Origin of the sequence: Nisaea nitritireducens (assembly GCF_014904795.1) — a bacterium.
Lineage (GTDB): Bacteria > Pseudomonadota > Alphaproteobacteria > Thalassobaculales > Thalassobaculaceae > Nisaea > Nisaea nitritireducens.
Genome location: NZ_JACZFS010000074.1, coordinates 1 through 56,022 on the forward strand (window position 1 = coordinate 1; position 56,022 = coordinate 56,022).

A 56,022-nucleotide genomic window follows, 5' to 3' on the forward strand; every position below is an offset into this window, starting at 1 on the left:
TCAGCGCCGCCAAGGGCGTCGCCGGACAGGCACAGTCCCTCGACCGCGAGGTCAAAACATTCCTCGAAAAAGTCAGATCGGATAACTGATCACGATGACAGGCGCCATCCGCATTTCACCTCCGAACGTATGGTCCGATGAAGATTTCCCCTTCTCTCAGGCGGTGGTGGAGCCCCTCGGGAGAAGGGTGCATCTGACCGGACAGGTGGCATGGAATGCGGATGGCGAGATTGTCGGGCCGGACGATCCAGAAACTCAGACGGGCGTTGCGATCGATAATATCGAAACCGTGCTGGCGGCTCTCGGCGGCCAGCTTTCGGACATTGTCTCGACCACGCTTTATTACGTTCGGGATGAAGATCTTCCGGCGATCCAGAATGTCCGTATGCGCCGTTTCTCGAAAGCGCACGGGCCCGCTGCAACCGGCGTCAAGGTCGCAGGCCTGGTGGACCCGGGCCTGTTGGTGGAGCTGACAGTCATAGCGGTCATTCCGGAAGAACGGTTTAAGACGCCCGCCTGAGCTTCCTGGCTATTCAGCCTCCGGAGTACCGGTCCATTCCCGAGCCAGAATGGCGTAGATGAAATCTTCCGCCCAGACACCCTTGAAGAACTCGCTCTCGCGAAAATGGGCTTCCCGCTTCATCCCGAGCTTCTGCATCAGCCGCCAGGATGCCGTATTACGGGCATCGCAATGCGCCCTGATCCGGTGCATTCCGAAATGCCGGAAGCCTAGATCCAGCGCTGCAATCGCGGCCTCCCGCGCATAACCCTTGCCGTGATAGCGGGGATCGAAGACATAGCCGATCTCGCCCTGCAAATGCTCGATGCTGATGATCTGCAGCTTCAGGTTTCCGAGATAGGCACCATCCGACCGCCGCTCGACAGCCAGCGTGAGCTGGTCTCCATCCTCGTCAAAACGGGAGACGGACATGTATTTGGCCAAGAGCCCCGGTGCCTCTTCCTCAGTCAGCGGATCGCCATAGAGCAGCTCCACCACATCCGGATTGGAACGCAGCCGGAAAAGGTTCTCGAGGTCATCCTCCCGGTGGGCCCTTATGCACAGCCGTTCCGTCAGAACCGGAAGCTCAACGGTCCGGCTTTTCAGAACGCCCGGCCCCATCAATCCCTCTCAAGTGGCAGGGCGTCGACCTTACCCAGAAGATCCTCCGCAACATCACCGGAACTCTCCAGAGTACCTAGCTCGATCTCCTCGATCCGCTCGCTGCGCTTTATCACCTTGCCGGTCGAGATCCGGATATCGCGGATATCCTTCTCGGCCTGATGGAAGTGAGTTTCCAGCTTGCCTACCCGGTCGTCCAGCCGCCCGACATCGTTCAGCATGATCCTGACCTCGGCCTGGATGACATGCGCCTGCTCGCGCATACGTGCGTCCTTCAGGACGGCCCGAACCGTATTCAGCGTCGCCATCAGCGTCGTTGGCGAGACGATCCAGACCCGTTCCTTCCAGGATTGCTCGACCACCTGAGGCAGGTTGGCATGCAGTTCGGCATAGATCGCTTCGGACGGCAGGAACATCAGCGCCGATTCAGCGGTTTCGCCGGGCACGATGTAGCGCGATGAGATATCTTTTACGTGCTTCAGGATCGCCACAGCCATCTGCTTGCGTGCGGTCTCCCGCTCGACATCGTTCGTCGCCCGGCTCAGCGCGTGATAGCTCTCCAGCGGGAACTTGGCGTCGATGGCGATGGAGCCCGGCGGGTTCGGCAGATCGATCAGGCAGTCGACCCGGCGGTTATCGCCGATCTGCACCTGAAACCGGTAGGCGTTCGGCGGCAGGATCGATTTGACCAGATCGTTGAGCTGGATTTCCCCGAAAGCACCGCGCGCCTGCTTGTTGGAGAGAATGTCCTGCAGACCGACCACCTGGGTGGACAGCTCGGTGATGTTCTTCTGCGCCGTGTCGATAACGGCCAGACGCTGCTGCAGCTCGGACAGGCTGGTCTGCGCCTTGGTGCTGGATTTCTCCAGGCTCTCGCCGACCTTCTTCGAGACATCGGCCAGACGCTCGTCCAGACGCTTGGTTACCTCGCGCTCCTGCACCTGCATCAGCTCGGCGATACGGGCCTGCGCGGCCGCATGGTTCTCGGAAAGCTGCGTCACCCTCCCCGCGAGTTCCGCCTGTGCGGCGGCGGCACGTTCCGCCTGCTCCGCCTGGCGCCGGGCCGCCTCTTCCAGCGCCGCCGCGAGCAGCGGGTCCGTGCCCCGGCCCTTCAGCAGCACGATCACGGCCAGCAGAACCGCGGCAGCAGCCACGGCCGCCAGAATCAGCGTCAGTCCATCCATCTCGGCACCTTCATCCCAAACGGTCCAGCAAGCCCTTTCGGCGAATCACCATTCTACCACGTCCGGCCCAAGGAAACGGGGGATCGAACAGGCCCGCAATGCTTGACCTCTGCAGACCGATCCCCTACCTGAAGGGCTGCTGGCAACAAATTCGACACACTTTTATGAGCACGCGCGACATCGTCTGGGCACCTGATCGGGTCCTGAAAACCAACTGCACTCCGGTGGCGGAGATCGACGGCGATATCCGTCAGCTCCTCGACGACATGCTGGAGACCATGTATGCCGCGCCCGGCATCGGGCTGGCGGCGCCGCAGGTTGGTCTGACCAAGCGGCTGCTCGTGGTGGATATCTCACGCGACGACGAGGAAAACAGCCCCCTCAAGGTGATCAATCCGGAGATCGTCTGGTCCTCCGAGGATCTGAACACCTATGAGGAAGGTTGCCTCTCCCTGCCCGGTCACTACGCCGAAGTCACCCGCCCGGCCCAGATTACGATGCAGTTCCTCGACGAGACCGGCGCGGAACAGCGGATGGATGCGGACGGCCTGCTGGCGACCTGCCTGCAGCACGAGCTCGACCACCTGAACGGCGTGCTGTTCATCGATCATATCTCCGCCCTGAAGCGGAACATGATCCTGAAGAAGATGATCAAGGCGAAGAAACAGCGTGAAGAAGACGAGGCGGCCTGACGCCGGCCTCTCCTGCCTCAGAACGGATAGAACATGACCGGGTCCGCCCCGCTTCCCGCCGCCGGCATACCGCTCCGGCTCGCCTTCATGGGCACTCCCGACTTCTCCGTGCCCGTTCTGGAAGCGCTGATTGCCGCAGGGCACGAGATCGCCGCCGTCTACAGCCAACCGCCACGCCCCGCCGGACGCGGCAAGAAAGAGCGGAAATCTCCCGTGCATGAGGCAGCCGAAGCGCACGATATCCCCGTCTTCACCCCGCTCTCGCTGAAAAATGCGGACGAGCATGCACGGTTCCGCGACCTTGCTCTCGATGCCGCCGTGGTCGTCGCTTACGGCCTGATCCTGCCGAAGGAAATCCTCGACGCGCCGCGCCTCGGTTGCGTCAACGTCCATGCCTCCCTGTTGCCCCGCTGGCGCGGTGCCGCGCCGATCCAGCGGGCAATCCTCGCCGGCGACACGGAGACCGGCGTCACCATCATGGCGATGGACGAGGGGCTCGATACCGGCGCCATGCTTCTGGCGGAAACCGTGCCGATCACAGCGGAGACCACCGGCGAGACCCTGCATGACGCACTTTCGGCCCTTGGCGCCAAACTGATCGTCCCGGCCCTGGCCGGACTGGCGGAAGGCTATCTGGAAGCGACACCGCAACCGGATGAGGGCGTGACCTACGCTGAAAAACTCACCCGCGAGACAGGCCATCTCGATTTCGCACAGGAGGCTGCCACTCTGGAGCGCACCATCCGCGCCCTCGCTCCCTGGCCCGGCGCCTGGTTCGAGCTCGACGGCGCCCGCTTCAAGGTGTTCGCGGCCGAGGTGCTGGAACTTGGAGCCCTCGGCAACGATCCCGGCACCGTGCTGGACGAGGAGCTCACCGTTTCCTGCGCGAAGGATGCCCTGCGCATCACCCGCTTGCAGCGGCCCGGCAAGGCACCAATGGATGCGGCCGATCTGCTGCGTGGCTATGACGGGCTGACGCCCGGCACAAGGCTCGGCTGACCCCATGCCCCGCTTCAGGATCACAATCGAATATGACGGCGGCGGTCTTTCCGGCTGGCAGCGTCAGGCCAACGGGCCGTCGATCCAGCAGGCGCTGGAAGAGGCCGTAAAAGCCTTCTCCGGCGAAGCCGCCGAAGTGATCGGCGCGGGTCGGACCGATGCGGGTGTGCATGCCCTGGCGCAGGTCGCCCATTTCGATCTTGAATCGGACCGCTTCAATGCCGAGACAGTGATGAAGGCGGTGAATTACCACCTGAAGCCCGCTGCCATCGTCATCCGCCATGCAGTAGAGGCTGAGCCGGATTTTCACTCCCGCTTTTCCGCCACCCGGCGGTCCTATCTCTACCGCATCCTGAACCGGCCGGCGCCGGCGGCGCTCGATCGCGGCCGGGTCTGGCACGTGCCGCAGGAGCTTGATGCCGCCGCCATGCATGAGGCGGCGCAGGCGCTCGTCGGCAAGCACGACTTCACCACTTTCCGGGCCAAGCACTGTCAGGCGCAGTCACCGGAGAAAACCCTGGATGTGCTGACGGTCAGCCGGGTCGGCGAGGAGATCCACCTGAACGCCCATGCCCGCTCCTTCCTGCACCACCAAATCCGCAACATCACCGGCACTTTGCGTCTGGTCGGCGAAGGTAAATGGAACCGGCGGAGCGTGGAGAAGGCCCTGGCGGCGAAAGACCGGGCCGCGGGCGGGCCGACGGCACCGCCGGACGGGCTCTATCTGGTTTCGGTCGAATACTGAGCGCGGTCACATACTGGCCGCGACACTCTCCAGCAGCAGATAAGAAACCAACGAGACCATCTCGTCCGCCAGGACGAAGCCGAAGGCCATCAGCGCTGAAACACCGAGCAACTGCCGGGCCCAGCGGTACATCAGGAACAGCAGGCCCACCCAGACAAACACACTCAGGCTTTCGGCAAGATCCGCTACAGGTCCCTCACCGGCACGGATCACTGTGAGCGCGCAAAAGAGATACCCGAACGGAAGCGTTACCCAGTTATAGGGCACCAGAAGATCGAGAATGCGGTCAAGCGCACCGATCTTCTCTGCGATGATGCAGGCGACCAAAGGGAATACCAGCCAATAGATCGCGTAGCGCAGGGCGTAGCTGACCCAGTCGAGCAAGCCGCCGTCGAGCCATGCCGCCCCACCGTTCACGACGTCGGACAGCACGAAGGCAGGCAAGGCGAGCGCGGCCGCGAAGAAGGACCGGAAGAAACCGGCTTCGCTACGATCGAACAGATCGATGGCGCCAGGCCGGCCAAGCGCCAGACACCAGCAGCCATAGACCGCGCGGATGATTTCGGCAGGGCCCGGCACGGCCATCGGGATCAGGCCCGCGCCGCGTCGAAGAATTTTTCCAGCGCACTCTCGTATATCGCCGTCAGCGCCTCGATATCCGCGACCATCACATGCTCGTCCGTCTTGTGCATGGTCTGGCCGACAATACCGAACTCGACTACAGGGCAGAACTTGCGGATGAAACGCGCATCAGAGGTGCCACCGGAAGTGCTGAGCTCCGGCTCCTTGCCGGTCACGTCCTTCACCGCCGCAGCGACCGCATCGCTGAGCGGGCCGGGTTCGGTGACAAATGCGTTCGAGGTGCATTCAATGCGGAGATCGTAGCGCCCGCCGACCGCATCGAACATGGCGCGGAATTTCGCCTCGAGACTTTCCGCCGTGTGCAGATCGTTGAAACGGACATTGAAGGTCGCACTGGTCTTGGCCGGGATCACGTTGTTTGCCGGATTGCCGGTATCGACCGTGGCAATGGCCACCGTGGTCGGCTGGAAATGCTCCGTGCCCTCGTCCAGCACGCCTTCCGTCAGCGGCTCCAGCATCTTCACGAGACGATGGATCGGATTGTCCGCCAGTTGCGGATAGGCGGTGTGGCCTTGCGTCCCGTGCACCGTCAGATAGCCGGTGAAGCTGCCGCGCCGGCCGATCTTCATCATCTGGCCAAGGAATTCCGGATTGGTCGGCTCGCCGACGATGCAGGCGTCGATGCTCTCGCCCTCTTCCGCCATCCAGTCCAGCACCTTCACGGTGCCGTTAATCGCCGGGCCTTCTTCGTCACCGGTGATCAGGAAGGATATCGAGCCGGCAAAATCGGTGCCGTGCTTGCCCACATAACTTGCCGCCGCCGCTGCAAAGCAGGCGACACCGGATTTCATGTCGGAGCTGCCACGGCCATAGAGCCGGCCGTCGCGGATCTCGCCGGAGAAGGGCGGCGCCACCCAGTCCGCCGCATCGCCCGGCGGCACCACATCGGTATGTCCGGCAAAGCAGATGTTCGGCGCCCCGGTGCCGATCCGGGCATAGAGGTTTTCGACGTCCGGCGTGCCCTCTTCGTGAAAGGTCATGCGCCGGCAGGTGAAGCCGTGCGCCGTCAGCTCTTTCTCAAGCAGTGCAAGAGCGCCGCCTTCAACGGGCGTCACGCTCTCGCAGCGGACAAGATCCTGGGTCAGCCGGACCGGGTCGATCAGAACGTACACATCAATCCCGCAGCAGATCGTTGATCGAGGTCTTGGAGCGGGTCTGGGCATCGACGCGCTTGACGATCACAGCGCAGGAAAGCGACGGGCCCGGCGTTCCGTCCGGCAGCGGCTTGCCTGGCAGGGAGCCCGGCACCACGACGGAATAGGACGGCACCCGGCCGACGAAGATCTCGCCCGTGTCGCGGTCGATGATCTTGGTGGTGGCGGAGATGAAGACGCCCATGGAGAGCACCGCGCCCTCCTCGACGATCACACCCTCGACCACCTCGGAGCGGGCGCCGATGAAGCAATTGTCCTCGATGATCACCGGGGAGGCCTGCAAGGGCTCCAGCACGCCGCCAATGCCGACGCCGCCGGACAGATGCACATTCTTGCCGATCTGGGCGCAGGAGCCGACCGTGGCCCAGGTATCGACCATCGTGCCTTCGTCCACATAGGCGCCGAGATTGACGAAGCTCGGCATCAGAACGACGCCCTTGGCGATGAAGGCGGAGCGGCGGACAACACAGTTCGGCACCGCGCGGAAGCCGGCCTCACGGAACCGGTTGGCACCCCAGCCAGCGAACTTGGACGGAACCTTGTCCCACCAGACGGACGGGCCGAGATCGCCATCGACCGGACCGCCCGGAACAATGTCCATGTCGTTGAGCCGGAAGGACAGCAGCACCGCCTTCTTCGCCCACTCGTTCACCTGCCATTTATGATCGCCAAGCGGCTGGGCTGTCCGGATGGAGCCATCGTCGAGACCGGCCAGCGCCTGCTCGACCGCCTCGCGGATCTCGCCCTTGGTTTCCAGACCGACATTGTCCCGGTCGTCCCAGGCCGCATTGATCACTGTTTCGAGTTGGCTCGCGCTCATCGCCTCACACCCCATAACCTGCATGAAATTCGAGGCGCAACATGAGCACGCGGCGGATTTCTGTCAATCTGTGCAGCGTTGCTTTTTTGGCATCATGGCGCGAAGTAGGCACCGCCATTCTGGTGGATCACCTGCCCGGTGATGTATCCCGCGTCCGGACTGCAGAGAAATGCAACGGTCGCGGCGATCTCCTGCGCATTGCCCGGACGCCCGGCCGGAACATCCCTCACGAAATCGTCGATACGAGCCGGATCCCATGCGGCGGTGAATTCCGTCCCGGCAACAAGGCCGGGCGCAATGGCATTCACCGTGATCCCGTCGCCCGAGAATTCCCGCGCCAAACCGACCGTGAGACCGTTCACTCCGGCCTTGCTCGCGGCGTAGATTGCCGATCCCTGGCTCCGTCCCCCGGTATAGGCGGCGATAGAGCCGATATTCACGATGCGTCCGTCGGGTCTCTTCAGGAATGGCGCGACAGCCATGGATATCTGGAAAGCGCCAGTCAGATTGGTTGCCAGAACCTCGTCCCAGTTCGCCCAAAGCTGCTTCAACTCAAGGTCTGCGGCCCCGTTCCGGGCAATGCCCGCATTGTTGACCAGCACAGTCACCTTCGAGCCGCTGCTTTGCAGATCGCCGACCAACCGGCCAAGCGAAGCCCGATCCGTAACATCCAGGGCATAAGGCAACAATGACGGCCCCATCTTCTCCGCCAGACCTTCCAGCTTTGACAGAGTGCGGCCGATACACAGAACTGCGCCCTGCCCGGCCAGCCGCGCGGCAACCGCCGCTCCAATGCCGGTTCCGGCACCGGTGACAATCGCAAGTTCTTTCGGGAAAGAGGCTTTCATGATCGCGTTCTCCATTCGATTGAGACGCGCCCTTTTTGACGTTCGAAAACCATTTCATCCAATATATGATTTAAGCATGTTTGATATATTCCTTAGGCTAAACATCAGCCTCCGCCAGCTGCACCAGTTCGCCGTGGTTGCACGTGAGCTGCATTTTGGCCGCGCGGCGGCACAGCTGCACATGACCCAACCTCCACTCAGCATGGCCATTCAAAGCCTTGAAACCTCTCTTGGCGTCAGACTGTTCGAGCGCACGAACCGGCAGGTTTCCCTGACCGAAGCGGGCACGGCCTTCCTTACCGAGGTCGAGCAAATCGCAGAGAAACTGGATCTTGCGGTGAACAGGGCCAAGAAGGTCTCTGCGGGTGAAGAAGGAGAGATCCGGCTGGGGGTGCTTCCATCCTGCAGCGTCCTGCCGGAGGTCCTCCGTACCGTCAGGAAGGAGCGGCCCGGTCTTGCCATCGATCTTCGCGAAGCGACGACCGCCGAGCAGCTCGCATTGATCCGGGACCGGCGCATCGACGCGGGATTGATACGTCCGCCTGTCGCCTACCCCGAAGATCTGGAGCATCTGGTCGTCGCAACGCAACCTCTCGTCGCCGCGCTGCCGGACGATCACCACCTGAGCAAACTGCCGGCGATTCCAATAGACGCGTTCCGCCAGGAGCGCTTCATCGGGACACCTACAGACAACGCGAACGGCCTTCATGGCCGGATCAGTGCATTGACCGCAGCCAGCGAGTTCGAGCCGAACGTTGTTCAAGTGGTCCGCGAAATTCCAACCGTCATGGCGCTGGTCGCCGGCGGCCTTGGCGTCTCCATCATACCAAAAAGCGGGCTTGAAACCGGCTATTCGGGCGTCACCATCCGGCCCATAGAAATGCCTGCGGGAGCACCGCCGCCGGAAATTGCCCTCTGGCTCGCCTGGTCAAGGCACAATGGCCGCGAGCCGCTGCATGGTTTTCTGGAAGCGCTGAGGCCGACATTGACCTAGCGCCGTTGGCTGTTAATCTCTCTCGCCATGAGGATGATGCAGGTAAGTGTCGTAGTGGGAAGGCGCATGGGCAAGGCGGCGTAGCCGCCGGGCGAAAGCACCCATGCGCGGTAAGCAGGCCCCTTCCGGGGCCTTTTTCATGACCTGAGCCATCCCTCTCCGAAACCGCCGGCGATACTCCCCATGCCAAGCCCTCACCACGGACCGCGCCTGTCCACGCTGATCCTGCTCTCGGCGCTCTGCATCCTGCCCATCAACATTTTCCTTCCGTCGCTGACGAACATGGCCGCCGAATTCGGTGTGGAATACAGTGTGATCGGTCTCTCGCTGGCTGCCTATGCCGCCGCGTCCGCCGTCCTGCAGATCGTCCTGGGGCCCCTGTCCGACAGGTTCGGGCGCCGGCCGGTTATCCTTTCCGGCCTCGTACTCTTCATGATCGCCACGGCGGGATGCATTTTCGCGCCGGATATCTGGACCTTCCTCGGATGCAGGTTGCTCCAGGCCGTGATCGCTCCGACCTATGCCGTGGCCCTCGCCGTCATCCGGGATACGACCGGCAAGGAAGAGGCCGCGAGCAAGATCGGGTATGTCGCGATGTCCTGGGCCGTGGCACCCATGCTCGGCCCAAGTTTGGGCGGGTTGCTCGACGAGATGTTCGGATGGCGCGCCAGCTTCTGGTTCCTCGAAGCCTTCGGACTTGCCGTCTTTGCCCTGTGCTGGATGGACCTGAAGGAAACGAACCACTCCCGCTCCGTTTCCATGAGCGCACAGTTCCGCACCTACCCCAAGCTGCTCGTTTCCGGGCGGTTCTGGTCCTATGCGCTCTGCATGGCCTTCTCGGTCGGCGCCTTCTTCGCCTTCCTTGCCGGCGCACCACTCGCCGCCGGAGCTGCTTTCGGTCTCTCGCCCGCGGCACTCGGCCTCGGCATGGGGTCAATCACGGCAGGCTTCATGTTCGGAAGTTTTCTCTCCGGGCGATTCGCCGGGAGGGTCCCGCTAACGACCATGATGCTTGCCGGGCGCGCCCTCGCCTGCGCGGGCCTGCTTCTCGGACTGGTGCTGTATGCCATGCAGATCGATCACATCATGGCGCTGTTCGGTCCCTGCATGCTGGTCGGTGTGTCCAACGGACTGACCCTTCCGAGCGCGAATGCCGGCGCTATCTCGGTACATCCAAAGCTCACCGGCAGCGCAGCTGGCCTGGCGAGCGCCATCACCGTGGCTGGCGGCGCCACCATGGCATCGGTCGCCAGCGCCGTCCTGACGGCTGAGAACGCCCGTTACGCGCTTCTTCTCGTGATGCTCGGATCGGCGGTAATCGCTCTTGCCGCGGCTATGGCCGCGCACCGCCTCGATAGGATTGTCCAACCGGCAAGCCCAGACGGCCCGGTAGCGTAGTGTTCAGGCCTGTAGCGGCCCGGACAGACCGTTCAGCCAATCCGTCAGATCGTCGGCGACATGATGGACGTAATCCTGCTCCGCTCCCTCCTTCGCCCAGTCGAGCGTGCCGGAGAGCCAGACCGTCGTCATGCCGAGCGCGGCCGCCGGTTCCAGATTGCGGGCCATGTCCTCGACCATGACGCAGCGCGCGGGATCGAGGCGATGCCGGGACACCAGCGTGTCGTAGGGGCCGGGATTCGGTTTCGGCACGTAATCGGCAGCAACAATATCGAAAACGTCCTCGAAATGATGGTCGACGCCGATCTGCCCCATGATCCGCCGCGCGTGGGGAACCGAGCCGTTCGTGTAGATGATTTTCCGCCCCGGCAGGCGGGCGATGGCCGCCTCCAGCGCGTGGTTCGGCTCGATATCCGCGACATCGATGTCATGCACGAAATGGAGATATTCCTCGCCATCGATACCGTGCTCCGCCATCAGGCCGTTCAGAGTCGTCCCGTAGCGCCGGAACATGTCCTTCTGCAATGCGCGGGCAGGCTCGTGCTCGAGCGAGAAACGGTTCTGGACATACTCCGTTATCCGCACGGAAACACGGGCAAATATGTTGCTCCCGGCGGGATAGAGCGTGTTGTCCAGATCGAAGATCCAGGTTTCGACGTGATCAGGATCCAGCATTCGCTTGTCTTTTAGCGGATTGTTATCTTTCATCGCCCTAGAGTGGCGGCTCGCACCGGCGCAGGCAAGTATGGCGGCGGTTATCGCCCCGGGCACGGGGTAGCGGCGAGGGAAACGCGACGTGACAAGGCAAGAAGGCGGCACCGGCGCGATGGACAGCAAAGAGCTGAAGGAACTTGCAGGGGCCGATTCGGGCCAGATACTGCACCTGCTGGAAGACGGCGCACCGCTCTTCCAGTATCCGGGGCCGATTCTGCTGCTGGACCGGGAAAAGAATATTATCGGCGCGAACCCGGCTGCGATGTCTCTGGTCCACGGCATCATGTCCGGCAGCGCTCTGTCGGTCATCGCGCTTGTCAGCGCCACGCTCTCCAGCGGCGGCCGCCCCCAGAACATGAAGATCCTGGACGAGGAAGCGGGGCGCACAACCGATATCACCGCCCTGCCGGTCGATAGCGGGGATCATGTGCTGCTGTTGGGCCGGGATATCTCCCTCGACCAGAACCTGCGCAATGCGCTCGTCGAATCCCGGCAGCGCTACAAGGACCTGGTCGAGATCTCCAGCGACTTCGCCTGGGAAACCGACATCAACGGAAAATTCGTCTTCGTCTCCACCTCGGGCGCGCTCGGCTACGAGCCGGACGAGCTGGTCGGCCATGTCGCCGACGACTTCGTCAGCAAAATCGACGGCATCCAGGTGGTGACCCCCTTTAACGCGAAAGAACCTTCAACCGGGATCGAGTTCCGGTTCCGCCGGGCAGACGGCAGCATCGCCGAACTGGAAGCCTCCGCCGCACCGCTGCACACCGATGACGGCGACTGGCTCGGCGCACGCGGTGTTTGCCGGGACATGACCGAGGCACGCCGACGCGATGCGGCACTGGCAAAAGCGCGAAACCGGGAACGGCTGATGGCCTATATCGTGCGGACCATCCGCGACGAAATGGACCCGAAAGCGATGCTTGCCTCCGCCGCCCGCGCGATTGCCCGCTCCCTTGCCTCCGACGGCTGCGTGATCTGCCGCAGGACGGATACCGGCAACCTGACGGTCGCCGCCGAACTCGGCAGCGCACCCGAGACTTTCCTCGCCGATCTGCTCAAATCCGGGGCCGAGACGCTGACCCCGGCCACGCTGACCGATGCGGAGGGTGTGAATATCCTCTCCTACCCGACCGGGTATCACCAGAAAGCGAACGGCGCGGTGGTCCTTTGGCGGGACCATGTCGGCGGTGCCTGGAACGAGGATGACAGCGACCTGATGAAGGAGGTTTCGAACCAGATCGGCATCGCCATCGAGCAGGTCGCCTCGCACGAAAACCTGGAACTGCTGTCGACCACGGACCCGCTGACCAAACTGCTGAACCGGCGCACCTTCCAGCAGCGTCTCGACGACCGGCTGGCAAAGGCCGGTGAAGGTGGCGCGCTGATTTATGTCGATCTGGATAACTTCAAGCTGGTGAACGACAATCTCGGTCATCAGATGGGCGACAAGGTGCTGCTGGACGTCGCCGCCATGCTGCATGACGCTGCCGGGAAGCAGGACATGCCGGCCCGGCTCGGAGGCGACGAGTTCGTGATCTGGTTCGGTAGCGCCGATCGGGAGGCTGCACGCGGCAAGGCCGAAGGACTGCTCAAAGCCGCTGGCACTTTGGCGCAGTATGCCGTGGACGAGACCCGCAAGGTTGGCATGTCGATCGGTATCGCCTGCATCGCCGGGCAGCCCGACGCGCCATCAGAGAATGCGGAAAGCCTGGTCGCCCGCGCGGACGAGGCGATGTATGAGATCAAGCATGGCGGCAAGAACGCCTATGCCTTTGCAAAAGACCCGGGGGCAAAAGACCCGGAAGAAAGCGGAGACCGCAGTGATGGCCACTGAACCGAAGCGGCGGATGAGCGACAAGGAGAAGGCCGTTTACGAAAAGGCAAAGAACCTTGCCGCGAGTCAGGATCTGGCGGAACGCCGGCGTCTCGCGGAAGATCACCTGACACCGCCGGAAATCCTGTTTTTCCTGGCCGAAGACGATGATCACGGGATCCGGGAAGCCGTGGCCGCCAACACGGCGACACCGCGCCATGCCGACCAGTTTCTCGCGCAGGACGAGAGCGAGGATGTCCGCTCCATCGTTGCCCGCAAGGTCGCGGCGATTGCCCCGAACCTGAGCTCGGAGCGGCGGGACAGTATCCGCAAGCTGACCGTCGAGGTCCTGGAGACCCTGGCACAGGATCAGGTCGACCGTGTCCGGGCTGTTCTCGCGGACGCGGTAAAGGACCTGCCGGACGCCCCACCGGAGCTGGTCAGCCGCGTCATCGAAGTGCTGGCACGCGACACAGCGCTCTCTGTCTCCGGCCCAATCCTGGAACATTCTCCGCTGCTGGCGGACGAGTTGCTTGTCGAGATTATCCAGAACGAGCCTGTAGCCGGCGCGCTCTCCGCCATCTCGCGCCGTCAGACGGTGTCCGAACGGGTGTCGGACGCTGTCATTTCCGCAAAAGACGATGCCGCCATCGCCGATCTTCTGGGCAACGATTCCGCCCAGATCCGCGAAGAAACGCTGGACGAGCTGATCGAGGCCGCGCCGGATCGTCCGGTGCTGCACCGCCCTCTGGTGACACGGCCGAAACTGCTCGGCCGCCATGCGATAAGTCTCGCCAAATTCGTCGGTTATGCACTGGTCGCCGAACTCAGCAAACGCGCGGACCTTGGCGCCGAAACATCGGCTCACCTTGCAGCCGAGATCGAGAAACGGCTGGCTGAGAACCCGGCGCTGGCCGAGGGAGACGGCATCGTGACCGGGCGCGAACGGGCCCGGCAAATGTACGAAAACGGGACATTGACCGAAGAGGCAGTGCGCGATGCTGTTAGCGAAGGCAAACGGCCCTTCGTGCTGGCCGCGTTCGAACACATCACCGGCCTGTCGGAAGACGCGGTGCACAGCCTTGCCTCGTCGATCAATCCGAAAGCCGTGATCGCACTGGTCTGGAAAGCCGGTTACAGCATGGAGTTCGCCGTTCAGCTTCAGGTCCGGTTGGCGAACATTCCGCCTGAGAAGGCACTGCAGCCGACCGAGGAGGGCGGCTTCCCGCTCAGCGACGATCAGCTTTCCTGGCAGATCGAACTGGTGAGCGAGGAAACCGAAGAGGCGGAGGAAGACGCCTAGAGGGCGCCGCTCAGGAAGCCACTTCGGGCTTCGCCGGCTTGTTTTCTTCTTTCTGCCAGTCGTTACCGGCGGAAATCACGCAAGTCTGCCCGCCAGGCGTCGAAACGGCGATGGTCCAGCTTCCGGTCTCGGAGCTGAAGACCTGCACGAAGTTACCGGCGCCATCGAAACCGGAGGCAGAAACCGCCTCGCCATATTTCTTTCCGAGCTGCTTGACCAGATCCCCGTGCTGGGTGCACAGCCGCGGGTCCATCGCACTGGCCGGAGCGACGAAAGAAACGGTCCCGGCGATAATTGCGGCGGCGCCGATGCAACGCTTCGCCTGAATTTCCAAGCTTCCACTCACGGCATTCTCCTTTCCGAGAAATGCGCCGATCCCAAGTGCGTCGTCCGACATACCGTCTCGCCGCAGCACTTTTTAGAGAAGCCCCTGAGGCTTCCCAATTGCTATGATTGTACGGAAGGATCGTTGACAAATCGCAAACGGGAATCCCGGCGATTTATACCGCTCGTTAAGAATAATAACGGCGAAAACGCCGTTATTTCCGTGTCTTGGAGGTTTTTTGCCGTTGCCGCGACGATCGCGGTACTACGGTTATCGCTGAATGGGTCAGCCGCGGATGATGGTCCCGACGCCATGCGGCGTGAACAGTTCGACCAGGCAGGCATGCGGCACGCGGCCGTCGAAAATGACAGCGGCGCGGGCACCGTTCTCGACCGCATCGATACAGGTCTCGATCTTCGGGATCATGCCACCGGAAATGGTGCCGTCCTCAATAAGCTTGCGCGCATCGCCAACGCTGAGTTCGGGGATCAGGTTGCCGTTCTTGTCCAGCACACCGGCCACATCGGTCAGCAGCAGGAACCGGGCCGCGTCAGAGGCGGAAGCGATAGCGCCCGCAGAAGTGTCCGCGTTTATGTTGTAAGTCTCGCCATCCTCGCCAAAGCCGATCGGCGCGATCACCGGGATCAGCCCGCCTTCGGCAAAGGTTTTCAGGATGCTCACATCCACACTCTCCGGCTCGCCGACAAACCCGAGATCGAGCACCTTCTCGATATTGCTGTCCGTATCGATTTTGGTGCGCCGCAGTTTGCGTGCGGTGATCAGATTGCCGTCCTTGCCGGAAATGCCGATGGCCCGGCCGCCGGCCTCATTGATGGCAGCGACGATGCTTTTGTTGATCGAGCCGGACAGAACCATTTCGACAATCTCGACCGTCGCGCTGTCCGTCACCCGGAGACCGTCGACGAATTCGCTCTTGATAGCCAGCCGTTCCAGCATCTTGCCGATCTGCGGGCCGCCGCCATGCACCACAATCGGGTTCATGCCGACTTGCTTCATCAGCACCATATCGGCGGCGAAGGATTTGAACAGATCGTCGTCGCCCATAGCGTGACCGCCGAACTTCACGGCAACCGTCTTGCCGCTGTACCGGCGCATGAACGGCAAGGCCTCGGTCAGAATACCGGCCTTGGAAAGCCATTCCTGCCGCAGTCCGTTCAAAGACGATTCGCTCATGTTTCTTTCCCCCAACGCTTATCCGTCAGCCAATGCGGCGAGCCCCGCTCTCAGCTCCGGTATGCCCGTTCCCTTATCGGCACTGGTGCAGACGATCACCGGATGCGCGGCGACGTGCTTTCGAAGCTCCGCCTCCGTCTCCGCCACGATCGCATCCAGCTCAGGTTTTTTAGGCTTGTCGACCTTGGTCAGAACGATTTGATAGGAAACCGCTGCCTGATCCAGCATGTCCATCATTTCGCGGTCCGTATCCTTCAGACCATGCCTGGAATCCACCAGCAGCAGCACACGCTGCAACACGGTACGCCCCTTGAGGAACTGACGCAGGGTCCGGTTCCAGGCAGCCACCGTCGTCTTGGAAACCTTGGCGTAGCCGTAACCCGGCAGATCCACGATCATCAACCGGTTGCCCAGATTGAAGAAGTTGAGCTGCTGTGTCCGGCCTGGCGTGTTCGATGTACGCGCCAGCGTCTTCCGGCCGGTCAGTGCGTTCACCAGACTCGACTTGCCGACATTGGAGCGCCCGGCGAAGGCGATTTCCGGCATGGTGGCTTCCGGCAACTGGTCAAGCCGCGCCGCGCCCCAGACAAAACCGCATTCCTGTGCGAACAGATGCCGTCCTGCTTCCAGTTCTTCCGGGTCCAGCTCTTCGGTCATCACACTCCTACTTGACGCCCATGCGCCACATGATGAGCCGCTGCTGGGCAATCGAAAGCAGGTTGTTCCAGGCCCAGTAGATCACCAGACCGGCCGGGAAATTCGCCAGCAGGAAGGTGAAGAAGATCGGCAGGAACATGAACACCTTGGCCTGGATCGGATCGGCCGGCTGCGGGTTCAGCCTCTGCTGCAGGAACATGGTCAGCCCCATCAGGATCGGCCAGATACCGATCATCGGAATGAATTCCGGCGGGGTCCAAGGGATCAGACCGAAGAAATTGAAGAGCGTTGTCGGATCCGGAGCGGAAAGATCGTGGACCCAGCCATAGAACGGCGCGTGGCGCATTTCGATGGAAACGAACAGCACCTTGTAGAGCGCGAAGAAGACCGGAATCTGGACAAGGATCGGCAAACAGCCGGACGCCGGATTGACCTTCTCCTTCTTGTAGAGCCCCATCATTTCCTGATTCAGGCGCTGCTTGTCATCGCCATACTGCTCGCGCAGGGCCTGCATCTTCGGCGTAAGCTCGCGCATTTTCGCCATCGATTTGTAGGACTTGTTGGCCAGCGGATAGAACACCGCCTTGACCGCGACCGTGAAGATCAGGATGGCAATGCCGAAGTTACCCACCACCCCATGCAGCCAGGAAAGCGCATAGAAGAACGGCTTCGTCAGGAAATAGAACCAGCCGAAATCAACCGCCAGATCGAAGTTTGCGATGCCGTATTCGGCTTCGTACTTGTCCAGCAGCTTGACCTCTTTCGCGCCGGCGAAGAGATGCACTTCGGATTCGACAGAGCCGCCCGCCGGGATTGCCCTGGCAGAGCCGAGATAATCCGTCTGATAGCGATCATCCTGCTGCCGGATCATGTGCATGAAGCGGTATTTGACGGCTTCATCCTGGGCCGGCACCAGAGCTGCCAGCCAATATTTGTCGGTAATCCCGATCCAGCCGCCGGTCGCGGCAACCTCAACGTCGCCGTCTTCCTGCAGATCGTCGTAATCGACTTCTTTCAGGGTCTCGTCGAACACACCGAGCGGGCCTTCGTGAAGGATGTAGAACCCGGCAGTCTGCGGTGTCCCGCCACGGGAAAGCAGGCCGTACGGGAACAGCGTCACAGGAGCGCTGCCGCTGTTCCGCACCTTCTGCGTCACGGAGAACATGAACTGGTTGTCGATGGCGTAGGTGCGCTCGAAGGTCAGCCCCGCGCCATTGTCCCAGGTCAGGGTAACCGGCTGGCCCGGGCTCAGCGTGTCGCTGTCGGTAGCCCAAACAGTCTTCGCATTCGGCACCGGCGTGCCCTCGGCCTCCGAAACCCAGCCGAACTCGGCGTAATAGGATTTCGGTACACCGACGGGCTTCAGCAGATGAATGTCGTCGCTGTCCTTGTCGAGGCTCTCCCGATAGTGCGTCAGGATCGTATCGTCGATCCGGGCCCCCACGGTCGAGATCGTGCCGCGCATACCTGGCGCTTCGATCCTGATCCGTTTCGGGTCGGCCGCGATTGCGCGCCGTGCCTGGACTGCATCCTCGGCCGACATCTTGGAGCTGCCCGGCAACGAGGCGCCTCCGACCGGCGCACCGGACGGGACGTTCGACGCCGAGGGTGCTGCGGAAGAGTCGGTTGTTCCGGAGGCCGTGAGCTCGGCCTGACGGGCCTGCTCCTGCTCGACCCTCGGAACTTCATAGAAAAACTGAAACCCGACCAGAATCGCCACTGACAGCACGACGGCGAAAATCAGGTTTTTTTGCTCGTTCATTGTTCGGCCCGACAATTGTGATGCATTCGGCGAGCGGCCCCATCCCGCTCGGGGACGGGATCATAGCCACAGCCGCCCCAGGGATGACAGCGCAGAATCCGTTTAACGGTAAGCCAGCCGCCGCGAAAGGCGCCGTGGCGCTCGATTGCGTCGAGACCATAGCGTGAACAACTCGGCTCGAAACGGCAATTGGTCCCGAGAAACGGGGAAATCATGTAGCGATAGAAAAGAATAATCCCGCGGAAAAGCCAGGCAAGCGGGGATCTGGTGGCGGAAGTCACGTCCGCACCTCCTGCTTGAGGGCATCCACCTTGCCGAGCGCACGCTTGAGATCGGCAAGCAGACCATCATAGGAGCGGGTCAGGGTATTCGCGCGGGCAATAAGGACAAATTCATGCCCCGGTATGGCCATCGCGTTCATTACATCATGAACCACGGCTCTCAGCCTTCGTCTTGCCCGGTTCCGCTGAACCGACCCGCCAACCTTGCGGCTGGCGGTATAGCCGACCTTGATCTCGGTCTCGTGACCGGGCTCAAGCGGGCGGGCCTGCAGGACAATTCCCTGCGTAACGGCCTTGCGTCCGGTCCGGGCAATCGTGAGGAACTGGCTGCGCTTTTGCAGGCGCTCCAACGTTCCGGAGGACGGATTGCGCATGGCAAAAGAGCTTTCTGAAATGCAGGCGACCCGGCCAGACTGGCCGGGCAGCAGCATTTTAGGCGGACAGACGCTTGCGGCCCTTGGAGCGCCGGTTGCGAATGACATGACGGCCGCCAACGGTCGCCATGCGGGACCGGAAGCCATGACGGCGCTTGCGTACGAGGACGCTGGGCTGATAGGTGCGTTTCACGGGAAGTCTCCGTCGACGTAAAATATAGCAATCTCGCGAGTGCCGGGCTGTATATAGTTTTGCCCTGCCCGAGTCAACGTGGGCGCGCACGGTATGTCACATAAATGCAGGGACAGTTCGGACGAACCCGGCATTTCCTCACGCCAAGGTGACTGGTTGTGCCTCGACCGGTGCGCGACATAGATGCGTTGAATACTGTGTCGCGGTTCGCGTTGGTGTTCCGCATTCTACATTCAGGAGCATACTCAGAGCGATGAAAACCGATACCCCCGACCGCCAGACCATCGAACAGGATATATCGGCGGATATCTGCGTTATCGGCGGTGGGTCGGGCGGATTATCCGTCGCCGCCGGCGCCGTGCAGATGGGCGCTTCGGTTGTGCTCTTCGAGCGCGGGCTGATGGGTGGGGACTGCCTCAACTACGGGTGCGTTCCCTCCAAGGCCATCCTTGCGGCCGGCCACGCCGCCGCCACGGCCCGGACGGCAGGGCGCTTCGGGGTCTCCCTGCCGGCGCCCGAGGTCGATTTCGGCAAGGTCCACGCCCATGTCCGCGACGTGATCGCCGGCATCGAGCCGCATGATTCCGTCGAACGGTTCGAGGAGCTCGGTGTCCGCGTCATCCAGGCGCAGGCAACTTTCTCGGATGCCCGTACGGTCAGCGGCGGCGGTTTCCGCGTTCGGGCTCGGCGTTTCGTGATCGCCACCGGGTCCAGCGCCATGATCCCGCCCATCGCCGGTCTCGATAGCGCGCCCTATCTGACCAACGAGACCATCTTCGATCTGACCGAGCGGCCGGATCACCTGCTCATCGTCGGCGGCGGTCCGATCGGTTGCGAGCTGGCCGAGGCGCATCGCAATCTCGGCGCGGACGTGACCCTTATCGAAGCCGCCCGCCTGCTCGGCAATGAAGACGAGGAAGCCGCAGAGGTCCTGCGCGTGCACCTGAAAGAGATCGGCGTCAGCCTTCTCGAAGGCGCAGTGGTGAAAGAGGTCGCCGGTTCTGAAGGAACTGTCCAGCTGTCCGTCGAGAAGGACGGCAAACAACAAAACGTAGATGGCAGTCACCTTCTGGTCGCAGCCGGTCGCAGCCCGAATATCAGCGGGCTCGGCCTGGAGGCCGCCGGGATCAAGCATGGCAGGGCCGGGATCGAGGTCGACGCCGGGCTAAAGACCAGCAACCGGAAGGTCTACGCCATCGGCGATGTCGCGGGCGGCCTGCAATTCACCCATGTCGCCGGTTATCACGCCAGCATCGTGATCCGCAGCGCCCTCTTCCGCATGCCTGCAAAAGCCGACCACAGCGCCGTGCCGCGCGTTACCTACACGGACCCCGAACTCGCCCATGTCGGCCTGCTGGAGCGGGAGGCGCGCGCACAGCATGGTGAGAAGCTGCGGGTGCTGAAATGGCCCTATCAGGAGAATGACCGGGCCAGGGCAGAACGCGTCACAGACGGCTTCATCAAGGTGATGACCCTCAAGAACGGAAAGGTTCTGGGTGCAACCATCGTCGGCAAGAATGCCGGGGACCTGATCCAGACATGGACCATGGTGATCGCCCAGAAGATCAAGATCGGCGCGGTCGCCTCTTCGATCGTCGCTTACCCTACATTGGGTGAAATCGGCAAGCGGGCCGCCGGATCCTTCTACACGGAGACGCTATTCAGCCCGCGCATACGCAAAATCGTCCGCTTCCTCGCCGCCTTCGGGTAAGCTTGCCCTGCGGGTTGCGTCGACGGACATGTGTACATGCTGGGCTTTGCCAACAGTCTCTCTTTCCGGCTCCTGCTGCTGACGGTGTTTTTCATCATGGTGGCGGAGGTGCTGATCTACACCCCGTCGATTTCACGGTACCGGTTGAGCTACCTGCAGGAGAAGCTGGCGGAGGGCCACCTCGCCGCATTGTCCGTCAAGGCGGCCCCGGACGGTATGGTGACAGAGATGCTGGCGCGCCAGTTGCTGGATCATGTGGACGCCTACAGCGTCGTGGCAAACGACGAATCCAATTTCATGCCGATGCTTCGGCGTGCCCAGGTTCCGGAGCCCGATATCGCCGTCGATCTCAGAAGCACCGGCGTTCTTACCCTGATCCTGGATGCGTTCGAGACCCTGGCACAGACCCGCAACCGGATCGTCCGGTTGCACGGCCAGTCTCCGCGAGACCCCGAGGTCTTTGTCACCATGCTGATCGACGAGCGGCCGATGCATATGGAGATGCTGGATTTCTCCTGGCGCATCCTCACGCTCTCGGTGGTGATCTCGCTCTTCACCGCAGCCCTTGTCTTCCTTTCCCTGCGCTGGCTGATGGTGCTTCCCATGCAACGCATCACCAGCAGCATGATTGCCTTCCGCCAACGCCCGGAAGACCCGACTTCCGACCTGCCGGCCTCCGACCGGCGGGACGAAATCGGCATCGCGGTCCGCGAGCTCGCCGATATGAAGCAGGGTGTCCGCCGGGCATTGCGGCAGAACATGCGACTGGCCACCCTCGGCACGGCTGTGAACAAGATCAATCACGACCTGCGTAACATGCTGGCCACCGCCACGCTGGTTTCGGACCGTTTCGCCGAGAGCTCCGACCCGTTCGTCCGCAAGGCGGTCCCGCCCTTCCTCAGGACGATCGACCGGGCAGTCAAACTCTGCTCGGACACTCTGAACTTCACCCAGGAATCGGTCCCCCTGATGACCGAACGTGTGACGCTGAAGGCCCTGCTCGACGATATTATCCCGGAATTGAGGACCTCGACTGCGGAAGGCGATTTGGCCATCGAGATCGATGAGCCACCCGGTGTTCTGGTTACGGTCGACACCGACCAGATTTACCGGATTTTCGCCAACCTGGCCTCGAACGCCTCCCGGGCGGGAGCGACCCGTTTCCACATCGGATTCGAGCATGACAGCGGGACGCTGACACTTCTGTTCGAAGATAACGGCCCCGGCATTCCAGAGCCTATCCGCGAAAAACTGTTTTTACCTTTCCAGCTTTCCGGACATGGCGGCGGCTCCGGGCTCGGGCTGGCAATCGCCCGCGATATTGCACGCGCGCATGGTGGGGCACTTTTCCTGGCCAGTACCGGCGCAATAGGCAGTAGCTTCCGGCTTGAATTACCCTGCCCGACGACAAGGCGGTCAAGCGATAGCACACGCGCAGCATGATGACTCACGCCGAGCCGCTTCCACCCGGCGGCCGAAACCGTTAGTGTTGGGTCAGTCATAGCCACCGGATCGATCACAGATCCCTTGACTGGCACGGACCGGAGCATCGGATGCAAAGCATTTCGGGAGAAAATAGCGCACCCGCAGCGACCGGCTCGCCGTGCGATGATTGCAATATTCGCGATCTCGCCATCTGCGGCGCGCTCCGGGCGGATGAAGTGCAGCGCCTTACAGGCATACTCTCCTCGGTTGAATTGGCGGCAGGCGATCCGATCGTCGATGAAGGTGAGCCGGCGGACTATGTTTATACACTGACGGGGGGAACCGTCCGTCTCTACAAACTGCTGGCCGATGGCCGCCGCTCCGTAACAGGGTTCCTCTTCCCAGGCGATTTTCTCGGCGTGTCCTATCGCGACGCTTATGGCTTCGGCGCCGAGGCGATAACACCCACGACGCTCTGCCGGTTCCCGCGTCCTCAACTCGAAGCCCTGCTTCGGGAAATTCCCACGCTTGAGCATCGGCTGTTCGCCCGCGCGTCCGAGGAAATGAGCCTGATGCAGGAGCAGATCGTCCTGCTTGGCCGGAAGACCGCAGCGGAACGCGTTGCCTCCTTCTTCCGGGGCCTTTCGGCCCGGCAGGTGAAGCGCCATTTGCCCGCAAATCCGGTTTCCGTGCCCATGACCCGGACGGACATCGCGGATTATCTCGGCCTGACCACGGAAACGGTCAGCCGGACTATTACCAACTTAAAGAAAAAGAAGCTTATTTCCGTCGAGCACGGGTCCCGGGTCCGGATCGAGGATGAAGAGCTGCTCGACGAACTCGCCGAAGCCCTTTAGCACCACACTCTTTGGCGCTGGAGCCCTTTACCGGCGGAGCGAGGAGATCGGCTCGACAGGGCGCGGCTCCAGATCCCACGGGAAGTGAATCCAGGTATCCTGACTGACCTCGGTCACGAAAGTGTCGACCAGCGGCCGGCCGGCCGGCTTGGCATAAACCGTCGCAAAATGAGCTTGTGGCAACATGGCCCGCACAGCCTTCGCGGTCTCCCCGGTATCAACCAGATCGTCAACGATCAGCCAGCCGGTGCCGTCACCCGCGATGTCGCATTTTTTCATCATGCGGATGGTGCCACGCTCCTTGTCGGAGCCATCGACCCCGTAGGACGCGGCGCTGACCGTGTCGATAATCCGGATATTGAGCTCGCGGGCGACAACGGCGGCCGGGACGAGGCCGCCGCGCGTGATGGCAACAATCCCGTCGAATGGACCGACTTCCGTCAGCCGCCAGGCCAAAGCCTTTGCGGTTCGGTGAAGCTCTTCCCAGCTGACCGGGAAGGACTTGTTGAAAGAAGCCTGTTCATCACTCGGCATGGCACGTACCCATCAACGTCACATTGAGATGCGGCGACATAGCGCGACCGGCCGCATTCCGCAACGCTGAATGCCCTGACCGTATTGCTAATAACCCGCCCGGACCGATAATTGTGCCGCCCTCGATCTGTCTGACGAACGGCGCCTGGAGCCAGGCGGATACATTTGGCGTATGAAAAAAGCGCCGCCCGAAGATCGGACGGCGCTTTTCTTATCTTTTATTTGCTGGCCCTAGCGGACGAACAAACGAACTTCATTGCCCGTCGTATCGCTGGCCGTGGTCGCCGACAGAGCCACCCGGCTCGGCGGCAGCCCCATATCGGTCAAGGCACGAAGGACATCCTGCGCATTCTTCCGTGCCTTGCTGGTATCGAGCGCAGCCTGCGCCGAGGAACCGCTGGACGGAGAAACCGCCACAAGGTCGAAAGACGCATCCGGGCGGCGTTCCAGGGCCCGGCTGACGGCAGTGTAGAGCGCCTGCTGGTAGTTCACGTTGCTCCGGTCGAACCGGATAACCACCAGCGGCCGCCGGGATCCGGTGGCAGAACTCAGACCGCGTGTCGGCGCGATCGGCGTCGCTGTCGCTGTGGCACCGCCAATCCCGTAAGTCCGGGAAGCGAGGCTGGTACCGAAGAACTCACCGTTCTTGATGGCCAGAGCCAGCGTGTTCAGATCGTTCCGTTCGGTCGCCACATAACGGCTCTGGCGGCGGATATCGTCGCTCAGCTCGGTCAGCAAACGGTCAACCAGAACAACAGTCCTGTTGACGTCATCCTCGAGAATTTCGAGCTGGCGATGATCCTCGTCGACGGCGCCGGAAAGCCCGAAGGCGGCCCGTGTGGCGTCGAGCAGGTAGGTCGACAGCGCGGCATCGGCCGCGACGCGGTTCGAAAGGTCGTTCATATCGCCGATATCGGCATTCACCTGTTCGAGCAAACGCTGCGATTCGTTCCAGGAGGTGACCAGCATCGGGTTACCCGGCGTGGTACCGACCTGCAACCGCGAGCGGATCGTCGCAACGGACTGATGATAGACCTGCGCATTGCCGATTGTCCGCTGACGGACGTTCTGCAGGTCGCCGTTATGGCTCCGTATGGATTCCTGCAAACGCCGGAGATCGTCCCGGAGCTGCACCACCTTGTTACCGACAAAGGTGCCGGTAGCGGCCCCTGGTCTAGGTGGCTGGACCTCGAAGTTTGTGTTGTTCAGACTAAGCGGCTGTTGTCCATTTGCACTCAGCGGCTGGGCCGAAAGTTCGCCGGCAGACGGCTGAATCGCCACCTGAGAAGGCGCTTGCCCGGAAGTCTGAGCGGCTCCGGCGGGAGCTTCGCCTGAAAGGCTCGGCCACAATGCATCGGATGAGAAAGAACAGCCCCCAAGAAGGAGAACCATTGCGCCCAGGACAACGAGCGACGAGCGATTAAGAATCATAGGACGCTGTCACCTTGTAAATAGGTGTTATGTTTGCCGCGGTTTCAGGTAGATCCGTCCGACCGACCAATGCCGACCCCCCTAGCAATGAGCCCCGGCGATCCGCCCTTTCGGGTAGGAGTCCCCGCCTCCGTCCACCCCCGACCGGTACGGGTTAAAGACGGTGGAAGAAGCTTGCCGACGCAGTCCCCCACTGATGGTATCCGCAAGCCGCGAAATTCGTAGGGATAGTAACCAATGCCAATCAGGCCTACAAGTTGTTTTGCCAGACGATTCCGTAAGATAAGCGCTTGCGTTTCCAAATCGGCTTGAGTATGTTCCGGCCTCCTTCGGGAGCGACATGCTTCCCAGGGGCGCCCGTAGCTCAGCTGGATAGAGTGCTTGACTACGAATCAAGAGGTCGGGAGTTCGAATCTTCCCGGGCGCGCCATCTCCCAGTATTCCCCCAGAATTCCCCTGTATGTAAGAGCGTCGACATCGCCCTTCCGTTGCCTGTTTTCATCGGCGCCGGGCAAGTAAACTGAATAAAAACCATTCCCGCACTATATAGCTCTCAGAACGCACAGGAGCTTGAACGCGATAGATGACAAATATTTCAAAAGAAGTCCTGCGCGCCCTTCGAGTGATGGTCGTGGAAGATGACCAGCCGACACGGCGGCTCATACGAACGTTCCTGGAACATCTTCTCTTTGACGATGTCACTGAACGCGAGAACGGTGAAATTGCCCTGAAGGACCTGACCAGGCGGCATTACGATCTGATCGTCACCGATCTTGAGATGCAACCGATGAACGGATGGGACTTCCTGCATCATATACGCCACGATCCGAACGTCACGAATCCCTATGTTCCGGTCATTCTCGTTACCCAGCATGCAAGCAGGGAATCGGTCCTGAGGGCCCGGGATGACGGCGCGAGTGCGTTTGTCGCCAAGCCGGTCGATTTCAAGAATCTGCAGCGGACAATCATGTCAGTGCTTTCCGACGCCCGCCCTTATGTAAAGTCGGGCGGTTATGCCGGGCCGGATCGCCGCCGGCAGGACAAGCTCCCGAAAAACGGCAAATATCAGCGCGACGACGACTACAATTGATAATGCCTCATGTTAAGGCACCAGGACCGCCGCCCCCTGAAGCCGACCGTCCCGCAAATCGGACAAGGCGGAATTAGCCTCTTCAAGAGGATAGGTTTGCGTTGTCGTTCGAACAGGCACCTGAGGCGCCAATTCCAGAAAATCGATTGCATCCTGCCTCGTCAGATTGGCAACCGAGACAATCGTCTTCTCACGCCAGAGGATATCGTAGGGAAATTGCGGAATGTCGGACATATGAATACCGCCGCAAACCACCGTTCCGCCGGGCCGAATCGCCCGTAACGCAAGCGGCACGAGGTCGCCGACCGGCGCAAACAGGATCGCGGCATCCAGCTCCTCCGGCGGCAGCTCCGTCGAATCGCCCGCCCAGACGGCGCCGAGCGATAGCGCAAATTCCTTTGCCGCCTCGTCTCCCGGCCGCACAAAACCGTAGATCTCCCGGCCCTGCCAGAGAGCGACCTGAATCAAAATGTGGGCGGCGGCACCGAATCCGTAGAGGCCGAGACGCTTGCCTGCGCCGGCCATCCGCAGACAGCGATAACCGATCAGACCGGCGCAGAGCAGCGGTGCCGCCTCCGCATCGGAATAAAAGTCCGGCAAAGGAAAGCAATAGCGCGCGTCAGCAACGAGATACTCGGCATAGCCGCCATCCAGCGTGTAGCCGGTAAATCGCGCATCAGGACAAAGGTTTTCCTGACCCTCCCGGCAATAACGGCACGCGCCGCAGGTCCAGCCGAGCCACGGAACCCCGACCCGGCCGCCGATATGCATTCCCGTCACGCCGGGCCCCGTTGCTTCGACTGTCCCGACCACTTCATGCCCCGGAATCACACCGGGCTTCGGATCGGGCAGATCGCCATCGACCACATGCAGATCGGTCCGGCAGACGCCACAGGCGCGGATCCGCACCAGCACCTCCCCCGGCCCCGGTTCCGGCCTCGGCCGCTCGACCGGTTCCAGCAGGCCATCGGCACCGTCAAATTGCATAGCGCGCATACTGCGTCTCCAGATTACGCCTCGGCTCGCAACCGGCATTCCTCACGATAGGGCGTCAGTCGCGGCACCTGTCCCTTGCGCAGCCGCTCCTGCATGTCGGTCCAGTATTTCAGGGTCAGCAGATCGCCATGCGCCTCCCGGAAAATCCGGCGCAGACGGCGATCCTCGATACGCAAGTGCACCTCCAGCTCCTCGGGCAGGAAGATCACCCCCTCCTCGAAGAACCAGTCCGGAATATCTTCCTCCCCATCAAACCGGTCCTGATTGGTCCGCACCTTGACGTCGGTCAGATCCTCAATGGCATCGTAATCAAACAGATAAACTTTGCGGATCCCGCTGATACCGTAATTCCGGCCGTCGAGATCCTTGTTGAAGATGTTCGCCGCGGCATTGTTGGCGATGCATTGTCCGAGATTGAGGATCGCGTTCTCCGCATCCTCCTCCGAAGCGCTCTCCAGGAAGACAGGAAACGGGATCATCTTGATCTGCACGATCAGGTGACGGAACAGCAGCCCTGCCCCGGTCTGGATCACATTGTCGCCCGCCGCCTCAAGGATCTCCTGGCGCAGCGCATCGGTGAAATAGTCCGCCGGCAGGGTGACGTTATAATAGATGATGTTGTCCAGCATCGAGCCGGCCCGGTTGATCTCGTGAACCCGGCTGTATTTCTGCAGCACAGACTGGACACCGGGAAACACGCCCCACTTGTAACCCGCCGTCGGATGATCTCGGATCACCTTGGCGACATAGCCGAGGGACGGCGCCGAGAAGCCGATAGCAACAGTCCCCCGGGAGCCAACCGCATAATCCAGCGTCTCTCCGGATGCCTTCAGCTCATCCTCGATCTGCCGGATCACGGCGACCTTGCCGATATGATTATAGCCGATGGTGGAATACTGCAGGCCGCGCGGGCGATCCGGCATCAGCGCGAAGAGAAATGCCGCCATCTCGTGATAATGCTCGGCGGTCACGTGGAAATTGGCCAGCGTCGAGCTGAAGACATATTGCAGATCGTCCGAGCCGAGAATGACCGCGTCGACCAGAATCCCCTCCGCCTCGTTCAGCAACGCAATGCCGACCGGAACCGGCTCCAGACCGTCACGCAAGATCCGGCCGACGAGATAGGCCCCCCGGTTCCTATAGAATCCGGCATCCGCCATCTCGACCCCGTCGATCCGCTCCGCCTCCGGCACCGCTTCGCGGATACGTTCCGCGACAGCGTCAGCATCCGCCGCAAGATTGCGCCAGGATCGCGAGAACCCGGCCAGAGTCAGCACAGGAACCAACTGCGCACCGTCAACTGGCCCCTCGATATCGAACAGTCGGGTGACGACGGGATGCGGCGCTTTTTCCTCATCCCGGGCGCGGGCGCTGGAATAAGTCGAGGCGCGCCACATGTCCGCATGCACCTGGCGGCGCACCGAATTCAGGAAGGCATAGGCAAGGTCGGCATGGTAGAGCCCGTCGATCAGCGGCAGATACTGATCCTCGACATCCGCCCAGAACGCATCCTTGCCCTGCACGTCCGGGCAATGCAGCAGGATCACCGGCACCAGCGCATTAACCGTGGCTCCATAGATACCGAGCCGCTCCTGGCTCAGAGCCAGAGAGGCCGGCCAGTCCCGTGCCTCGAACGCGGTCTTGGCAAGATGTGCGATTGCCCGGAAACGGCCATAATAGTCTGTGAAGGCACCATGGATCAGCGCTGCAACGGATTCGATCCGGTCCGCATCGCTGCCGGCCGCCTCAAGTTCTTCCTGGGCCGCCGCCGTGATGTTCGGTGTTCTGAGTGTTGTCTCGCCGCGCCGGATCGATTGCACCGTCCCGCCCCTCCCGTGCCGGTTTTCCTTTGATCATGAGCCGGGAGCGGTCTTCGGGGAAAGCCCTTTTCGGCGCAAAGGGGCAGACATCAAAGCAAAACGGGCGGCCACAAGGACCGCCCGTCTGCAATCGTGAAGATCTTGCGCGCTCAGGCGACCCGCTTGCCTTTTTCGTCGTAGCGGTACCAGCCCCGACCGGCGCGGCGGCCGGCGCGACCGGCTTTCACCATCTGACGCAGGATCGGGCGCGGGTTGAAGCGCTCGCCATAGGCTTCGTGCAGGATCTCGGCAACCTGCAGGTTCAAGGTGTTGGAGATATTGTCCATCAGCTCGAACGGGCCGACCGGATGGCCGAGGCCCAGCTTGCAGCCGATATCGATATCTTCCGGCGAGCAGGCGCCTTCCTCGGCGAGCCGCAGCACTTCGTCCCACATGGCGAAGAGGATGCGGTTGACGGCAAAGCCGACCACGTCCTTCACGTCGATCGGCGTCTTACCGGCCGCGATGCAGACCTCGCGGGCGGCAGCGATCACGTCATCGTCCGTGTCCATGCCGCGGATGACCTCGACCAGCTTCATCCGGCTGACCGGGGAGAAGAAATGCAGGCCGAGGAAGCGGGACTGGCGCTTTTCGGAGAAATAGGAGGCGAGCACGGTGATCGAGATACTGGAGGTGTTGGAGGCGATGATCGCATCGTCCTTGCAGACCGCGTCCAGCTCTTTATAGACAGCGGCCTTCACCTCTTCGTCCTCGAACACGGCCTCGATCACCAGATCGCGGTCGCCGAAGCCGGACACGTCCGTGGCGGTGGAAATGTTCGACAGTGCCGCCGCCATATCCTCTTCCGCCCAGAACTTCCGGGCGACACCGGATTCGAGCGTCTTCTGGAGACCGGCCATAGCCTTGTCCAGACGTGCCTGCTCCGGCTCCATCATGACGACGTTCTTGCCGGCCATGGCGAAGACCAGGGCAATTTCGGAGCCCATCATTCCGGCGCCGATGACGCCGATTTTGTTCACTGACATCCCATCCTCCTCGAACGGCTTGGTATCTGAAATTCGTTGACCGATTTCGTATAGGCTCCGCCGCGCAGGTTCAAGCGAACCCGACTAGAATCCGTCCACAGACATGCGGAAGACCGTATCGTCGCCGGATTCGAGCAGACCGAGCGCCGGCTCCGCGCGGGGCAGCAGCCAGGCGAAGACAAAGCCGCAGGTCTCGATCTTGCCGTTGAGAAAGGCCTCTTCTTCCGCACCTTCCGCCGCCGACAGCAAACGTCTGGCCGTGACGGTCTGCGCCAGCCAGGCACGGGCGAGAGTGATATATCCCGCCGCCTCCATGAAAGCAGACGCGTTCGCCAGCGTACGGCGCGCCTCCTGCCGCAACTCCGGCAACACTTGTTCGGCAAGTCTCCGGAACCGGCTCGTCGTCTCCTCAAGAGCCGCCGCATGTCCGGCAAAAGCATCAATGGCCCGCGCGTCTCCGACGGTCCCGGCGATGCTGTCCAGAAAGAGAGTGAAAGAACCGCCGTCCGCCTGTCCGAGCTTGCGGCCCATCAGGTCGATCGCCTGGATACCGTTGGCCCCCTCGTGGATCGGGTTCAGACGATTGTCCCGCCAGAACTGCTCGACCGGGAAGTCCCGTGTGTAGCCGGCACCGCCATGAATCTGGATCGCCGCGTCATTCGCCTCCAGCGCCCGGTCGGAAAGGAAAGACTTCAGGATCGGGGTCAGAAAATCGAGTAGCAACCCGGCATCGCGGCGTACTGCCTCGTCAGGATGCGTACGCTGATCGTCCACCAGCAGCGCGGCTTCCAGGCAGAGCGCGAGCCCGCCTTCTGCCACCGCCTTCTGCAACAGCAGCATGCGGCGGATGTCGGCATGCTCGATCAGCGGGATTTGCGGACTTGCCGGGTCCTTACCGTCCGGATGCCGGCCCTGCGGGCGCGTCCGGGCATAGTCGAGGCTGTGCAGATAGCCGGTATAAGCCTGCGCCACGGCACCGGAGCCGACACCGATCCGGGCCTCGTTCATCATGTGGAACATGTAGGTCAGGCCGCGATGCTCCTCACCGATCAACTCGCCGATGCAGGGCTCCGTCTCGCCGAGATTGATCACCGTGTTGACGGTGCCGCGATACCCCATCTTGTGATTGAGCCCGGCGAGCACGACGCCGTTATCCGCCCCCGGATTGCCGTCCTCTTCCAGCCGGTAACGCGGCACCAGAAAGAGCGAGAGCCCCTTCACGCCTGGCGGCGCACCCGGCGTCCGGGCCAGAACGAGGTGAACGATATTCTCCGCCAGCTCATGCTCGCCACCGGAGATCCACATCTTGGTGCCGGTGAGAGCATAGCGGCCGTCGTCACACGGAGAGGCCGTGCTGCGCACGTCTGAAAGCGAGGAGCCCGCATGCGGCTCCGACAGCATCATGGTGCCAAAGAAACGGCCATCCATCAGTGGCGGCAGGAACCGCGCCTTCTGACTTTCCGTGCCGTGCGCGGCAATCAGGTTGCCGGCAGCGATGGTCAGGAACGGATAGGCGACGGTGGCCAGATTGGCCGCCTGGAAATAGGCAAAGGCGGCCTGCGTCACCACCCAGGGCAACTGCATGCCGCCGAGCGCCTCGTCATGATGAGCCGCGGCGAAGCCGGCTTCGCTGAAAGCGGCGATGGCGGGGCCGATCTCCGGATGGACAACTACCCGGCCATTCTCGACACGCGGCTCCTCAAGGTCGGAAGCGCGGTTGTGCGGACGGAATTTCTCGGCCGCGATGCGCCGCGCCGTCTCCAGGATCGCGTCGTAACTCTCCCGCCCCTGGCCACGGAAGCGGGGGCGGTCGAGCAAACCGTCGATCCCGAGATGCTGATGCAGCAGGAAGCCGAGATCCCGGTCGCGTATCAGAAAGTCCGCCATCCGGTTCGCCTCGCCCTAGCGCAGGACGAAGCCGCCATCGACGGTGACGACCGAGCCGGTCATATAGGCCCCCTGATCGGACGCCAGCAACAGCAGCGCGCCGTCCAGGTCCTCCGGCTGGCCAAGCCGGCGCTGCGGGATCGTCTTGACCATTTTCTGACCGGGCTCTGTCTTGAAAAACCCGCTGTTGATCGGTGTTTCGATATAGCCCGGCGCAATGGCGTTCACCCGGATACCGTAACGGCTCAATTCCAGCGCCATGGCCCGGTTGAGCTGCAACAGCCCGCCCTTGGATGCGCAATAGGTCGAGAGCGCGCCGATCACCTCTGTGCCTAGCACGGAGGAAATATTGATGATCGACCCGCCGCCGCTCCCCTTCATCTGCCGGGCAGCCGCCTGGGCGACCAGGAAACAGCCCTTCAGATTAGTGTCGAGGACCTGGTCGTAATCCTCCGGGCTCATCTCCAGAAACGGCTTCTGCACGGCGATACCGGCATTGTTTACCAGCACATCGAGCGGGCCGAGCGCGGCCTCCACATTCTCAATAGCCGCCTCGACGGAGGCCGGGTCGGTGACATCCATCGCCACTGCATGGGCCGTCCCACCAGCCGCGCCAATCCGCTCCGCCAGTTCCTCAAGCTTCGCTGCCTGGCGCGCAGCAACGGCAACGGCCGCCCCTCTGGCGGCCAGTGTTTCCGCGAAACGGGCACCAAGGCCCTGGCTGGCGCCGGTGACCAGCGCCACCTTGCCGGTAAGGTCAAAAGACCCGGTAAGGTCAACAGACATGGGAAGCTCCAGAATCAGACGGCGAGATTTTCGATCAGCACGGCCATGCCCTGGCCCGCACCCATGCACATGGAGATACAGGCATAACGCTGCCCGGATTCCTGAAGGTGATGCATGGCGGTGATCGTCATGCGCACCCCGGTCGCTCCCGGCGGGTGACCGATGGAGATGCCGCCGCCATAGATATTCGTCACATCGCGACCGACGCCGAGTTCTTTCTCCGCATGCAGGTTCACCACCGCGAAGGCTTCATTGATCTCGTAATAGTCGATGTCGGACGCCTTCATCCCGCGCTTTTCCCAAAGCGCGCGAATCGCCGGTACCGGCCCGCAGCCCATGATCCTTGGCGAGACGCCAACAATGGTCCAGTCGACAATCCTAGCCACCGGTTCGATCCCTTGTGCTTCGACCGCCGCCCGGTCGCCGACCAGCACGAAGGCGGCGCCGTCCGTCACCCCACTGGAATTGCCCGGCGTCACCTGTCCGCCCTTGCGGAAGACCGGCTTCAGGGTCGCCAGCTTTTCCAGCGTGATCTCGGGACGCGGGAACTCGTCCTCGCTCATCAGCCTTGTGCCCTTGCGGCCCTCCGGCACCTCGATCGGCGCGATCTGGCGGGCAAGGAAACCGGTCGCCATCGCTTTGCCGGCGCGCTGCTGGCTCATCAGCCCCCAGGCATCCATGTCCTCGCGGCGATGTTGGAAATCCTCGGAGAGGTTCTCCGCCGTCGCCCCCATCAGACCGTGCCCGAACGGGTCGCTATAGACGGATTCCATAGTGTCTTCGAAGCTCTGCGCGCCACGGATAGCGCCCCAGCGCATCTGCTGGTTGGCAAAGGGCGCGCGGGAGAAATTCTCGCCGCCGCCGGCCAGCGCGATCTTGCCGTGCCCGGTCATGATCTGCTGCGCGGCGGTGAGGATCGCCTGGGTGCCAGAACCACAGGCCCGGTTCACCTGCACGGCGCAGCTTTCGTCCTTCATACCGATATTCAGGCCAGCCGCGCGGCCGGTGTAATACCCGTCCGGGTCGACCGGCAGGACATTGCCCCAGACCACGTGATCGATCTCTCCGGGTGAAATTTCCGCATCTTCCACGCATGCCCTGGCCGCATGGGTCGCCAGCGCCGTCAGCGGAATGTCCTTCAGCGATTTCCCGAAATCCCCGAACGGCGTGCGCTTTCCGCCCGCCAGAACGATCTCCTGAGCCATGAACCCTCACTCCCCTGCACCGGCTATCGCGATGCTTCTTTATCTGTTGTTTGGCGCCGGAACTCTGGCCCAAAGGCCCAAGGAAGCGCAAGTCAGTCTTCGGGCTTCCGGTCCAGAAACAGCTCACCGAACACCGAACCGGTAATGACGATGATCGCAAGGATCTGCGTCGCCGAAAGGTCCTGCCCGAGCACCAGCACGGCGAGCAGGGCTGCGATCACCGGTTTCAGGAAGAACAGGTAGCTGCCGCGCGTGATATCCGGCACCGCTGCGAGCCCGCCAATCCAGAGGAACTGGGTGATGGTGGTGTTCCAGAAAGCGATCACCAGCAGCGAGGTCAGCGCCGGGGTGCCCAGACCGGCCAGCCGGGAGGGCTCGGCCCAAACACCGAAAAACAGGCCGACCACCAGCCACAGGCCGATCCCCCCGAGCATCATGGTGATGGCGGTGATGCGAAGGGCGCCATAGATCGCAATGATCGGCCGCACCAGAACGGAATAGGCAGCCACGGCAGCGGCACAGGCGGTGGCGAGAAAGATCCCGAGCAGGCTTTCGCCGGAGCCCGCCAGCGAGGCGACATAGCCGTCCGTGATCAGCAGGGCGATCCCGACGACCGCGCAGAGCCCGCTGGCGATCTTGCCCCGGGTGATCGGCGCCTTGTTGATCAGAAGATTGGAGATGGCAACGAAGATCGGGATTGTCGTCACCAGGGTCGCCACCTGCGGTACCGAGGCAAAATCGAGCGACCAGTGGAAAACGAGATAGCCGATCGTCACACCGAGCAGGGAGAGGAAGAGCAGCTTCAATCCATGCGTCCTGAAAGGCGCGACCAGATCACGCGTTCCAGGCAGTACAATCGCCACAAGCACCAGCCCGGCGCCGCCAAGTAAAAACCGCCAGACCGAAAGCTCCGGACCGGACACTCCTGATAAAACCGCAAAAAATTCCGTGGATGCATGTCCCAAGACGCCGACGAACACCGCTAAATATGCAACCAATGAGTATTTATGCCAGAGCGCCATGGAAGATCCCGTCCCAAATCATATGTCGCAGACAGTCTCCTATAGGTCGCTTGCTCGCAATGTCGAATTAACATTATGCTTATTAATTAAGCATTTACTTGTTTTGCTTAGAAATCGTGCATCAGATAGAATCGCCTCTCACCCAAAGCCTCCACCGGCCTCCCATATCCTTGGAAACTTCACATGAGTTCGTCTGACGCCACCACCGACCCGGAACAGATCGTCACGCTCACCGCCGATGTCCGGAACACGGCCGAAACCAAGATCTCGGAAATCCATGCCATTACCGGCCGGACCAAGATGCTGGCCCTGAACGCGCTGATCGAAAGCGCGCGGGTCGGCGAGCTGGGGCGCGGTTTTGCGGTTGTCGCCGATGAGGTGAAGGGCGTTTCCGTCGAGATCGAGCAGATCGCCGACGCGCTGCAGACCGAACTCTCCGGCAAGGCGGAGATGCTGGAAACCATCGGTCGCTCGATTGTCGACCAGCTCAAGGGTCAGCGGCTTGTCGACCTGTCCCTGAACGCGGTCGAACTGATCGACCGGAACCTGTTCGAGCGGACCTGCGACGTGCGCTGGTGGGCGACCGACAGCGCCATCGTCGACTGCCTCGCCGCTCCATCCGACGAAGCCGCCGCCTATGCTTCCAAGCGGCTCGGCGTGATCCTGTCAGCCTATACCGTCTATATCGACCTCTGGATCTGCGACGCCAACGGCACCGTTATCGCCAATGGCCGGCCCGAGCGCTACAACGCCGCCGGCCGCTCTGTCTCCAATGCAGGCTGGTTCCGCGACGCCATGGCGACCCGGGATGGCGATGAATACTCCGTTGCCGATATCGCGACGAGCGTAGAACTCGACGGCCAGCCGACCGCGACCTATGCGGCCGCGATCCGGGAAGGCGGCGAGAGCAATGGCGCCGTGCTCGGCGTTCTGGGCATTCATTTCGAGTGGGAGCCGCAAGCACAGACCATCGTCGAGGGTGTCCGCTTCGAGAAAGCAGAAGCTGGCCGCTCCCGCGCCATGCTGCTCGACGCCGATTTCCGCATCATCGCCGCGTCCGACCGGGAAGGCATCCTGAGCGAGCGTTTCGATCTGAAGACCGAGGGCCGGGACAGCGGTCATTACACTCTGCCCAACGGCGCTGTCGTCGGCTTCCACAAGACACCCGGCTACGAGACATATGAAGGCCTCGGCTGGTATGGCTGTGTGATCCAGCAGCCCAGCACCTGATGCTCAGGAAAGGGCCGGCGAGCAGGCCTTTATCCCGATTGCGGGATAGCCCGCCTGCCGCCGCCTAACGGCACCGTCAGCATGACCGCCAGCAACACCATGGCGGCGGAGACCCAGAGCGTCGCCGTCAATCCGGCAAGCTGGTAGACCAGCCCGGAAAGAAGCGTCCCTGCGAACCGGCCGACGGCGTTCGCCATGTAATAGAAGCCGACATTCAGCGCCACCTTGTCCGCGTCCGAATAGGCGACGATCAGATAGGAATGCAGCGCTGAATTGACCGCGAACACCACGCCGAACAAAAGCAGCCCGCCGACCAGTATGATGGCCGGAGCATCGCCTGCACCAAACTCGGCAGGCATCCATCCCGGGGTCAGCCCTGCCGCGATCATGGCCGGTAGCAGCGCCAGAACAGAGCCCCAGAGCACCGCACCGCGCGCTGCCGACCCGGCATCCCGCGTCCGCCGGAGGAACCGGGGCACCAGCGCCTGCACGATGCCGTAGCCAACCACCCAGACCGCCATGAACAGACCGACACGGTCAAAAGACCAACCGAGCTGGTCATAAAGGAAGACCGGCGCCCCGACGACGAACCAGACGTCGCGGGAGGCGAAAAGGAAGACCCGGGCAGCGGAGAGAAAGTTGATCTCCCGCGTCTTGGCGAACAGGTCGCGCTTGACGATCTTTGTCTTCGCCCGGCCGAGATCCGCCTTGATGGTTACGAGAGCAGCAGCGAGGACGACGGCCAGCATCCCGGCCATGGCGTAGAGCGCATGCGTAAAGCCAAGCCCCTCCAGCATCACCCCGCCGAGCAGAAAGCCGACGCCCTTGAGGGCGTTCTTGGAGCCGGTCAACACCGCCACCCAGCGGAAAAGCAATCCGGCCTCCTCCGATGCAACCACCAGCTTGACGGCGGATTTGGAGCTCATCTTGGTGAGATCCTTGGCCACCCCGGAAAGCGCCTGCGCCACCATCACGTAGCCGACCGAGAACAAAGCCGTCCAGGCCGGGTCCGTGGCCGAGAGCATGAGCAGCGCCGATATCTGCACAGCCAGCCCGGCAAAGAGCGTGATCCGCAACCCGAAGCGCGCACCGATCCAGCCGCCGAGGAAATTGGTGATGATCCCCATCGCCTCGTACAGCAGGAACAGAAAGGCGATATCGAGCGGGGTGAAGCCGAGCTGGTGGAAATGCAGCAGCACCAGCATGCGTAACGCGCCGTCCGTCAGGGTGAAGGCCCAATAGGCCCCGGTCACGGACGCATAGGTCCGCCCGTCGCCGGCCGGCGCAACCTTGTTTTCTGTCTCGGTCACAGCCGCTCCGCCACGTGCCGTGCGAGCTCCATCATCCGGCTCACATAGCCCCACTCGTTGTCGTACCAGGCATAGATCTTCGCCTGCGTCCCGTTCACCACCATGGTGGAGGGCCCGTCGATGATGGCAGAGCGCGGATCGTCGGTGAAATCGGTCGAGACCAGTGGCCGCTCCTCGAAACCGAGGATACCGGCAAGCGGCCCGTCCGCCGCCGCCTTGAACAAGCCGTTCAGCTCTTCCACCGAGCTTTCCCGCTCAAGCTCGAAAACACAGTCCGTCAGGGAAGCATTGAGCAGCGGCACCCGCACCGCATGGCCGTCGAGCCGACCCTTGAGTTCCGGATAGATGATGCCGATCGCCGTCGCCGAGCCGGTGCTGGTCGGGATCAGCGCATTCAGGGCCGAACGGGCCCGGCGCAAATCCTTGTGCGGCCCATCGACGATCACCTGGGTGTTCGTCACGTCGTGAATGGTGGTGATGGAGCCATGACGGATGCCGACCCCCTCATGCACCACCTTCACCACCGGGGCGAGGCAGTTCGTCGTGCAGGAAGCCGCCGTCAGCAGGTGATGTTGCGCCGGATCGTAGAGGTGGTGGTTGATGCCCATCACGATGTTGAGCGCGCCGTCTTCCTTGACCGGTGCGGAGACGATCACCTTGGCGATGCCCCGGTCGAAATAGGGCTGCAATGCCGCACCGGACTTGAAGCGCCCGCTGCATTCCAGAACGATGTCGGCATCCTTGCCGCCCCAGCTGCTTTCAGCCGGGGAGGCATGAGCCGTCAGCGGGATTTCCCGGCCGTCGACCAGGATGCCGTTTCCGGTATGGCCGACGGGCCGGTCCCAACGCCGGTGAACGGTATCGAACTCAAGCAGGTGCGCGGCCATTTCCGGCGTGAAAGCGGGATCGTTGATGGCGACGATCTCATAGCCGTCCCTTCCCCACCATGCCCGCGCGCCAAGACGCCCCATCCGGCCAAAACCATTGATCGCAACACGCACGGTCATCCGCTGCTCCTGTTATGCACGCTCGCCCTCCACCATATGCCCGGCGACACGAGGACCGCAGAATAGAATTTACACCTTCTCATTTCAATGATATTTGAATTATTGAAATGAATGAGCATGACGCAATCATCGCGCTTGGCGCGCTGGCACAGGAATCGAGGCTTCAGGTCTATCGCAGGCTGATGCAGGCCGGACCGTCAGGTATCTCGGCGGGGGATCTGGCGGAGCAGGTCGGCGTCTCCCGGTCCAGCCTCTCTTTCCATGTCGCGCAGCTGGAGCGATCAGGTCTGGTCCGGGCCCGCCGGCAGCATCGGAATGTCTTCTACTCCGTGGAAATCGACGCCATGCGGCGGCTTTTAACATTCCTGACACAGGATTGCTGTAACGGAAACCCGGACATATGTGGCGGCCTTACCGCTAATGCCGCGTTCTGCGGCGCCATTCCGGAGACAGAGCAATGACCGGCGACAGGATCTTCAACGTTCTTTTTCTCTGCACAGGCAATTCCGCCCGCAGCATCATGGCGGAAGCCATTCTGAACCGCGCCGGGGCCGGCCGGTTCCAGGCCTACAGCGCCGGCAGCACGCCGCGCGGTGAAATCCATTCCTATGCGGCGGACTTCCTGAGAAATCAGAATTACGCCCTCGATAGCCTGCGTTCCAAGAGCTGGGAGGAATTCTCAGCCCCCGGCGCGCCGGCGATGGATTTCGTCTTCACGGTCTGCGACGACGCCGCGAAGGAAACCTGCCCGGTCTGGCCGGGCCAGCCGATGACGGCCCATTGGGGCGTGCCTGATCCGGCGGCAGTGGAGGGCAGCGAGGCGGAAAAACGCTTTGCTTTCGCCGATACCTTCCGGATGCTGAACACCCGGATCGAAATTTTCGTCAACCTGCCGCTCCAGAGGCTCGACAAGCTCGCCCTGCAAAAGCGGCTGGACGATATCGCCGGCGCTACGAAGACGCCCGAAAACGCCTGACGGCAACAAGAAGGACCCGACACCGCATGAGTTCAGAAACAGTCGCTGCCCCGGGCGGCATCGGGTTCTTCGAAAAGTGGCTTTCCCTCTGGGTCGCGCTCTGCATTGCGGCGGGGGTGCTGCTCGGCAATCTCGCACCGGGCCTGTTCGCCGTACTGGCCGGGCTGGAATACGCCTCGGTCAATATCGTCGTCGCCGTGCTGATCTGGGCAATGGTCTACCCGATGATGGTGGCGGTCGATTTCGAGAGCCTGAAAAGCATCGGTGACCGGCCCAAGGGACTGGTCATCACCCTGGTGGTGAACTGGATCGTCAAGCCTTTCACCATGGCCGCGCTGGGCATCCTCTTCTTCCGCTATCTGTACGACGGACTGATTTCAGCCGCCGATGCGGAGCAATATATCGCCGGGCTGATCCTGCTCGGCGCCGCGCCCTGCACGGCCATGGTCTTCGTCTGGTCCACCCTGACCAAGGGCGATCCGACCTACACGCTGGTCCAGGTTTCCATCAACGACCTGATCATGATCATCGCCTTCGCGCCGATCTGCGGGCTGCTGCTCGGCGTGACGGAACTGACCGTGCCGTGGGAGACCCTGCTGCTCTCGGTCGTGCTCTATGTCGTCATCCCGCTCGGCGCCGGATATATGACCCGGCGCCACCTGACGGCAAAGGCCGCCAATCACGATGCGGGCGAGCAGATCGTCCATGACTTCACCGCCCGGGTGAAACCCTTCTCCGTGCTCGGCCTGCTGGCGACCGTCGTCCTGCTGTTCGGCTTTCAGGGCCAGACCGTGCTGGAAAACCCGCTCACGATCCTGCTGATCGCCATCCCCCTGATCCTGCAATCCTACGGCATCTTCGCCATCGCCTATGGCTGGGCGAAGGCCTGGAAAGTCCCGTTCAACGTTGCCGCGCCCTGCGCCATGATCGGCACCTCGAACTTCTTCGAACTCGCCGTTGCCGTCGCCATCAGCCTGTTCGGCCTCAATTCCGGTGCTGCGCTGGCCACCGTGGTCGGCGTGCTGGTCGAGGTGCCGGTGATGCTGTCGCTGGTCGCGTTTGCGAACCGGACGCGGGGTTGGTTTTCACAGGGATAAACACATGGCGCCAAGCAGCAGCCAACCGATCCTGGAATCGACCATCACCTGCCCGGAATGCGGTCACCGCGAGACGGAGCAAATGCCAACCGATGCATGCCAGTTCTTCTATGACTGCAAGGGATGTGGCGCGCTCCTGAAACCCAAACGCGGCGATTGCTGCGTGTTTTGCTCCTACGGCACGGTCCCATGCCCGCCGATCCAGTCCGGGACGGATTGCTACGGATAGTTGACCGTAAAAAAACCCGGGCCGCCAAAATGGCGGCCCGGGTCAGCCCGAGTCTTCTAAGGGAGGAGTCCCGGGTAAACTCAGTCGTGGATCTTCACATATTCGAAGTCGCCCGGCTTGTTGTCGATGCCGACACGCGGGGCGGAGATCCAGCCGGCGAACTTGCCAGGCTCGCTCACCGATGTCATCAGCGAGGCGATATAATCGCCGTCCCCGGTCGTCGGCAGGAACTCGTCCCGGCGCGCGCCCCATTCGGCATCGCTCAGGACCTGGCCCTGCGGCGTGGTGTGAACATCGCGGAACTCGCCGATATGGCGGTGGAAGGCAACGCTCGGCAAAGTGATCTCGAAATTGATCCCCGCTTTACTGATGATCCGGTTCCAGCGGTTGATGCCGCCCTGGCAATCCCGGACGTAATCGTCCCGCAGCCGCGAGTTAAGAGCGGACAGTGCAGGCTCCTCGACCAGCTTCAACTCGCCGCCGACCAACTTCAACACCGGATAGGTGTCGTTGACCAGGCGATGATCGTCGTCGATCCGCTCTTCCTGGAAACGGCCCTTCAGACCTGAATTGTAGCCGTTGGCCGCATTGGTCGAGATCTCGGAGCCGAACAGGTCGAGGGACAGGGAGAAGTGCAGGTTCGCCTTCTTCTGCAGGGTCGGCAGGTCGATCACGCCGAGAGCGCGGACCTTCTCGATCTCGTACGGGTCCTCGATGCCGGCCGCGCGCATGGCCTCGCAGGTGCGCTGCACGGTGCGGCCGACGCCGGTCTCGCCGACGAACATGTGGTGCGCTTCCTCGGTCAGCATGAAGCGGCAGGTCCGGGACAACGGGTCGAAGCCGGACTGGGCCAGGCTTTCGAGCTGCATCTTGCCGTCACGATCGGTGAAGAAGGTGAACATGAAGAAGGACAGCCAGTCCGGGGTCTCTTCGTTGAAGGCCCCCAGCATGCGCGGCTTGTCACCGTCACCGGAGCGGCGGTTCAGCAGCTCGCCAGCTTCCTCCCGGCCATCGCGGCCGAAATATTTCTGCAGCAGGTAGACCATGGCCCAGAGGTGCCGGCCTTCCTCGACATTCACCTGGAACAGGTTGCGCATGTCGTAGAGAGATGGCGCCGTGGTGCCGAGGAAGCGCTGCTGCTCGACCGAAGCCGGCTCCGTGTCGCCCTGGATCACCACCAGCCGGCGCAGCATGGCGCGGTATTCGCCCGGGATCTCGTGCCAGACGTCCTCGCCTTTATGCTCACCGAAAGCGATCTTCCGGTTCTCGACCTGCGGCGCCAGAAGGATGCCCCAGCGATAGTCGGGCATCTTCACGTAGTCGAACTTGGCCCAGCCTTTGGGATCAACGCTGACAGCCGTCCGGAGATAGACATCGGAGGTCTGGAAGCCTTCCGGCCCCTGATCCATCCACCAGTCGATATAACCCGGATGCCATTGCTCCAGCGCCTTCAGAACCTTGCGGTCGCTGGAGAGGTTGATGTTGTTCGGGATCTTGGTGTCATAGCTGACGTTGAGAACTTCATTCATGATCCGCGTCTCCTCAATGTTTCGGGTCTAGCCTCTTGATGAGGGTTTTGGGCGGTCAGACCCGCTTGATGTCGTATTCCGGCTGGCGGCCTGTGCCGTAACGGCCAAGCGCGCCGTCCGGGCCAACCGCGTTCGGGCGCTGGAAAATCCAGTTCTGCCAGGCGGTCAGGCGGCCGAAAATCTTGGTTTCCATGGTCTCAGGCCCGGCGAAACGCAGGTTCGCCTCCATGCCGGTAAGCGCATCGGGGGAGAAGCTGGAGCGTTCCTCAAGAAACATCCGGACCTCGTCCTCCCAGTCGATATCGTCGAAGATGAAGGTAACGAGGCCGAGCTCGTCCGCCCGCTCCGCATCCAGCGTCTCGCCGATCGAGGCTTCCGCTTTTGTCACGGCCTCGGGGGCGCCGAGGAACCGGGTTTGCAGACGGGTCAGATCGTTGCTCATCGGGAACGGGCCGAAATTGGCCGGGCCAAGCGCGATTTCGGCCGGCGGACGGTTATCGCCGTCAAGCTGGCCTTCCAGCATGTAGCTGCGGTCGGCGGCGAACAGCAGTTCGGCCAGCGATCCGGCAAAGCAGCTTCCCGGCTCGACCAGCGCCACCAGCGAACGCGACGTCACGTCAATCCGCTTCATGACGCGCTTCCAGTAAAGCGCGATTTCGCGGGCCAGCCAGTGACCACGATTGGCCGCGATGAAGGCGTCATGCGCCAGCACCTTGGCGCCGTCTCCAGCGGTCTTCAGGATCAGGGTGCCGATTTCCAGCTCGTTGATCCGCAGATGCAGGATCGCGTCGTCCAGCTCGCGGCAGAGCTTCAGCATCCAGTAGTCGGCGCCGAGCGCGACCAGCGCATCGGTATCCGCCGGTACGTCCTGCTCCGGGCCCTTGATGGTGATGGTCGCATTGCGCTCATCCCGGTCGATCTCGACCGTGACCAGATCGTACTGCATCAGATCGCCCTCGATCTTCCGCTCGATCGGCGGAAAAGCGATGCCTTTGGCGCCGGTCGGCCGGTCGGAACTTTCCGCCATTGCCGCCACCCGGGCCGCGACCACCTCGTCGAACTTCGAGTTCGGGGCGACTTCGTCGACCAGATCCCAGTCCGCGGCGCGCTGGCCCTTGATGCCTTCCTCGATGGCGCAGAACACATCCGCCCGGTCCCGCCGGACCTTGCGCTTGTCGGTGACCCGGGTCAGCCCGCCGGTGCCCGGCAGCACGGCCAGCAGCGGCGCTTCCGGCAAGGCAACGGAGGAAGAACCGTCATCGGTCAGGATGATGTGGTCGGTGGCGAGGGCAAGCTCATAGCCGCCGCCGGCGCATGCACCGGTCACCGCCGCCAGATATTTCTGGCCGGACTCGGCGCTCGCCTCTTCCATGTAATTACGTGTCTCGTTGGTGAATTTGCAGAAATTCACCTTATGGGCATGGGCGGCACCGGCGAGCATGCGGATATTCGCGCCGGCGCAGAACACCCGGTCCTTGGCCGACCGCAGCACAACGACCTTCACTTCCGGATGCTCGAACCGCAGCCGCTGGATTGCATCATAGAGCTCGATGTCGACCCCGAGATCGTAGGAATTGAGTTTCAGCTCGTAGCCCTCGAACAGGCCGCCTTTTTCGTCCACATCCATAACAAGGTCAGCACGGGCGCCGTCGAACACCAGTTTCCAGTGCTTGTAGCGGGACGGATCGGTCCGGAAATCGATCAACATTTTTGCGCATCTCCCATGAGGGCGCCACTCGCCGGGGCGCTCCGTCTTCTTCAAACGAAGGCGCACTATAATGCAATCACGGAAATTGACATGCATTATTTTGCATGTTCGGTGCTACGCATCTAGATCGTTGGTCGTCGTTTAAAAAACCCGGGCTGCGCCTTAAGCAACCTTCGAAGTGCGCCCAGGCCCTCAGCGAGTCGCCGTTGTCGATTGCAGGAAGCTCGTGCACTCTTCCTTTAGCATCGCCCCCTGATCGGCAAGCGAAGAGACTGCCTTCAGGATCTCGGCAGACAAATCCCCCACCGAATACGACGCGGACTGGACTTCCGTGATATTGCGCGCGACCTCCTCGGTTGCCGCACTCTGCTGCTCAATACCGGCTGCAGCAGCCGTGGCGATCTCATTGAGCTGTTCGATCGTCCGGGTGACCGAATGGTTGGCCTCCGCCGCGTCGGTGACAGCCGACTGGATCTGGGCAATCTGCCCGGAGATATCTTCCGTTGCACCAGCCGTCTGCGTCGCTAGGTTCTTCACCTCGTTCGCCACGACCGCGAACCCTTTGCCGGCATCTCCTGCACGCGCTGCCTCGATGGTGGCATTGAGCGCCAGGAGATTGGTCTGCGCCGCAATAGCCTGGATCAGCGTGACTACCTCGCCAATCCGCTGCGCTGTGACGGAGAGCGTCTCCACCATCCCCGAGGATCGTTTCGACTCCTGAACCGACGTTTCCACCACCCGTGCGGCTTCCGCCATCTGGCGACTGACCTCCGCGATTGAAGAGTTAAGCTCTTCCGTCGCCGTGGCGACCGTGGCCGCCGTGCTATTGGCCGTCGATGCGGTTTCCGCCAACTGCCCCGCATTGCTACGCAGTTGAAACGAAGCACCCGCAACCTGCTCGACCACCTCGGAAACCCGGTCCGCCATCCGGACATTCTCTGTCACGACCGACCAAGTGAGCATCGGCGCCTGATAGCCACCTTTCTCGTCAAGCAGCGGCGATATCATGAGATTCAGTTTTTCCTCGCCAAGCGAGATCACCGTCTGAAAAGGCAGGTTCGATGAATCGGACAGCAGTTTGCGCTGATGCTGTGGCGCCTTGTGGAAGATATCGATACTGGCCCCTTCCACCTCAGAGGCCGGGATCGGCAGAAGATGCTCGATCCGCTTCAGGGTCTGCTTGCTGGTGTCGTTGACGAAGGTGATCTCGAATGTCTCCTTGTCCGCGAGCATGACGTTGATCGGCATCTTGTTCAGCATCTGAACCTGCTGGTTCAGCTTCCGCTCTGCCTCCACCCGGTCTGTGACAATGTACCAGGTCAGCATCGGGCCGACATAGGCGCCGCGTTCATCCAGGATCGCACTCACCTGAAGGTCGAGATATTCGCCGCTGATTGAAATCCGTGTCCGGTGCGGCAGGTTGGCCGGATTAGACAGGAAATTCCGTTGACTGTCCGGGGTCTTGTGAAAAATATCGATGCTCTTGCCGACAACTTCATCATGTTTGACCGGCAAAGCGTGCTCGATCCGCTTGAGCGCTTCCAAGGATGCTTTGTTTGCATAGTCGATGACAAAATCCGGAAGCGCGCAGGTCATGACCGCCACGGGCATTTCATCAATCATTTTTCTGAGATTCGACGCCTGACTCTGGGCGCTATCGGCACGAACATACATGTCTCTATTCCCCCCGCTCGTAGACACATTGTTTTCTTGAGGAGAAATAGAATGAATTTTCTTAATAATTGCAATAATTGATATATTTTTTCTACTGCACGTATATTTTTATGATTTAAAGCAAATTTTTTCTCATTTCGTTGATTTTGCTATTTGAAACTCGGTCTCTGGCGAATAGCCCGTGCCTCGGACCCACTCATTTCCACCCAGCGGATGTCAGCTTGCAAAGCAGAGCGCAACATCGCATTATTTGATGAATTCTACCGACACAACATCGAATGTGGATAAAACGCATAATTATGCAGGATTTTGCAGAATCATTTTCGCTGGCCTTCCAGCTTATCTTTTCCGCTGACGCAGATCTCGCGGAGATCGTGCTGCTGTCGCTGAAAGTGAGCCTGTCCGCGACCATGTGCGCCTGCATGATCGGCATGTCCCTTGGCGCCGCCATCGCCATCTTCCGTTTTCCGGGACGCGGGGTGCTGCTGGTTCTGACCAATGCCTTGATGGGACTGCCGCCCGTGGTGGTCGGTCTGGCGATCTACATGCTGCTTTCGAACGCGGGGCCATTCGGCACATTCCAGCTGCTCTACTCGCCAACAGCCATGATCATTGCGCAGACGGTGTTGGTAACGCCGATCGCGACGGCGCTGACCCGGCAGGTGATCGCCGATCTGCATACCGAATATGACGAGCAACTGCGCTCCCTCGCCCTCGGGCCGTTCGCCACTCTGACCACCCTGCTCTGGGATGGCCGGTTCTCCCTGATCACCGTGGCACTGGCCGGCTTCGGGCGGGCTGTCGCGGAAGTCGGGGCGGTGATCATTGTCGGCGGCAACATCAACCATGTGACCCGGGTGATGACGACCGCCATCGCTCTGGAAACCTCGAAAGGCGACCTCGCCCTGGCCCTGGCGCTCGGCCTGATCCTGATCGGCATCTCGATCAGCGTGAATGCCGCCCTGATGGCCCTGAAAGGGACGGCGCGGCGGTTTGCCTATGAATAATATCCCGCAAAATGTCAGCCCGAATGCGAGCTTCGCAGTGACCAATCCGCTGCTGCCGCTGCGTGCGGAAGATCTCAGCTATGCACCGGACGGTCTTGCCCTGCTGGACAAGGTGAGCCTGCAGATCGCCGAAGGCGGCATCAGCATGATCCTCGGCCCGAACGGCGCCGGGAAAAGCATCCTGATGCGCATCCTGCACGGTCTGATCCCGGCGAGCGCCGGCACGGTGAGCTGGCGGGGACAGACCGCCAATCGAGAGATCCGCAAGCGCCAGGCCATGGTATTCCAGAAGCCGGTGCTGCTGCGCCGGTCTGTCACGGCCAATCTCGATCATGCCCTGAATGCGGCGGGCGTACCCCGCGCGGACCGTAACCGCCGAGCGACCGAGGCCTTGAAGGAAGCGGGCATCGCGCATCTTGCGGCGCGCCCGGCCCGGGTGCTTTCCGGCGGCGAGCAGCAGCGCCTTGCTCTCGCCCGAGCCCTCAGCCTGCAGCCGGATGTGCTGTTTCTGGACGAGCCCACCGCCAGTCTCGATCCCGCCTCCACCGCCGCCATCGAGGCGCTGGTGCTGGCGGCGGAACGGCGCGGCTGCAAGATCGTCATGATCAGCCATGACATCCATCAGGCCCGGCGCCTCGCTTCCGAAATCATTTTCATGGACCGGGGCCGGATCGCAGAACAAAGCGCCGCCGCCGCTTTCTTTGAAGCCCCATCGAGCGCTGCCGCGCGCGATTACCTTGCCGGGCGGCTGCACCTGCCGAACGGCGCCTGACCAGACAAAACCACCGACCAATGGGAGCAAACGCAATGAAACACCTGAAGAGTACTTTGGGAGGGCTCGCACTCGCGGCGATGCTCGCCCTGACGGCAACCGGCAATGCCGTTGCCGCGGACAAGTTCATCACCCTGCAATCGACCACCTCGACGCAGAATTCCGGCCTGTTCGATTACATGCTGCCGATCTTCAGCAAGAAAACCGGCATCGAAGTTCGGGTCGTGGCTGTCGGTACCGGCCAGGCACTGAAGAATGCCCGCAACGGCGATGGCGACGTGCTGTTCGTGCATGCCAAACCCGCGGAAGAAAAGTTCGTCGCCGAAGGCTTCGGCGTCAGCCGTCAGGACGTCATGTTCAACGATTTCGTCATTGTCGGCCCGGCGGCCGATCCGGCAAAAGTCGGTGGCATGAAGGACGCCCCGGCAGCGCTCAAGATGATCGCCGATGCCAAAGCGGCTTTCGCATCGCGCGGCGATGACAGCGGCACGCACAAGAAGGAAAAGCGCCTCTGGAAAGCGGCCGGTGTCGATGCCGATGCCTCCAGCGGCTCCTGGTATCGCGAGACCGGCTCCGGCATGGGCGCGACCCTGAACGCCGCCGTCGGCATGGGCGCCTACGCGCTAACCGACCGGGCCACCTGGATCAGCTTCAAGAACAAGGGCAACTTCAAGATCCAGGTCGAAGGCGACAAGGTTCTCTTCAACCAGTATGGCGTCATTCTGGTGAACCCGGCCAAGCATCCCGTCGTGAAGAAGGAACTGGGCCAGAGCTTTATCGACTGGGTAACCGGCGACGAAGGCCAGAAGACCATCAACAGCTACAAGCTGAACGGCCAGCAGCTGTTCTTCGCGAACGCAAGCTGAGCCTCATCAAAGATCCGGGTCAGGGCGCGTTGTCCCTGACCCGGCCGCATTCCGAGATATCGTAACCGCCGAGCTCTGCTGCCCGGTCGCGGAACACCGGTCCCGCCGCGAATTCGAGCAGGGCCTGGAATGGCGGCTCGAAATAGAATTTCCGGCAGACCAGCAGATCGAACCGTTCCTCGACCAGGGGAATGAAATCGAGACCATGCTGCCGGGCCACACTCTCCAGCCCAAGGCCCGCATCGGCCCGGCCAGCACGCACCGCCTCTGCCACGTCGGTCTCCGTCCGCGCCGGCAGATCAAGCCAGCTCACATCCGTTTCAGCCAAACCGCCCCACGCCATCAGTTGCTCCAGCAAAAGCTGACTTCCCGCATGGGCCTGCCGCTGGGCCACTCTCTTTCCCGCAAGATCAGAGATGTTTCCGATACCGAAAGGATTGCCCGGGGCGACGATCAGCCCGCGCGTGCGGGTTGCCCAGGAGATCAGCACGGCGTTGCGGGTGGGACCGAGCGCCCGCACAGCCGACAGGTTCCAGCCGACGCCGTCTTCTTCGGGAATATGAATGCCCGCAACCGAGGCTTCCCGCCTCTCGAACCGGGCAATGCCATCAAGGCTTCCATCGAAAAGCGTCGGCAGGCCGGCGCCGGATTCCCGCAAGGCCCATTCAAGCAAGGGATCATGGCTTCCCGCGACAATCTTGGCATGGGGCCCGGCATGGGGAGCGAGTTCGGTTTTTGGCGGGGTCGGGGCGGCTTCGGCAATACTGGTGCTGGCGTCTCCCGCGATCCACGCCTCGATCTCCTGACGGGGGAACAGCAGCTTTCCGGTAACCCGGCGGCAGGGAACCTCGCCGTCGGCCACGAGCTGGTAGATCTTGCGCTCTTTCACCCGCAGTAATTCCGCGAGTTCGCGGACGGTCAGATAGGCGGGTGGCGGAACGGTCATTGGCTTCGCGGTTCGCAGATCGTGAAAATCATCTCCGCAAGCCTTACTGGCGGTACCTGCCCCCGTCAATCCGCAGCCGACTTCAGGGAGAGGGCATAGGCGAGCAGCGCATCGAGATCGTCAGCGGTCAATTCGACTTCTGCGGCGTTCGCCGGTAACGGCGTCAGCGGCTCAACTCCTTCCATCCGGATGAAGACCGGATGCGGACGGCGATCGAAGAAGGTGACGAAGCGGTGCTCACCGTCCGGAAGAGACATCAGCAACGGAAAGGACGGTGTGCTGCCTATCCCGCCCAGCCGTTTTTCCGCATCGACGACATGGCACCGGGCACAGTGAACCAGCGAAATCTGCCGCCCTTTTTCCCACAGGACTGTATCGTCCGCCCGGGCCGGAAAACACGCAGTCAGCGCCGCTATAAGTATGAACGCCGAAGCCCGGAGCATCACTCGAGCCGAACGTCGCCCGTGGCGGACTGGTTAACTGTCTTGGTGCTGAAATCGATCAGGTGGAGGCCACCCCAGGCAATGCCGGTGATGACGACCAGGCCGATCAGCGCGGCGACGAAGGCTTTCATTTCATTCTCCCTTGTTTTGTCCGGCCTGGCGTTCAGCAAAGGCCAGGGCCTGACGTAAAAAATGCAGCAACGCGCGCCGGTCTTCGGAGCTGCGAAGCCGCTGCAATGGCATCTTGGTACCCGGAACCACGTGCTGCGGCCCCTTCTCGAAGAGCGCGCCGATGGTGTCCTCGTTCCAGATGATATCGCTCTCGCGCAGTGCTTTCGAATAGGGGTATCCGGCGACCGTGCCGACCCGGCGGTCGAACACGCCGTACAGCGTCGGGCCTGCCCGGTGACCGCCATCCGGCGTCAGGGTGTGACAGACGGCGCAAGTTCCGAACAGTTTCGCGCCGCGCGCCGCCAGTGCGTCGCCCGGCGGCACGTAAGGCGTATCGTCCTCCGAATGCCGGGCTCCTATCTGCGAGCCGGTTTCAAGGTCCCAGCGGATCACCCGTCCATCGCGACCGGCGGAAAGAAGCTGGCTGCCGCCCGGTGTGAAAGTAACCGACCAGACCGGCCCCTTATGCCCCCGGAGGGTCTTCAGCGGCCGTCCGTCCGCAAGCGACCAGAAGACGATCTGCCCCCGCGCCCCGCCGGTCGCGAAACGCTTGCCATCCGGCGTAATCGCGATCGAAAGCACCGGTGCTTCATGCCCGAGCATGAAGCGCCGTTCCGCGCGGCTTTCCGTATCGAACAGGCGCACGGCCTCATCGGTCCCGGCAACCACAAGCGTCTTGCCGTCCGGCGAAAGGGAAAGCCGGTTCACCGGCAACCCGATTTCGGCAAAGAGTTCCCCGGCCTGCGTGGCAGGGTTCCAAAGACGTATCGTGCCGTCATAGCCCGCGCTCAGGAGCCGTTCGCCCCCGTCGGTAAAGAGGACTGCATTGACCGGTCCGGCATGGCCTTTCAGAACCATCGGCGCGGCATCGCCGACAACCGGGCTGATCCGCACCATGCCATCGAACCCTGCGGAGGCGATCAGTTTTCCATCCGGAGATACAGCCACCGCCGACACGTTCCCGTCATGCCGGTGCAGGACGCGCAAGGGTTCCGTCTCCCCGATCCGCCAGAGATAGACAGCACCATCATTGCCGCCGGAAACCGCGAGCCCGGTCTGCCGAATAAAGGCAACGTCGCTGACAGCCGCGTCATGGCCATACATCAGGGTGCGGGCTTTCTCCGCAGTCAGATCCCAATGAATGACGGAATAATCGAAGCCCGCGGTCAGCGCTGTTTCGCCATCGTCGGAGACGGCGACGGCATGCACAGGGCCGCCATGGCCGATCAGTTCAGCGTCCGCCGGCGCAGGGGACAGGAGAACACATAACAAAGCGAGGAGAACAGGCGCCACCCGGCAAGGGCTCGCGCCTGTCCCAGATCGTAAAGTGCTGCCGTTCCCTCGTCGCACGATGGGTCTCGGCCGTCGCGCCTAGTCCGAGCCGGACGAGGCTTGTTGTGCCCTAACTTCCTCGACCCAGAGACTATGGTGTTCCTTGGCCCAGTTTTCGTCCACCTGACCGCTGCCCATGGCATCGAAAGCACCTTCCATACCGATGGAGCCGATATAGATGTGGGCGATGATGACCATGATCAGGCCGATGCCGACAATGGAATGCCAGAGCTGGGACAATTGCACTTCCTGCATTACCGACAGCTCTGTCGGCAACGAGGTTCCGAACAGGTTGATGATGGCGAAGGTCTTGCCGAACATCTGGATCTCGAACGGGAACAGCAGCGCGAGGCCCGAGACGCTGATCGAGACGCCGCCGATGATGACGGACCAGAAAATCAGCTTCTGGCCGGCATTGAACTTCTTCGCCGGCGGATGCACGCCCTTAGTGAAGAGACCGCCTGCCTTTGCGATCCAGTTAAGATCGGTCCGGTTCGGAATATTGTGACCGACCCAGAGCACGAACATCATCACCACGCCGACCATGAAGGCGAAGGCCAGGTAATTATGCAGGTACTTGCCGGCCACGGTGATAATCGAGAACGCATCCGCGCCGATGAGCGGGAGCAGAGCATAACGGCCGTACAGCACGTTGAGTCCGGTCAGCGCCAGCACAACGAAGCTGGTCGCCGTCAGCCAGTGGGCGAACCGCTCAACCGTATTGAAGCGCTCGATCAGTTTGCCGCTGAGGCCGTGTTCGACCTTGATCCGGCCACGCAGGATGAAAAAGACACACAGCAGGATGATCATGCCGAGCAGGGCCCAGGCACCGAAAACCGAGAGCGGTCCGTTGCGGAAAGCCCGCCAGTTGTCGCCTTCGGACTGGATCAGGACTCCGGCGCGGACATCCGGGATCGAGACGTTCCCTTGCTCGCCCTGGCGGACGGCCCGCCAGAAATCGGTTTGGCTCGAGGTACCGAGCGTGTTGCCGGGCACGGAGCCGGCCTGTTGCGCCGAAGCCTCGGAGACGAAGCTCGTGTCAGAGACCAGGCCGAGGCCTGCGATGATGGTCACGACCGCTGCCAGGCCGGCGAGATATTTGGTGAAAGCCGAGAATGTCATGTTGTGATCTCCCCCGGGGCCTAGAGGTCGAAGCTTTGCCGGCGGCCGCGATTGCGGATCTCCGACAGGGTTTCGTCGGACAGATGCTGGTCTGACTGACCGAGATAAGTGCCTTTTTTATACAGGAGCACTCGGTCCTGCTCTGTCTCCCGGCAGCCGCCCAGCAGCGCCAGGACGAGCACCGCGAGTGCCGCGCCGCGAATCCAGTTCGGACGAAGTGAAATCATGTCCGTTTGACTCCTCGAAAGATGCAATGCGTCCGTTTTCGCAATCGCGATCCATGGACGACCGGCCGAAACCCAGACACGGCGCCCTGAGATGCGGTGAGGCGGATCGGGCCGGATACGCACGTGTTTGGTCAAAGACCGGGCCGGGGGCCGCAGAACGGCCCCCGGGGTCCAGCGGTTACCCGCCGGTTTTCTGATCGTAGGCTGTACCCCAGCCCCAAGCACCGGAGCCAAAGCCCCGAGCCACGGTCCGCTCGCGATAGATCGCGGACACGACGTCTCCGTCACCAGCCAGCAGGGCCTTGGTCGAGCACATTTCCGCACAAAGCGGGAGCTTGCCCTCGGCCAGCCGGTTCCGTCCGTACTTCTGGAACTCGGCATTGCTGTTGTCGTCTTCCGGACCGCCAGCGCAGAAGGTGCACTTGTCCATCTTGCCGCGGCTGCCGAAATTGCCGGCTTGCGGGTATTGGGGCGCCCCGAACGGACAGGCATAGAGGCAATAGCCACAGCCGATGCACAGATCCTTGGAGTGCAGAACCACACCCTCGTCGGTCTGATAGAAGCAATCGACCGGGCACACCGCCATGCAGGGTGCGTCGGAACAGTGCATGCAGGCCACGGAGATGGACCGTTCACCCGGCTTGCCGTCATTGATCGTGACGACGCGTCGGCGGTTTACACCCCAGGGAACCTCATGCTCGTTTTTGCAGGCCGTGACGCAGGCGTTGCATTCGATGCAGCGCTCGGCGTCACAGAGGAACTTCATACGTGCCATTGTTTCGCTCCCTTACGCAGGCTCAATACGACACAGGGTCGCTTTGGTTTCCTGCATCTGCGTGACCGAATCGTAGCCGTAGGTCTGCGCAGTGTTTGACGATTCGCCGAGGACATAAGGGTCCGCACCGTCCGGATACTTGCTCCGGAGATCCTTGCCCTGGAAATGCCCGCCGAAGTGGAACGGCATAAAGGCAACGCCCGAGCCAACCCGTTCGGTGACCATCGCCTTGACCTTGACCTTGCCGTTCTCCGGACCGGTCAGCCAGACCATCTGCCCGTCTCTGATGCCGTAATTGTTGGCATCGCGGGGATTGATCTCGACAAACATGTCCTGCTGCAGCTCAGCCAGCCAGGGATTGGACCGGGTTTCTTCACCGCCGCCCTCATATTCGACCAGACGGCCGGAAGTGAGGATGATCGGAAAGTCCTTGGAGAAGTCGTTCTTCTGGATCGACGCATAAAGTGTCGGCAGACGATACGCCTTCCTGTCCTCGTAGGTCGGATAATCCGCCACGAGGTCACGCCGGGACGTGTACAGCGGCTCGCGGTGCAACGGCACCGGATCCGGGAAAGTCCAGACCACGGCACGTGCCTTCGCGTTGCCGAACGGTGAGCATTCGTGAGCGATCGCAACGCGCTGGATGCCGCCGGAAAGGTCGGTCTTCCAGTTCGTCTTGTCGCCTGAAATGCCTTCGATCGTCTTCCGCTCCTCGTCGGTCAGATCCTTGTCCCAGCCGAGTTTCTTCAGCATGGCCATGGTGAATTCCGGATACCCGTCCTTCAGGTCCGAATTGGCACCATAGGAATCGACCGCGAGCAGATTGTCGCCGTTCCGTTCGACACCGAACCGGGCACGGAAGGTAAGCCCGCCCTCGGAAACCGGTTTCGACGGATCGTAGAGGATCGGCGTGCCCGGATGGTTCATCTCCGGAGTACCCCAGCACGGCCACGGCATGCCGTAGTAATCGCCATCGCACGGACCGCCCTTCGCCTGAAGAGAGGTCTTGTCGAAGGTGTGCTGGTTGGCCATGTGCTTGCGCAGCCGCTCCGGCGTCTGGCCGGTATAGCCGATGGTCCACATGCCTTTGTTGATCTCGGCAGTGATGTCCTCGACGTGCGGCTCCTTGCCGTTGACCTTGATGTTCTTGAACATCTGGTCGGCCATGCCGAACTTCTCGGCAAAGAGATACATGATCTCATGGTCGGTCTTCGATTCGAAGAGCGGTTCCACCACCTTGTCGCGCCACTGGATGGAGCGGTTGGAGGCCGTTACCGAGCCGTAGGTTTCGAACTGAGTGGCCGCCGGGAGCAGGTAGACCCCGTCCTTGCGGTCATGCAGAACAGCAGAAACCGTCGGGTACGGATCGACGACGACGAGGAGATCGAGTTTCTCCATCGCCTTCTTCATTTCGACCATACGGGTCTGCGAGTTCGGCGCGTGGCCCCAAAGCACCATGGCCCGGACATTATTGGGCTGGTCCATGTTGGCTTTGTCTTCAAGCACGCCGTCGATCCAGCGCGACACCGGAATGCCGCTGGATTCCATCAGCTTCTTGTCGCCGAACCGGCTGAGCATGTAGTCGTAATCGACATCCCAGACCCGTGACCAGTGCTTCCAGGCACCGGTGCTGAGACCGTAATAGCCCGGCAGGGTGTGGGACAGCACGCCAAGATCGGTCGCGCCCTGGACGTTGTCGTGGCCGCGGAAGATGTTGGTGCCGCCACCGGCCTTGCCCATGTTCCCGAGCGCGAGCTGCAGGATGCAGTAGGCACGGGTGTTGTTGTTGCCGTTGGTATGCTGGGTGCCGCCCATGCACCAGATCACGGTGCCCGGACGGTTGTTGACCAGCGTCCGCGCGACACGGCGCATCTGCGAGCCCGGAACTCCGGTGACCCGCTCGGTCTCTTCCGGCGTCCACTTCTTCACTTCGGCCCGGATCTCTTCCATGCCCCAGACACGCTGGCGGATGAATTCCTTGTCTTCCCAGCCATTCTCGAAGATGTGCCAGAGCAGGCCCCAGATCAGCGCGACGTCCGAGCCCGGACGGAACCGGACATATTCAGACGCGTGCGCCGCGGTCCGCGTGAAGCGCGGGTCGCAGACGATCAGCGGTGCGTTGTTCTGCTCCTTCGCCCGCAGCAGGTGCAGCAGCGAGACCGGGTGGGCCTCCGCCGGGTTCCCGCCGATGACGAAGATGGCACGACTGTTGTGGATGTCGTTGTAGCTGTTCGTCATCGCACCGTAGCCCCAGGTGTTTGCAACACCCGCGACCGTGGTCGAGTGACAGATACGCGCCTGGTGGTCACCGTTATTGGAACCCCAGAAGGCGTAGAATTTGCGGAACAGGTAGGCCTGTTCGTTACTGTGCTTGGCGGAACCGAGCCAGTATACCGAATCTGGGCCGCTTTCCTGCCGGATCTTCAGCATCTGGTCGCCGATGTCGCTGATCGCCTGTTCCCAGCTGACCTTGGTGTATTTACCGTCGATCAGCTTCATCGGGTATTTCAGGCGGCGCTCACCATGCGCGTGCTCGCGAACCGCGGCGCCCTTGGCGCAATGGGACCCGAGGTTGAACGGGCTGTCGAAGCCCGGCT

The 56,022-nt window shown here is 61.9% G+C and carries 56 protein-coding genes and 1 tRNA gene (1 of these 57 only partly in view); 21 read left to right on the forward strand and 36 right to left on the reverse strand.

The window, feature by feature from the left end; genetic code table 11:
* Window positions 1-94: 94 nt before the first annotated feature.
* Entirely contained in the window at window positions 95-520 is a 426-nt protein-coding gene (locus IG629_RS21305) for a RidA family protein (RefSeq protein WP_193173920.1), read from the forward strand.
* A gap of 9 nt (window positions 521-529) precedes the next feature.
* Here the strand turns inward: IG629_RS21305 and IG629_RS21310 are convergent, their stop codons facing one another.
* Window positions 530-1,120, reverse strand: a complete 591-nt coding sequence (locus IG629_RS21310) for a GNAT family N-acetyltransferase (RefSeq protein WP_193173921.1) — start codon at window positions 1,118-1,120, stop codon at window positions 530-532.
* Window positions 1,120-2,304: a DNA recombination protein RmuC gene (locus tag IG629_RS21315; RefSeq protein ID WP_193173922.1), complete on the reverse strand. Its 1,185-nt coding sequence runs from the start codon at window positions 2,302-2,304 to the stop codon at window positions 1,120-1,122. Before IG629_RS21315 ends, IG629_RS21310 begins: the two co-directional genes overlap by 1 nt.
* A 164-nt stretch (window positions 2,305-2,468) precedes the next feature.
* Between IG629_RS21315 and def the strand changes: the two genes are divergently transcribed.
* From def to truA, 3 genes are read left to right on the forward strand one after another with little or no spacing between them, the layout of a single operon-like run.
* A complete protein-coding gene (def, locus tag IG629_RS21320) occupies window positions 2,469-2,996 on the forward strand; it encodes a peptide deformylase (protein WP_193173923.1) in 528 nt (175 codons plus the stop codon).
* A gap of 33 nt (window positions 2,997-3,029) precedes the next feature.
* Complete coding sequence (fmt, locus tag IG629_RS21325; RefSeq protein ID WP_193173924.1) at window positions 3,030-3,995, forward strand: methionyl-tRNA formyltransferase; 966 nt, start codon at window positions 3,030-3,032, stop codon at window positions 3,993-3,995.
* 4 nt (window positions 3,996-3,999) lie between these two features.
* Window positions 4,000-4,740: a tRNA pseudouridine(38-40) synthase TruA gene (gene truA / locus IG629_RS21330; protein WP_193173925.1), complete on the forward strand. Its 741-nt coding sequence runs from the start codon at window positions 4,000-4,002 to the stop codon at window positions 4,738-4,740.
* 6 nt (window positions 4,741-4,746) lie between these two features.
* Here the strand turns inward: truA and IG629_RS21335 are convergent, their stop codons facing one another.
* The 4 genes from IG629_RS21335 to IG629_RS21350 form a co-directional block, all read right to left on the reverse strand.
* Entirely contained in the window at window positions 4,747-5,325 is a 579-nt protein-coding gene (locus tag IG629_RS21335) for a hypothetical protein (protein ID WP_193173926.1), read from the reverse strand.
* Between the two features lie 5 nt (window positions 5,326-5,330).
* Window positions 5,331-6,485, reverse strand: coding sequence for a succinyl-diaminopimelate desuccinylase (gene dapE / locus IG629_RS21340; protein WP_226887006.1), 1,155 nt, complete (start codon window positions 6,483-6,485; stop codon window positions 5,331-5,333).
* Window positions 6,486-6,495: 10 nt separating this feature from the next.
* A complete protein-coding gene (dapD, locus tag IG629_RS21345; RefSeq protein WP_193173928.1) occupies window positions 6,496-7,356 on the reverse strand; it encodes a 2,3,4,5-tetrahydropyridine-2,6-dicarboxylate N-succinyltransferase in 861 nt (286 codons plus the stop codon).
* A 92-nt stretch (window positions 7,357-7,448) separates the two neighbouring features.
* Complete coding sequence (locus IG629_RS21350) at window positions 7,449-8,204, reverse strand: SDR family NAD(P)-dependent oxidoreductase (RefSeq protein ID WP_193173929.1); 756 nt, start codon at window positions 8,202-8,204, stop codon at window positions 7,449-7,451.
* A 76-nt stretch (window positions 8,205-8,280) separates the two neighbouring features.
* Between IG629_RS21350 and IG629_RS21355 the strand changes: the two genes are divergently transcribed.
* Together IG629_RS21355 and IG629_RS21360 are read left to right on the forward strand one after the other, a co-directional pair.
* A complete protein-coding gene (locus IG629_RS21355; protein ID WP_193173930.1) occupies window positions 8,281-9,198 on the forward strand; it encodes a LysR substrate-binding domain-containing protein in 918 nt (305 codons plus the stop codon).
* Between the two features lie 183 nt (window positions 9,199-9,381).
* Window positions 9,382-10,596 (forward strand): multidrug effflux MFS transporter, encoded by a 1,215-nt coding sequence (locus IG629_RS21360; RefSeq protein WP_193173931.1) that lies wholly within the window; start codon window positions 9,382-9,384, stop codon window positions 10,594-10,596.
* 3 nt (window positions 10,597-10,599) lie between these two features.
* Here IG629_RS21360 and IG629_RS21365 read toward each other — a convergent pair whose 3' ends face one another.
* On the reverse strand, window positions 10,600-11,271 hold the full coding sequence (locus tag IG629_RS21365) for a pyrimidine 5'-nucleotidase (RefSeq protein WP_193173932.1): 672 nt from the start codon (window positions 11,269-11,271) through the stop codon (window positions 10,600-10,602).
* Window positions 11,272-11,392: 121 nt separating this feature from the next.
* On the opposite strand from IG629_RS21365, the gene IG629_RS21370 reads away from it, so the two are divergent.
* Together IG629_RS21370 and IG629_RS21375 are read left to right on the forward strand one after the other, a co-directional pair.
* Window positions 11,393-13,147, forward strand: coding sequence for a sensor domain-containing diguanylate cyclase (locus IG629_RS21370; protein WP_193173933.1), 1,755 nt, complete (start codon window positions 11,393-11,395; stop codon window positions 13,145-13,147).
* Window positions 13,137-14,429, forward strand: coding sequence for a DUF2336 domain-containing protein (locus IG629_RS21375; RefSeq protein ID WP_193173934.1), 1,293 nt, complete (start codon window positions 13,137-13,139; stop codon window positions 14,427-14,429). Before IG629_RS21370 ends, IG629_RS21375 begins: the two co-directional genes overlap by 11 nt.
* A gap of 10 nt (window positions 14,430-14,439) precedes the next feature.
* On the opposite strand, the gene IG629_RS21380 is transcribed toward IG629_RS21375, so the two are convergent.
* The 7 genes from IG629_RS21380 to rpmH all read right to left on the reverse strand — a co-directional run bounded on the left by IG629_RS21380 (window position 14,440) and on the right by rpmH (window position 19,215).
* Window positions 14,440-14,775, reverse strand: a complete 336-nt coding sequence (locus IG629_RS21380) for a hypothetical protein (RefSeq protein ID WP_193173935.1) — start codon at window positions 14,773-14,775, stop codon at window positions 14,440-14,442.
* A gap of 264 nt (window positions 14,776-15,039) precedes the next feature.
* Entirely contained in the window at window positions 15,040-15,948 is a 909-nt protein-coding gene (gene argB, locus IG629_RS21385) for an acetylglutamate kinase (protein ID WP_193173936.1), read from the reverse strand.
* A gap of 18 nt (window positions 15,949-15,966) precedes the next feature.
* Window positions 15,967-16,605, reverse strand: coding sequence for a ribosome biogenesis GTP-binding protein YihA/YsxC (gene yihA / locus IG629_RS21390; RefSeq protein WP_193173937.1), 639 nt, complete (start codon window positions 16,603-16,605; stop codon window positions 15,967-15,969).
* Window positions 16,606-16,612: 7 nt separating this feature from the next.
* Window positions 16,613-18,367: a membrane protein insertase YidC gene (gene yidC / locus IG629_RS21395; RefSeq protein ID WP_193173938.1), complete on the reverse strand. Its 1,755-nt coding sequence runs from the start codon at window positions 18,365-18,367 to the stop codon at window positions 16,613-16,615.
* Window positions 18,364-18,648 (reverse strand): membrane protein insertion efficiency factor YidD, encoded by a 285-nt coding sequence (gene yidD / locus IG629_RS21400; RefSeq protein ID WP_193173939.1) that lies wholly within the window; start codon window positions 18,646-18,648, stop codon window positions 18,364-18,366. The genes yidC and yidD overlap by 4 nt, the downstream gene beginning before the upstream one ends.
* On the reverse strand, window positions 18,645-19,022 hold the full coding sequence (rnpA, locus tag IG629_RS21405) for a ribonuclease P protein component (RefSeq protein WP_193173985.1): 378 nt from the start codon (window positions 19,020-19,022) through the stop codon (window positions 18,645-18,647). The genes yidD and rnpA overlap by 4 nt, the downstream gene beginning before the upstream one ends.
* A 58-nt stretch (window positions 19,023-19,080) precedes the next feature.
* Window positions 19,081-19,215 carry a 50S ribosomal protein L34 gene (rpmH, locus tag IG629_RS21410; RefSeq protein ID WP_028467499.1) on the reverse strand — a complete coding sequence of 45 codons (135 nt, stop codon included), beginning with the start codon at window positions 19,213-19,215 and terminating at the stop codon, window positions 19,081-19,083.
* Between the two features lie 253 nt (window positions 19,216-19,468).
* Here rpmH and IG629_RS21415 point away from each other — a divergent pair, with 253 nt between their 5' ends.
* From IG629_RS21415 to IG629_RS21425, 3 genes are all read left to right on the forward strand, one after another.
* Window positions 19,469-20,926, forward strand: a complete 1,458-nt coding sequence (locus IG629_RS21415) for a dihydrolipoyl dehydrogenase family protein (protein WP_193173940.1) — start codon at window positions 19,469-19,471, stop codon at window positions 20,924-20,926.
* 36 nt (window positions 20,927-20,962) lie between these two features.
* On the forward strand, window positions 20,963-22,369 hold the full coding sequence (locus IG629_RS21420; protein ID WP_193173941.1) for a sensor histidine kinase: 1,407 nt from the start codon (window positions 20,963-20,965) through the stop codon (window positions 22,367-22,369).
* Between the two features lie 110 nt (window positions 22,370-22,479).
* Window positions 22,480-23,208 (forward strand): Crp/Fnr family transcriptional regulator, encoded by a 729-nt coding sequence (locus IG629_RS21425; RefSeq protein ID WP_193173942.1) that lies wholly within the window; start codon window positions 22,480-22,482, stop codon window positions 23,206-23,208.
* Window positions 23,209-23,235: 27 nt separating this feature from the next.
* Here the strand turns inward: IG629_RS21425 and gpt are convergent, their stop codons facing one another.
* Entirely contained in the window at window positions 23,236-23,742 is a 507-nt protein-coding gene (gene gpt, locus IG629_RS21430) for a xanthine phosphoribosyltransferase (RefSeq protein ID WP_193173943.1), read from the reverse strand.
* A 231-nt stretch (window positions 23,743-23,973) separates the two neighbouring features.
* A complete protein-coding gene (locus IG629_RS21435; protein ID WP_319025150.1) occupies window positions 23,974-25,023 on the reverse strand; it encodes a hypothetical protein in 1,050 nt (349 codons plus the stop codon).
* A 503-nt stretch (window positions 25,024-25,526) separates the two neighbouring features.
* Between IG629_RS21435 and IG629_RS21440 the strand changes: the two genes are divergently transcribed.
* Window positions 25,527-25,603, forward strand: a tRNA-Arg gene (locus tag IG629_RS21440).
* A 153-nt stretch (window positions 25,604-25,756) separates the two neighbouring features.
* Complete coding sequence (locus IG629_RS21445; RefSeq protein ID WP_193173945.1) at window positions 25,757-26,263, forward strand: response regulator; 507 nt, start codon at window positions 25,757-25,759, stop codon at window positions 26,261-26,263.
* 12 nt (window positions 26,264-26,275) lie between these two features.
* Here the strand turns inward: IG629_RS21445 and IG629_RS21450 are convergent, their stop codons facing one another.
* From IG629_RS21450 to IG629_RS21480, 7 genes are all read right to left on the reverse strand, one after another.
* Window positions 26,276-27,259: a zinc-dependent alcohol dehydrogenase family protein gene (locus tag IG629_RS21450; protein ID WP_193173946.1), complete on the reverse strand. Its 984-nt coding sequence runs from the start codon at window positions 27,257-27,259 to the stop codon at window positions 26,276-26,278.
* A 14-nt stretch (window positions 27,260-27,273) separates the two neighbouring features.
* Window positions 27,274-29,079 (reverse strand): isocitrate dehydrogenase kinase/phosphatase AceK regulatory subunit, encoded by a 1,806-nt coding sequence (locus IG629_RS21455; protein WP_193173947.1) that lies wholly within the window; start codon window positions 29,077-29,079, stop codon window positions 27,274-27,276.
* 149 nt (window positions 29,080-29,228) lie between these two features.
* Window positions 29,229-30,104 (reverse strand): 3-hydroxyacyl-CoA dehydrogenase family protein, encoded by an 876-nt coding sequence (locus IG629_RS21460; RefSeq protein WP_193173948.1) that lies wholly within the window; start codon window positions 30,102-30,104, stop codon window positions 29,229-29,231.
* Between the two features lie 84 nt (window positions 30,105-30,188).
* Complete coding sequence (locus IG629_RS21465; RefSeq protein WP_193173949.1) at window positions 30,189-31,991, reverse strand: acyl-CoA dehydrogenase; 1,803 nt, start codon at window positions 31,989-31,991, stop codon at window positions 30,189-30,191.
* Between the two features lie 15 nt (window positions 31,992-32,006).
* Window positions 32,007-32,777 (reverse strand): SDR family NAD(P)-dependent oxidoreductase, encoded by a 771-nt coding sequence (locus tag IG629_RS21470; protein ID WP_193173950.1) that lies wholly within the window; start codon window positions 32,775-32,777, stop codon window positions 32,007-32,009.
* Window positions 32,778-32,791: 14 nt separating this feature from the next.
* Complete coding sequence (locus IG629_RS21475; protein WP_193173951.1) at window positions 32,792-33,982, reverse strand: thiolase family protein; 1,191 nt, start codon at window positions 33,980-33,982, stop codon at window positions 32,792-32,794.
* Between the two features lie 92 nt (window positions 33,983-34,074).
* The gene (locus IG629_RS21480) at window positions 34,075-35,004 is read right to left on the reverse strand and encodes a DMT family transporter (protein WP_193173952.1); all 930 of its coding nucleotides are present in this window, start codon (window positions 35,002-35,004) and stop codon (window positions 34,075-34,077) included.
* 183 nt (window positions 35,005-35,187) lie between these two features.
* On the opposite strand from IG629_RS21480, the gene IG629_RS21485 reads away from it, so the two are divergent.
* Entirely contained in the window at window positions 35,188-36,234 is a 1,047-nt protein-coding gene (locus IG629_RS21485; protein WP_193173953.1) for a methyl-accepting chemotaxis protein, read from the forward strand.
* A gap of 29 nt (window positions 36,235-36,263) precedes the next feature.
* Here IG629_RS21485 and arsJ read toward each other — a convergent pair whose 3' ends face one another.
* Both arsJ and IG629_RS21495 read right to left on the reverse strand, forming a co-directional pair.
* Window positions 36,264-37,544 carry an organoarsenical effux MFS transporter ArsJ gene (gene arsJ, locus IG629_RS21490; RefSeq protein ID WP_193173954.1) on the reverse strand — a complete coding sequence of 427 codons (1,281 nt, stop codon included), beginning with the start codon at window positions 37,542-37,544 and terminating at the stop codon, window positions 36,264-36,266.
* Window positions 37,541-38,551 (reverse strand): ArsJ-associated glyceraldehyde-3-phosphate dehydrogenase, encoded by a 1,011-nt coding sequence (locus tag IG629_RS21495; protein ID WP_193173955.1) that lies wholly within the window; start codon window positions 38,549-38,551, stop codon window positions 37,541-37,543. The genes arsJ and IG629_RS21495 overlap by 4 nt, the downstream gene beginning before the upstream one ends.
* Window positions 38,552-38,658: 107 nt before the next feature.
* Here IG629_RS21495 and IG629_RS21500 point away from each other — a divergent pair, with 107 nt between their 5' ends.
* Genes IG629_RS21500 through IG629_RS21515 form a run of 4 tightly spaced genes read left to right on the forward strand, consistent with a single transcriptional unit; the run spans window position 38,659 to window position 40,853 of the window.
* Window positions 38,659-39,012 (forward strand): ArsR/SmtB family transcription factor, encoded by a 354-nt coding sequence (locus tag IG629_RS21500; protein ID WP_028467486.1) that lies wholly within the window; start codon window positions 38,659-38,661, stop codon window positions 39,010-39,012.
* Entirely contained in the window at window positions 39,009-39,527 is a 519-nt protein-coding gene (locus IG629_RS21505) for an arsenate reductase ArsC (RefSeq protein ID WP_193173956.1), read from the forward strand. The genes IG629_RS21500 and IG629_RS21505 overlap by 4 nt, the downstream gene beginning before the upstream one ends.
* A gap of 26 nt (window positions 39,528-39,553) precedes the next feature.
* Complete coding sequence (gene arsB / locus IG629_RS21510; RefSeq protein WP_193173957.1) at window positions 39,554-40,624, forward strand: ACR3 family arsenite efflux transporter; 1,071 nt, start codon at window positions 39,554-39,556, stop codon at window positions 40,622-40,624.
* Between the two features lie 4 nt (window positions 40,625-40,628).
* Window positions 40,629-40,853 (forward strand): GDCCVxC domain-containing (seleno)protein, encoded by a 225-nt coding sequence (locus IG629_RS21515; protein WP_193173958.1) that lies wholly within the window; start codon window positions 40,629-40,631, stop codon window positions 40,851-40,853.
* Window positions 40,854-40,933: 80 nt separating this feature from the next.
* Here IG629_RS21515 and boxB read toward each other — a convergent pair whose 3' ends face one another.
* The 3 genes from boxB to IG629_RS22990 all read right to left on the reverse strand — a co-directional run bounded on the left by boxB (window position 40,934) and on the right by IG629_RS22990 (window position 45,764).
* Window positions 40,934-42,382: a benzoyl-CoA 2,3-epoxidase subunit BoxB gene (boxB, locus tag IG629_RS21520; protein ID WP_193173959.1), complete on the reverse strand. Its 1,449-nt coding sequence runs from the start codon at window positions 42,380-42,382 to the stop codon at window positions 40,934-40,936.
* A gap of 55 nt (window positions 42,383-42,437) precedes the next feature.
* Window positions 42,438-44,090, reverse strand: a complete 1,653-nt coding sequence (gene boxC / locus IG629_RS21525; RefSeq protein WP_193173960.1) for a 2,3-epoxybenzoyl-CoA dihydrolase — start codon at window positions 44,088-44,090, stop codon at window positions 42,438-42,440.
* A 192-nt stretch (window positions 44,091-44,282) separates the two neighbouring features.
* Window positions 44,283-45,764 (reverse strand): methyl-accepting chemotaxis protein, encoded by a 1,482-nt coding sequence (locus tag IG629_RS22990; protein ID WP_193173961.1) that lies wholly within the window; start codon window positions 45,762-45,764, stop codon window positions 44,283-44,285.
* A 299-nt stretch (window positions 45,765-46,063) separates the two neighbouring features.
* On the opposite strand from IG629_RS22990, the gene IG629_RS21535 reads away from it, so the two are divergent.
* Genes IG629_RS21535 through IG629_RS21545 form a run of 3 tightly spaced genes read left to right on the forward strand, consistent with a single transcriptional unit; the run spans window position 46,064 to window position 48,409 of the window.
* Window positions 46,064-46,771 carry an ABC transporter permease gene (locus tag IG629_RS21535; RefSeq protein ID WP_193173962.1) on the forward strand — a complete coding sequence of 236 codons (708 nt, stop codon included), beginning with the start codon at window positions 46,064-46,066 and terminating at the stop codon, window positions 46,769-46,771.
* Window positions 46,764-47,543: an ATP-binding cassette domain-containing protein gene (locus IG629_RS21540; RefSeq protein WP_193173963.1), complete on the forward strand. Its 780-nt coding sequence runs from the start codon at window positions 46,764-46,766 to the stop codon at window positions 47,541-47,543. The genes IG629_RS21535 and IG629_RS21540 overlap by 8 nt, the downstream gene beginning before the upstream one ends.
* A gap of 35 nt (window positions 47,544-47,578) precedes the next feature.
* Window positions 47,579-48,409 (forward strand): substrate-binding domain-containing protein, encoded by an 831-nt coding sequence (locus IG629_RS21545; protein ID WP_193173964.1) that lies wholly within the window; start codon window positions 47,579-47,581, stop codon window positions 48,407-48,409.
* Window positions 48,410-48,428: 19 nt separating this feature from the next.
* On the opposite strand, the gene IG629_RS21550 is transcribed toward IG629_RS21545, so the two are convergent.
* From IG629_RS21550 to IG629_RS21580, 8 genes are all read right to left on the reverse strand, one after another.
* A complete protein-coding gene (locus IG629_RS21550) occupies window positions 48,429-49,355 on the reverse strand; it encodes a helix-turn-helix transcriptional regulator (protein WP_193173965.1) in 927 nt (308 codons plus the stop codon).
* Window positions 49,356-49,420: 65 nt separating this feature from the next.
* On the reverse strand, window positions 49,421-49,798 hold the full coding sequence (locus tag IG629_RS21555) for a c-type cytochrome (protein WP_193173966.1): 378 nt from the start codon (window positions 49,796-49,798) through the stop codon (window positions 49,421-49,423).
* On the reverse strand, window positions 49,798-49,929 hold the full coding sequence (locus IG629_RS22920; RefSeq protein ID WP_264299846.1) for a hypothetical protein: 132 nt from the start codon (window positions 49,927-49,929) through the stop codon (window positions 49,798-49,800). Before IG629_RS22920 ends, IG629_RS21555 begins: the two co-directional genes overlap by 1 nt.
* A gap of 1 nt (window position 49,930) precedes the next feature.
* Window positions 49,931-51,262, reverse strand: coding sequence for a c-type cytochrome (locus IG629_RS21560; RefSeq protein ID WP_193173967.1), 1,332 nt, complete (start codon window positions 51,260-51,262; stop codon window positions 49,931-49,933).
* A 78-nt stretch (window positions 51,263-51,340) separates the two neighbouring features.
* Complete coding sequence (locus IG629_RS21565) at window positions 51,341-52,423, reverse strand: formate dehydrogenase subunit gamma (protein ID WP_193173968.1); 1,083 nt, start codon at window positions 52,421-52,423, stop codon at window positions 51,341-51,343.
* A gap of 20 nt (window positions 52,424-52,443) precedes the next feature.
* Entirely contained in the window at window positions 52,444-52,650 is a 207-nt protein-coding gene (locus IG629_RS21570; RefSeq protein WP_193173969.1) for a hypothetical protein, read from the reverse strand.
* Window positions 52,651-52,828: 178 nt separating this feature from the next.
* Entirely contained in the window at window positions 52,829-53,425 is a 597-nt protein-coding gene (gene fdh3B, locus IG629_RS21575; protein ID WP_028467473.1) for a formate dehydrogenase FDH3 subunit beta, read from the reverse strand.
* Between the two features lie 12 nt (window positions 53,426-53,437).
* Window positions 53,438-56,022 carry the 3' portion of a formate dehydrogenase subunit alpha gene (locus IG629_RS21580; protein ID WP_193173970.1) on the reverse strand. The gene runs 286 nt beyond the window's last position, so the window shows 2,585 of its 2,871 coding nt (coding positions 287-2,871); its start codon lies off the right edge, out of view — the gene reads right to left on this strand; it ends in the stop codon at window positions 53,438-53,440.

Excerpts from the sequence above, each read along its gene's own strand:
- IG629_RS21305 (WP_193173920.1), top strand. The coding sequence starts at position 95 with ATGACAGGCGCCATCCGCATTTCACCTCCGAACGTATGGTCCGATGAA.
- IG629_RS21310 (WP_193173921.1), bottom strand. The coding sequence starts at position 1,120 with ATGGGGCCGGGCGTTCTGAAAAGCCGGACCGTTGAGCTTCCGGTTCTG.
- IG629_RS21315 (WP_193173922.1), bottom strand. The coding sequence starts at position 2,304 with ATGGATGGACTGACGCTGATTCTGGCGGCCGTGGCTGCTGCCGCGGTT.
- def (WP_193173923.1), top strand. The coding sequence starts at position 2,469 with ATGAGCACGCGCGACATCGTCTGGGCACCTGATCGGGTCCTGAAAACC.
- fmt (WP_193173924.1), top strand. The coding sequence starts at position 3,030 with ATGACCGGGTCCGCCCCGCTTCCCGCCGCCGGCATACCGCTCCGGCTC.
- truA (WP_193173925.1), top strand. The coding sequence starts at position 4,000 with ATGCCCCGCTTCAGGATCACAATCGAATATGACGGCGGCGGTCTTTCC.
- IG629_RS21335 (WP_193173926.1), bottom strand. The coding sequence starts at position 5,325 with ATGGCCGTGCCGGGCCCTGCCGAAATCATCCGCGCGGTCTATGGCTGC.
- dapD (WP_193173928.1), bottom strand. The coding sequence starts at position 7,356 with ATGAGCGCGAGCCAACTCGAAACAGTGATCAATGCGGCCTGGGACGAC.
- IG629_RS21350 (WP_193173929.1), bottom strand. The coding sequence starts at position 8,204 with ATGAAAGCCTCTTTCCCGAAAGAACTTGCGATTGTCACCGGTGCCGGA.
- IG629_RS21355 (WP_193173930.1), top strand. The coding sequence starts at position 8,281 with ATGTTTGATATATTCCTTAGGCTAAACATCAGCCTCCGCCAGCTGCAC.
- IG629_RS21360 (WP_193173931.1), top strand. The coding sequence starts at position 9,382 with ATGCCAAGCCCTCACCACGGACCGCGCCTGTCCACGCTGATCCTGCTC.
- IG629_RS21365 (WP_193173932.1), bottom strand. The coding sequence starts at position 11,271 with ATGCTGGATCCTGATCACGTCGAAACCTGGATCTTCGATCTGGACAAC.
- IG629_RS21375 (WP_193173934.1), top strand. The coding sequence starts at position 13,137 with ATGGCCACTGAACCGAAGCGGCGGATGAGCGACAAGGAGAAGGCCGTT.
- argB (WP_193173936.1), bottom strand. The coding sequence starts at position 15,948 with ATGAGCGAATCGTCTTTGAACGGACTGCGGCAGGAATGGCTTTCCAAG.
- yihA (WP_193173937.1), bottom strand. The coding sequence starts at position 16,605 with ATGACCGAAGAGCTGGACCCGGAAGAACTGGAAGCAGGACGGCATCTG.
- yidC (WP_193173938.1), bottom strand. The coding sequence starts at position 18,367 with ATGAACGAGCAAAAAAACCTGATTTTCGCCGTCGTGCTGTCAGTGGCG.
- rnpA (WP_193173985.1), bottom strand. The coding sequence starts at position 19,022 with ATGCGCAATCCGTCCTCCGGAACGTTGGAGCGCCTGCAAAAGCGCAGC.
- IG629_RS21415 (WP_193173940.1), top strand. The coding sequence starts at position 19,469 with ATGAAAACCGATACCCCCGACCGCCAGACCATCGAACAGGATATATCG.
- IG629_RS21420 (WP_193173941.1), top strand. The coding sequence starts at position 20,963 with ATGCTGGGCTTTGCCAACAGTCTCTCTTTCCGGCTCCTGCTGCTGACG.
- IG629_RS21425 (WP_193173942.1), top strand. The coding sequence starts at position 22,480 with ATGCAAAGCATTTCGGGAGAAAATAGCGCACCCGCAGCGACCGGCTCG.
- gpt (WP_193173943.1), bottom strand. The coding sequence starts at position 23,742 with ATGCCGAGTGATGAACAGGCTTCTTTCAACAAGTCCTTCCCGGTCAGC.
- IG629_RS21445 (WP_193173945.1), top strand. The coding sequence starts at position 25,757 with ATGACAAATATTTCAAAAGAAGTCCTGCGCGCCCTTCGAGTGATGGTC.
- IG629_RS21450 (WP_193173946.1), bottom strand. The coding sequence starts at position 27,259 with ATGCGCGCTATGCAATTTGACGGTGCCGATGGCCTGCTGGAACCGGTC.
- IG629_RS21460 (WP_193173948.1), bottom strand. The coding sequence starts at position 30,104 with ATGTCAGTGAACAAAATCGGCGTCATCGGCGCCGGAATGATGGGCTCC.
- IG629_RS21465 (WP_193173949.1), bottom strand. The coding sequence starts at position 31,991 with ATGGCGGACTTTCTGATACGCGACCGGGATCTCGGCTTCCTGCTGCAT.
- IG629_RS21470 (WP_193173950.1), bottom strand. The coding sequence starts at position 32,777 with ATGTCTGTTGACCTTACCGGGTCTTTTGACCTTACCGGCAAGGTGGCG.
- IG629_RS21475 (WP_193173951.1), bottom strand. The coding sequence starts at position 33,982 with ATGGCTCAGGAGATCGTTCTGGCGGGCGGAAAGCGCACGCCGTTCGGG.
- IG629_RS21480 (WP_193173952.1), bottom strand. The coding sequence starts at position 35,004 with ATGGCGCTCTGGCATAAATACTCATTGGTTGCATATTTAGCGGTGTTC.
- IG629_RS21485 (WP_193173953.1), top strand. The coding sequence starts at position 35,188 with ATGAGTTCGTCTGACGCCACCACCGACCCGGAACAGATCGTCACGCTC.
- IG629_RS21495 (WP_193173955.1), bottom strand. The coding sequence starts at position 38,551 with ATGACCGTGCGTGTTGCGATCAATGGTTTTGGCCGGATGGGGCGTCTT.
- IG629_RS21500 (WP_028467486.1), top strand. The coding sequence starts at position 38,659 with ATGAATGAGCATGACGCAATCATCGCGCTTGGCGCGCTGGCACAGGAA.
- IG629_RS21505 (WP_193173956.1), top strand. The coding sequence starts at position 39,009 with ATGACCGGCGACAGGATCTTCAACGTTCTTTTTCTCTGCACAGGCAAT.
- arsB (WP_193173957.1), top strand. The coding sequence starts at position 39,554 with ATGAGTTCAGAAACAGTCGCTGCCCCGGGCGGCATCGGGTTCTTCGAA.
- IG629_RS21515 (WP_193173958.1), top strand. The coding sequence starts at position 40,629 with ATGGCGCCAAGCAGCAGCCAACCGATCCTGGAATCGACCATCACCTGC.
- boxB (WP_193173959.1), bottom strand. The coding sequence starts at position 42,382 with ATGAATGAAGTTCTCAACGTCAGCTATGACACCAAGATCCCGAACAAC.
- boxC (WP_193173960.1), bottom strand. The coding sequence starts at position 44,090 with ATGTTGATCGATTTCCGGACCGATCCGTCCCGCTACAAGCACTGGAAA.
- IG629_RS22990 (WP_193173961.1), bottom strand. The coding sequence starts at position 45,764 with ATGTATGTTCGTGCCGATAGCGCCCAGAGTCAGGCGTCGAATCTCAGA.
- IG629_RS21535 (WP_193173962.1), top strand. The coding sequence starts at position 46,064 with ATGCAGGATTTTGCAGAATCATTTTCGCTGGCCTTCCAGCTTATCTTT.
- IG629_RS21540 (WP_193173963.1), top strand. The coding sequence starts at position 46,764 with ATGAATAATATCCCGCAAAATGTCAGCCCGAATGCGAGCTTCGCAGTG.
- IG629_RS21545 (WP_193173964.1), top strand. The coding sequence starts at position 47,579 with ATGAAACACCTGAAGAGTACTTTGGGAGGGCTCGCACTCGCGGCGATG.
- IG629_RS21550 (WP_193173965.1), bottom strand. The coding sequence starts at position 49,355 with ATGACCGTTCCGCCACCCGCCTATCTGACCGTCCGCGAACTCGCGGAA.
- IG629_RS21555 (WP_193173966.1), bottom strand. The coding sequence starts at position 49,798 with ATGCTCCGGGCTTCGGCGTTCATACTTATAGCGGCGCTGACTGCGTGT.
- IG629_RS22920 (WP_264299846.1), bottom strand. The coding sequence starts at position 49,929 with ATGAAAGCCTTCGTCGCCGCGCTGATCGGCCTGGTCGTCATCACCGGC.
- IG629_RS21565 (WP_193173968.1), bottom strand. The coding sequence starts at position 52,423 with ATGACATTCTCGGCTTTCACCAAATATCTCGCCGGCCTGGCAGCGGTC.
- IG629_RS21570 (WP_193173969.1), bottom strand. The coding sequence starts at position 52,650 with ATGATTTCACTTCGTCCGAACTGGATTCGCGGCGCGGCACTCGCGGTG.
- fdh3B (WP_028467473.1), bottom strand. The coding sequence starts at position 53,425 with ATGGCACGTATGAAGTTCCTCTGTGACGCCGAGCGCTGCATCGAATGC.